The following is a 41,327-nucleotide window of genomic DNA, read 5'->3' as shown; positions in this document are numbered from 1 at the left end:
AGGACGGCGAGCGCGAACGCGATGTCGGTGGCGGTGGGGACGGCCCAGCCGGCGAGGGATCCGCCACCCAGCACAGCGGTCAGCGTGTAGACGATTGCGGGCACGGCCATGCCGCAGAGCGCTGCGACGACGGGCAGAGCTGCGGCCCGGGGGTCACGGAGTTCACCCGCGACCAGCTCACGCTTGAGTTCGACTCCCGCCACGAAGAAGAAGACGGCGAGCAGGCCGTCGGCCGCCCAGTGGGCCACGGAGAGGTTCAGCCCCAGAGCTTCGGGGCCGAAGTGGAAACGGCTGATGGACGCATAGGAGGAGCCGAAGGTGTTCGCCCAGATCAGCGCGGCAACGGCCGCGACCAGCAGGATGATCCCGCCGACCGTCTCGGTGCGCAAGGCCTCGGCGACGTAGTTGCGCTCAGGGAGGGAGAGCCGTCCGAACAGAGTACGGCGGCCGGAAGGGGGGACGGGCGGGGCCACGAGGGAGACCTCCGGGTCGGGTTACGGCAGTGGTGGCATGCGGATGCACGTGCCGACCAGACTTCCCGGCGCCCCTGTGGAGTTCTTCTGTGCGGTTGTTCGTTGTCGGGATCTCGTGCTCACGCCCTTCGGCATGCACACGATCGTCTCGATGTGCTTCCCCGACGAAATCACCACTCTACCCGGGACCCCGGAAAGGCATCCGGATTCGGTGTGTGTCGTCCGGCAGAGCGAGGCGTGCGGTGGGCACCGGATGTCGTCCGAGCCGCCGGTCGGTTGCCGGAAGGGGCACCCGGATTGCTACCGGGTGCCCCTCGAAGTGGACGGCCTCGGAAACGAGCTCTGCCGGACGCAGGCCCTCTCAGCCCTCCACAGTCCTCCTCAGCCCTCGGAAGGAGCGGAGGGGAGCTGTGTCTGGATAAGAGCCATCACCGAGGAGTCCGTGAGCGTGGTGACATCACCCAGCTCGCGGTTCTCGGCGACATCGCGCAGGAGCCGGCGCATGATCTTGCCGGATCGGGTCTTCGGCAGCTCCGCCACCGGCAGCACGCGCTTGGGCTTGGCGATCGGCCCGAGCGTGGTGCCGACGTGGTTGCGCAGCTCGGTGACCAGCTCCTCGGAAGCGGTGGCCGTGCCGCGCAGGATCACGAAGGCGACGATGGCCTGACCGGTCGTCTCGTCGTTGGCGCCGACCACGGCTGCCTCGGCGACCGAGGGGTGCGACACGAGAGCCGACTCGACCTCGGTGGTCGAGATGTTGTGCCCGGACACGAGCATGACGTCGTCGACTCGGCCGAGCAGCCAGACATCGCCGTCCGCGTCCTTCTTGGCACCGTCGCCCGCGAAGTACTTGCCTTCGAAGCGCGACCAGTAGGTGTCGATGAAGCGCTGGTCGTCACCCCAGATGGTGCGGAGCATCGACGGCCACGGCTCGGTGAGGACGAGATAACCACCCCCGCCGTCCGGCACCTCGCGGGCCTCGTCGTCGACCACCGTGGCACAGATGCCTGGCAGCGCCCGCTGGGCGGAACCGGGCTTGGTCGCTGTGACCCCGGGAAGCGGCGAGACCATCATGGCGCCGGTCTCGGTCTGCCACCAGGTGTCCACGATCGGACAGGTGTCGGCGCCGATGTGCTTGCGATACCAGATCCAGGCCTCGGGGTTGATCGGCTCACCGACCGAACCCAGCACGCGCAGCGACGACAGGTCGAACTTGGCGGGGATGTCGTCTCCCCACTTCATGAACGTACGGATCGCGGTCGGCGCGGTGTAGAGGATCGTCACCCCGTACTTCTGCACGATCTCCCAGAACCGTCCCTGGTGGGGCGTGTCGGGCGTGCCCTCGTACATCACCTGTGTCGCACCGTTGGCCAGCGGGCCGTAGACGAGGTACGAGTGCCCGGTCACCCAGCCGATGTCGGCGGTGCACCAGTACACGTCCGATTCGGGCTTGAGGTCGAAGACAGCGTGGTGGGTGTACGCCGTCTGGGTCAGGTAACCCCCGGAGGTGTGCAGGATCCCCTTCGGCTTACCCGTGGTTCCCGAGGTGTAGAGGATGAAGAGCGGCTGCTCCGCGTCGAAGGCCTCGGGCGTGTGCTCGGCGGACTGCCTTGCGGTGATCTCGTGCCACCAGACGTCCCTGCCCTCGGACCAGGCGGTGTCCTGGCCGGTGCGCCGGACCACCAGGACATGCTCGACACTGTCGATGCGCGAGACGGCGTCGTCCACGGCGGGCTTGAGCGCCGAGGGCTTTCCGCGGCGGTAACCGCCGTCGGCGGTGATCACGACCTTGGCGTCGGCGTCCTGGATACGGGCGGCGATGGCATCCGCGGAGAAGCCCCCGAAGACGACCGAATGCGCTGCGCCGATGCGGGCGCAGGCCAGCATCGCCACGGCAGCCTCCGGGATCATCGGCAGGTAGACGGCGACCCGGTCCCCCTTGCCGACACCGAGCTCGGTGAGGGCATTGGCCGCGCGGGAGACCTCGTCCTTCAGCTGGGCGTAGGTGATCGCGCGGCTGTCGCCGGGTTCGCCCTCGAAATGGATCGCGACCCGGTCGCCGTTTCCGGCCTCGACGTGGCGGTCCACGCAGTTGTACGCGACGTTGAGCTTGCCGTCCGCGAACCACTTCGCGAAGGGCGGGTTGCTCCAGTCGAGCGTCTCGGTCGGCTCCGTGGCCCAGGTCAGGCGACGGGCCTGCTCGGCCCAGAAGCCCAGCCTGTCCGCCTCGGCCTGCTCGTACGCCTCCACCGTCACGTTGGCGTTCGCGGCCAGATCGGCAGGCGGTGCGAACCGCCGCTCCTCCTTGAGCAGATTGGAGAGGGAGGAAGGTTCGCTCATACTGCGGTCTCCTCCTTGGGCAGATTGGCCAGACTTTCGTTGCTCACGACATCTCCCATTCCCAGGGTGTCCGTTGTGTCCCGGGGGACAGCTCATCAGGCTGCGGGCCAGGTGACAAGTGTCTGCCGGAAATTGGTTTAGACCTGTGCCCCGTGCGGGGAGTCACCTGTCCCGCTTCCGCAAGCAGCGCTGTGCGATGCGAAGGCGGGACCACAAGGTGTCACGGCCCGGGTACGTGAGCGGTTCAGGCGTCGATCGTGGCGCTGGGGGGCGTGTGCAGTGTTTCGGCGCCGGGCTCCGCCCCCCATCCCGCACCGGGGGTGACCCGCGCGAATACCTCGTCGGGCCCGGTTCCGGAACTGGCGCCTTCGGTCAGCAGGTAGGCCTGAGCCTCACCGACATGGAAGTACATGCCGTGCAGTTGCAGGGTGCCTGCTGCCAGTCGGCGGGCCACCGATTCATGCGCCCGTAGGTGCTCCAACTGCTGCACCACATTGGTAAGACAGAGCTGCTCCACCGCATCGGCAGGCAGCCGGCCGGCGATACGCACCCAGGAGTGGTGACGGGAACGCATACGCTCCAAGCTCGGCAGCCCGTGCCGCAACCAGCGCCACAGTGGCGTCCGGGGTGTCTCGGGCGCGGCGTCCAGCAGGGCCTGCATCGCCCCGCATCCGGAGTGGCCGCAGATGGTGATGGATTCGACTTCGAGCACGTCCACCGCGTACTCGATGGCGGCAGCAACAGAATCGTCGTTGCTCGTCGTGCCTCCGGTGCCCGGCGGCGGCACCAGATTTCCGACGTTCCGCACGGTGAAGAGGTCGCCCGGACCGCTTGCGGTGATCATGCTGGTGACCAGGCGAGAGTCGGCACAGGTGAGGAACAGCTGTGAAGGCCGCTGCCCCTCGGCAGCCAGCCGCGCCAACTCCTCACGGACCAGTGGGGCGGTGGTGCGCTGAAATGAACTGAGGCCGCTGAGCAGCCGGTGGCCGCCGTGCCGGTGGCCCGAGGTGTCTTTCGGGGCAGGGGCAGCCTTGGAGGTGGGGTGCGGGGCGGGAGGGGTGCTGGCCTGTGAGGCATCGGCCAAGCGGTCGTGGCAGTGATGGTTGCGCCATGGTGTCCATGGGCGGCAGCAGGAATGGGCGGCCGACGCGGGCTCGGCGATCCGGCCACCGGAACGTCCGGTGAACTCGATCCGCCCCCCGAGAGCGGTCTGCGCCGTGTACCAGTCCTGGATGGCCTCGTATGCCGCGTGGTCCATGAATGAGCCGTCCAGCTCGACGACGGCGTCCACTCCTGGGGGGAGCTTTCCGAGCAAGCGGCTGAGACGGGGCACGGCCAGGAAGGTCAGCTGACCACGCACGGTCACCACATGGCGGCCGTCCTGCTCCGTCACGGTGATCCGCGTGCGTGCCAGCCGGTGCAGTGCGACGGCCACCGCCACCACGATGCCGATCCCCACACCCTCGAGTACTCCCGCGAGAATCACACCGCTGATTGTCGCGCCGTACACCAGGAACTCCCGGTGTTTGTGGACCTTGCGGATGTGGGCGAAATTGACCATCTGAATGCCGACCACCATCACCAGGGCGGCGAGCGCCGCCAGGGGAATCCGCTCGAGAGCTGTGACCAGCAGCAGGGCTGCCAGCAGGACCCAGACACCGTGCAGCACGGTGGAGGCGCGGCTCTCCGCGCCTGCCCGCACATTTGCGGAACTGCGCACGGCCCCGCCGGACACGGGAAGCCCTCCGGCCAGCCCTGACACCGCATTGGCGACACCCTGGGCCCGCAACTCACGGTCGAGATCGGATCGCTTGACAGGCGCGGGCGGCGCCGACCCGTCCTTGGGCATGGATGTCACCCGGTCTGCAGTCAGCTTGTCCACGGAAACCGCGGCGAGCAGGGATTCGAGGCTGGCCACGAGCATGACCGTGAACACAGCCGTCGCCAGCGCGGCCACCGGGCCCTGCGGCAGCTCAGGCAGTGCGTGCGAGTGCCATGACGGAAGGTCCACCCGGGCGATCCCGGGAGTTGCCACGGCGGCCACGACCGTCGCGATCACCACTGCGGAGAGTGCGGCGGGAATTCTGCCCAGCGTCGCACCGATCCGTCCGGGCATGCGTGGCCACACGACGAGAAGCAGGATCGTCAGGGCCCCGATGAAGGGTGCGGCCGGACCGGTCCGAGCCAGGTGGGAGGGAAGCGCCAGGACGTTGTCGAGGGCCGAACTCTGTGGAGCCCCGCCGAGCACGATGTGCAGCTGTGCGAGAGCGATGGCCACACCGATACCCGCGAGCGTGCCGTGCACGATGGCCGGGCTGACGGCGAGGGCGCTGCGGGCTGCTCTCAGCGACCCCAGCAGAATCTGCAGGAGCCCCGCACCGATGGTGATCGCACACGTGGTGCGCCAGCCGTAGATCTGGATCAACTCGGCGGTGACCACGGTCAGTCCGGCGGACGGGCCGCTGACCTGGAGGGGTGTGCCCCCCAGCAGGCCGGCGACGATGCCGCCGATCGCTGCCGAGACCAGGCCGGCAGCGAGAGGGGCGTCCATGGCGACAGCGAGACCGAGCGACATGGGAACGGCGATCAGGAAAACAGTGATCGATGCGGACAGATCTCTGCCCGAGACGCGGAAGCGTCCGGCGCGGGGCGGGGGCGGCGGGTTGTGAGGACGCTTGAATTCCGAGGCGCGGGAAGGGCGCGAACTGCGGGATGAATGGTCGTTTCGGGTAGGGACGCAGGCACACATGTTCCCGTCTCCTCCGGGGCAGCGCGGTCGTGGTACTCGACTGACGGCGGCCGTGGGTCACGGCGTGCAGCGGTGAGGTGCAGCGGCGGGATTTCTCAACTCTCCGTAAACGAATGGTAATGGAGGGTAAAGAATAGTGTCCATGTTTTCGAGCAAATGGCCCCGACGATCACTCTTTCAAGTGAATAAGCATCTTTTCAACGGGGTTGTCGTGCTCGTTCCAGTGGGACTGCGTGTGAGGTTGACCGCGCCGTGTCGGCACTTCAACGCACGAATCCTGCAAGGAAGAGGGTGGACGGATGATGGCCGCCACGAAGCGGATCGCCCTGGGCGCCGTGGCCACGGTACTGATCGCCGGTCTGGCCGGATGCTCGGGCCCTGGCGCGGGGACCGCCGGCCCCGTGCCGGGAACAGGGAAGAAGTCCCTCGGTGCGGAGGGGCATTCTCCGGCGGCGGCACCGAAGGGGACGGTCAACCTCATCGGTGACGGTTCCACCGCCTTCACGGGAGTCCAGCCGAAACTTCCTCCGGTCAAACGCCTCAAGCCTGGCCAGAAGCCGCCCCAGTTCGTGGTGTTCTCGTGGGATGGTGCTGGGGAGGACAGTCAGAAACTGTTCTCGCATTTTCGTGCGGTCGCCAAGAAGCACGACGCGAAGATGACGTACTTCCTCAGCGGCGTGTACCTCTTGCCGGAGGAGAAGAAGGAGCTCTACGACCCTCCTCAGCACGCAGCGGGCCGCTCCGACATCGGATTCAACGACACCGAAGGGATTCGCCGCACGCTGACGGAGCTGCGTGCCGCGTGGCTGGACGGCAACGAGATCGGCACCCACTTCAACGGGCATTTCTGCGGGCCGGACGGAGGCGTCGGGACCTGGTCGGTCGAGGAGTGGAAGAGCGAGATCAGTCAGGCGAAGTCGTTCGTGAAGAGCTGGAAGACCAACGCCCCGGACCTCAAGGGTGAAGCGCCACTTCCCTTCGACTACGACAAGGAGCTGATCGGCGCTCGCACTCCTTGCCTGGAGGGACAGAAGAACATGGTCGCAGCCGCGCGGACCATGGGCTTCCGCTATGACTCCAGCGGTATCGGCAATCAGGTCTGGCCTACGAAGAAGGACGGACTCTGGGACCTTCCCCTGCAACTCGTCCCGGTACCGGGACGCGCGTTCGAGACACTCTCGATGGACTACAACTTCATGTTCAACCAGTCCGGTACGACGCAGGGCGACCCGGACAAGCATCAGTACTGGGGCAATCAGATGCGGGACGGGCTTCTGCAGGCGTTCGGCCGTGCCTACAAGGGGAACCGCGCCCCACTGATCATCGGCAATCACTTCGAGTCGTGGAACGGTGGCACCTACATGCGTGCGATCGAGGAGACGGTCGAGACGGTGTGCACCCAGCAGGAGGTGCGATGCGTCTCCTTCCGCCAGCTCGCCGACTGGCTGGACGCGCAGGATCCGGCCACGCTGGCCAGGCTCAGGACGCTGAAGGTGGGCCAGGCGCCCGAACCGGGCTGGACCTCCTTCCTCGCGAGTGCGGCCCCGGGTAAGGCCGCGGCCAGTCCCGTGCCTGCCAGGCCGGCGGACCAGTCGGCAGGCAAGGGACCCGACGGGAGCGCGGACTAGGGATCACCTTCCGGTGTGGCTCCCTCCGGTTCAGGCCGGCTGGCGGGCACCCGTTTCCGTGCAGTGCTCATGCAGGACGAAGGCGGGGTCGACCTGGGCAGCCAGGTCGGCGCCCGTCTTCTCGTTGCCCCAGCTTTCCGCGTTCTTCAGATGGAAGTGCACCATCTGACGTGTGTAACGCTCCCAGTCACGCAATTTGTAGGAGTCCTCCGCGGCGTCCTGCAGGGCCTGCAGCGCCATCCGGTTGTCTGCCTCCAGCAGCTCGAACCGGGCCGGCCGGCCCTTTTCCATCGTCCGGACCCAGTCGGACTGCCCGACGCCGACCAGCAGGTCGTCGCCGACCTCGGCGCGCAGGAAGTCGAGGTCGTCCTCGCCCTGCACCTTGTTGCCCACCACCTTCAGTGCGACACCGAAGTCCCGTGCGTACTCCTTGTACTGCCGGTAGACCGACACGCCCTTCCGTGTGGGTTCAGCGACCAGGAACGTCATGTCGAAACGGGTGAACATCCCTGACGCGAACGAATCCGATCCCGCTGTCATGTCCACCACCACGTACTCGTCCGGGCCGTCGACCAGGTGGTTGAGGCAGAGTTCGACCGCCCCGACCTTGGAGTGGTAGCAGGCGACACCGAGATCGGACTCGGTGAACGGGCCTGTGGCCATCAGACGGATTACCCCGTCGTCGAGACGGACCGTGCGGGCGCAGGCGTCGTAGACCGGATTATCCTCGCGGACGCGCAGGAGCCGGGACCCTTCTCCGGGCGGCGTGGTCTTGATCATCGTTGCGGCGGATGTGATGCGGGGGTTGGTGCCGCGAAGGTAGTCCTTGATGAGGGGCAGCTGGGCACCCATGGCGGGCAGGGTGGCGGCTTCGTTGTCGTCCAGGCCGAGGGCGGCTCCGAGATGCTGGTTGATGTCGGCGTCCACCGCGACGACATGGGCTCCATTGGCAGCGAGGTGGCGGATGAAGAGCGAGGACAGCGTGGTCTTGCCGCTGCCGCCCTTCCCTACGAAAGCGATCTTCATGTTCACCTAGGGTAGCGGTGTCATTGCTCAGTGCTGTCATGCTTCGTGAAGAAAGCCACTCCTGGGCGGAATCGGTGCCGCATGCGCGTAGCCTCCCTGCTTATGAGTACGACTTCCTCAGACCCGCTGGCCGCTCTGGGCGACCTGCCGGGGGTCGCCGATGCGGTGGACTCCGTGCGCAAGGCCGTGGACCGGGTCTACGGGCACCGGGTCATGCGGCGCCGTAGTAACGAGGTCACCGCGGAGGCGGCGCTGCGGGGAGCCCGCGGTTCGGCGGCGCTCTCGGGCGCCGACTGGAACCTCGAGGAAGTGCGTCGGCGTACGGACTTCAGCGGTGACGGCGAGTCGCGTGCCATCGGTGCCGCCTTGAGGCTGACGGCGGAAGCGGGACAGCTGCTTTCCATCTGGCGGCAGTCGCCGCTTCGGGTCCTGGCCCGACTGCATCTGGTGGCGGCGGGCGGTGCACTTCCCGATGACACGGTCGGCAGGCCCCGACTGCCGGGTGAGCCGGTCGATGAGCCGTTGATCGAGGCGCCTGTCCCGGGTGCGGGTGAGGCGACCGGGCGGCTCGAAGGGCTGTCGCAACTGATCATCGCCGGCGGCTCGGCGCCCGCGCTGGTGACGTCCTCGGTGGTGCACGGTGAACTCCTGGCGCTGCGCCCCTTCGGTTCGCACAACGGCCTGGTCGCCCGGACCGCGGAGCGGATCGTGCTGATCGCCAGTGGACTCGATCCCAAGTCGATCTGCCCTGCCGAAGTCGGGCACGCGGAGCAGGGGCGTGCGGCATACGTAGCCGCGTTCGAGGGGTACCTGTCGGGGACGCCGGAGGGCATGGCCGCATGGATCACCCACTGCGGACGCTCGGTGGAGCTGGGGGTCAGGGAGTCCACGGCAGTGTGTGAGGCGCTGCAGCGCGGCGCCGCCTAGGCCGGTGCTCCGGTGTGCGGTTCCCGCGCGGCCGGCTGAGTAACGCGAGGGCGTTCCGCCAGCTGCGCACGGCTCCGGAAAGGGGTGCGGCGGTGCCGGATCCGGCACCGCCGCTGGCACGTCCGCCCAGTTACCAAGCGTCCTCGATATGTGCCCATCAGGCCGGGTTCATTGCCCGTCGCCTGGTATGGCTGGCCCGTAATCGACGGGTCGACGTCGCGTGGGTGCTCGGCTTCCGTGCTCGGTCCGTGGGGCCTTCTGTGCGTGGAAGGTGATCCTCTCGGATCTCCTTGGTCTCGCGGGCCGTTGTCTCCTTTGTACTCCGGGTTTCAGGGAAGTGGAAGGTCTGGGCGCACTTCTTTACCTTTGTGCATAAATGTGTCGAAGCCGGATATCGCTGGTCAGGCGTGGCCAAGCACATCCGGCAGCAACTCTGCCGCCGTCGAGCGCAGGGGGCGGCCTTTGGTCCAGCTCTGTCAGGTGGTGAGCGCGGCGGCGCGGCGGCGGTTGGCGTACCAGACCAGTCCGGCCGTCACGGCGGCCGCCCCCAGCGCGGCTGCGGCCACGAGTGCCGGCCGTGGCGGCAGCGAGAATCCGGACAGGCGCTGCTTGAGCCGGACCGGGCGGTCGAAGACGAGAACCGGCCATCCCCGGAGGGCCGCCTCGCGCCGCAGCGCTCGGTCCGGGTTGACGGCATGAGGGTGCCCGACCGCTTCCAGCATCGGGACATCGGTGACGGAGTCGCTGTACGCGTAGGAGCGCGAGAGGTCATAGCCTTCCGACTCCGCGAGAGCCTTGATCGCCTCGGCTTTGGTCGGCCCGTAAGCGTAGTACTCGACTTCGCCGGTGAAGCAGCCGTCGTCGCCTACGACCATCCGGGTCGCCACGACCCGGTCGGCACCGAGGAGTTCCCCGATCGGTTCCACGACCTCGGCGCCGGAGGTCGAAACGATGACCACATCGCGCCCGGCGGTGTGGTGCTGCTCGATGAGGGTCGCCGCCTCGTCGTAGATGATCGGGTCGATCAGGTCGTGCAGGGTTTCGGCGACCAGGTCCTTGACCTGCTGGACGTTCCACCCCTTGCAGAGCGCTGAGAGGTATTCACGCATCCGCTCCATCTGGTCGTGATCGGCGCCCCCGGCAAGAAACACGAACTGGGTGTACGCGGTGCGCAGTACGGCGCGGCGGTTGATCAGCCCGCCTTGGTAGAAGGACTTGCTGAAGGTCAGTGTCGATGACTTCGCAATGACCGTCTTGTCCAGGTCAAAGAAGGCTGCTGTGCGAGGCGAGAAGCAGTTTTCCACAAAGGTGAGCATAGGGGCCCGCCATTCGGCGTAAAGTCCGGCGGGTGGGTTTGCCTGAGAAGCTGCTCGGGTACACCATGGAAGTCACGGATCGTTCGCGACCGTGCTAACCCGGTCCGACTCCTCCCCCCCCGAGTCGGCCGTGGGGACGACCCCCGCTCTCCCCCCCGGCGGGGGTCGTCGCATGTCCAGATGCATTTTTCAGCAGAAGTTCATGTGCCGGCCAACCTTCTCGCCACGTCGTCCCCTTCTTCTGCGGGGACCCCTCGATCATGCCCCGTCACCGAGCGTAGCGGAATAGCTGCGCAACGAAAGTCCCCTGTACGAGCTACGGAAATATCCACAACGGTGGCGTTGTCCACAGTTTCTGAGCAAGATCCACACGTTTTTCCGTGCCGATGCATGTTGATTCCACCCGCGAAGTCCGCGGGTTCCGGAATCGCGTGTCTCGGCAGTGTTCGAGATCGCCGCGAAACCGCACTGAGGGACAGTGGGAGAGGGCGGAGATCGTGGCTGGATCCTTCGTGGGCGAAGACCCGTCGAGCGCCGGAGGGTGGCGGGACGGACCACTGATCGTGACCGAGGACGCGATTTTGCTGGACGACCTGCTCAGACTCTGCGCGGCGGCCGGGGCGATGCCCGAGGTTCATCACGGGCCTCCAGGGGAGAGGGGCGGCTGGGAGCGGGCCCCGATGATTCTGGTGGGTGACGACGCGGCACATGCGTGCCGGGGAGCGGCCCGCAGACCCGGCGTCATGCTCGTGGGGCGGGACCAGGACAACCCCGATGTGTGGCGCCGCGCAGTCGAGATCGGGGCCGAATACGTGTTGCGGCTGCCCGATTCCGAAGGTTGGCTCGTCGACCAGATCGCCAACGCGGTGGAAGGTGTGGGCCGGTCCGCGCTCACCGTCGGAGTGATGGGTGGACGCGGCGGCTCCGGCGCCTCCACCCTGGCCTGTGCGCTTGCCGTGACGGCGGCGCGGTCGGGCCGACGAGCCATGCTGATCGACGGTGACCCCCTGGGCGGCGGGATCGACGTGCTGCTCGGCGGTGAGGAGTCCGAGGGTCTGCGATGGCCGGATTTCGCCCGTTCGAAGGGGAGGCTGGGCGGAGGGGCGCTGGAGGAGTCACTGCCTGCGTTGCACGGGCTGCGTGTGCTCAGCTGGGGCCGGGACGACGAGGTGATCATTCCGCCACAGGCCATGCGGTCGGTATTGGCCGCAGCGCGTCGGCTCGGTGGAGTGGTGGTCGTGGATCTGCCGCGGCGGGTCGACGAAAGCGTGGCAGAGGCCCTGGCACAGTTGGACGTCGGGCTTCTGCTCGTGCCCGGGGAGCTGAGGGCGGTCGCGGCAGCGCAGCGCGTGGCGGCTGCGGCCCGCATGGTCCTGGATGACCTACGAGTCGTCGCCCGAGGTCCCTACACGGCAGGCCTGGACGAGCAGTGGGTGGCACAGGCGCTCGGCCTGCCACTCGTCGGTGACCTGCCCACGGAGGCCGGGCTGCCTTCGGCTCAGGACAACGGTGTGCCCCCGGGTGGGAATTCCCGCGGCGCACTGGCCCGCTTCTGCACGGCTTTCTGGGAGCTGGCGGATGGCCCGGGCCGCTCGGACGGAGTCCCTGCCCGGCCTCGCGGGGGAGGGGCGTCATGACCGAGGCGCTGCTCGATGCCGTACGTCAACGACTGGCCCGCAGTGGTGCGGCGCCCACTCCGGCCGGTGTGGCTGCCGCGTTGAGGGAGCAGGGTCGTTTGCTCGGTGACGCGGAAATCCTCGGGGCGGCCGAGGAACTGAGGAGTGAACTGATCGGCACAGGCGTGCTGGAGCGTCTGTTGGCCGACCCGGCGGTGACCGATGTGCTGGTGTCCGCTCCGGACCGGGTGTGGGTGGACCGAGGCGGCGGACTCGAGCTGACCCGAGTCGCCTTTCAGGATGCGGCAGCCGTCCGGAGGCTGGCGCAGAGGCTCGCCGCGGTAGCGGGGCGCCGCCTGGACGACGCCCGCCCCTGGGTGGACGCCCGGCTGCCGGACGGGACGCGCATGCACGCGGTTCTGCCACCGGTGTCCGTCGGTTCGACGTGTCTCTCACTGCGGGTGGTGAGGCCGAAGGCCTTCACGCTGGCGGAGCTCGTGGCGGCGGGGACGGTACCGCCCGGCGGTGATCGGTTGCTGAGAGCTCTGGTCGAGGCTCGTGTCTCGTATCTGATCAGCGGGGGCACCGGCGCGGGGAAGACGACTCTGCTGTCGAGTCTGCTGGGGGCGGTCGGTGAGCGGGAGCGCATCGTGCTGGCCGAGGATTCGGCGGAACTGCGCCCGGATCACCCGCATGTGGTGCGTCTGGAGTCACGGCCCGCCAATCAGGAAGGCGCTGGGCAGGTGACGCTACGGGATCTGGTGCGCCAGGCCTTACGTATGCGTCCGGACCGGCTGGTGGTGGGAGAGGTCCGGGGTGCCGAGGTGACGGAGCTCCTGGCAGCACTCAACACCGGACACGAAGGTGGGTGCGGCACGGTGCACGCCAATGCTGCCGAGCATGTTCCGGCGCGTCTGGAGGCTCTCGGGACGGCTGCGGGCCTTGACCGTGCGGCTGTGCACAGCCAGTTGGCAGCGGCGCTGTCCGTGGTCGTCCACCTTGCACGGGATGCGGGCGGACAGCGGCGTCTGGCCGAAGTTCACGTACTCGAGCGGGATCCCGCAGGCCTGGTCATCACCGTGCCCGCGCTGCGCTGGGGCGCCGAGGGGTTCGAGCCGGAGCGGGGCTGGGACCGGCTCAGGGCGCTGATCGGGGAGAAGACGTGATGGCGGCGGGCTCCGACGTGCTGACGCAGTTGCCGGCGTGGACGATGGCGGGATGCGCAGGCCTGGCCGGCGGCCTGGCCGTGGCAGGGGACCCAGGGGCGCGACGGGCTCGGGCGCTGATGGCTCGACAGGAGGAGGAGCGGTGGGGGCCGGCGGCACGTGCCACGGCCCGCGCGTTCTTCGACAGGCGGCGGGAATGGCTGTGTGCGCCTGTGGCGGTTCTTCTCGCTGCGGTGGGTGAATCGGTACTACCGCTGCTCGCGTGCGCCGTGGCGGTTCCGCTGGTGAGGCGCTGGCTGTGGCGACGGGCGCGGCGGCAGGAGTGTCAGAAGGCGACTGACGCGGTGACGGCGCTCTGTGGGGCGGTGGTCGGCGAGCTGAGGGCGGGCCGGGAGCCCGGGCTGGCTTTGCTCGCCGCAGCGCGGAACACCGGTGCACTTGGCGCTGCCGAGCCCGCCGTGTTGGCTGCCGCGCGGTTCGGCGGTGATGTGCCGGGGGCACTGCGGCAGGCGTCGGCAGGGCCCGGTCTCGACGGGCTCGCGGGTGTGGCGGCCTGCTGGCGGGTTGCAGTGGACGGCGGAGCCGGGTTGGCGGCGGGTCTGGCGCGTCTGGAGAGCTCGCTACGGGACGAGAGGCGGTGGCGGGAAGGGCTGCGGGCACAGTTGGCGGGCGCGTGGGCGACGGTTGTGGTCCTGGCTCTGCTCCCGGTGGTGGGACTCGGGCTCGGGGCGGCCCTCGGAGCGGATCCGTTGGGGGTTCTGCTGCACAGCCCGGGTGGACTCGTCTGCCTGGTGACGGGCGGCCTGCTGGAAGCTGCAGGGCTGTTCTGGGCATCGAGGATCGTGCGGACGGGGGAGGCGGAATGAGCGTGATGTCCGGCATGGGGGAATCACTGGGCGTGGCCGGGGCGGTGGGAGGCGCGCTGGGCACAGCCGTGTATCTCACTTTCGTCCTGTCCGCCCGGCGACATGCGCGGGCTGTACGCAGGCGGGGGGCGCTGCTGACCGGGTCCTGCGCGAGCAGGCAGAGGCGGGGGCGGGTGGACCTGTGGGCGCCGGGTCGGGGCAGTGCGCGGCGGTGGGCGAAGTTCCTGGCCGTCTGGGCAGCCGGCTGGATCCTCGTCGGAGGGCCGGCCGGATGTGGGGCCGGTCTTGCGGTGGCTTACGGAGTGCTTCGGTGGCAGCGCTCCGTGAGCGGGCGTGGCACTGCCGGCCGGAAGGCCGAGACCGCTCTGATCGCCCGGCAACTGCCGATCACCGCAGACCTCTTGGCATCCTGCATTTCGGCGGGTGCAGGGCCGCGGGACGCGGCGGAGGCGGTCGGGGAATCCATTGCAGGTCCGGTCGGCGAACGGCTGGCTCGTACGGCGGCCGAGATCCTGCTCGGCAGTGAGCCGGCCGAGGCATGGGGCCGGTTCGGGGAGCTGCCGGGTGCCGCGCCCCTGGCCCGCTGTCTGGAGCGAGCCGCATCGACGGGCGCACCTGCGGCGGTGCCTGTTTCCAGGCTGGCCGACGAGATACGCGCCGAGCGGGCGAGTGCGGCCGTGGCGCGTGCCCAGCGGGCAGGTGTGCTGATCACCGCACCGGTGGGGCTTTGCTTCCTGCCCGCCTTTCTGGCGGTGGGAGTGGCGCCGGTGGTGATCGGGCTGACGTCCGGCTTGCTGCACCGTAGCTGAGCGCGGACAGCCCTGCTCCCGGAGGCCGGATCCGAAGGCAGTTCGAGCTCAGGGCCAGATGGGGCCTCAGCTGAGATCCGAACCGTGAGCCCGACCGGATGGCCTCCCGAGAGCCGGCGTCTTTGCGGGTTCCCGAGAGCCGAAGCCCTGTCCGGTTTCCGAGCGGGAGCCGGGCCGGGCTCCGGATGGCGCGAAGCGCGAATCGAATTTCTGGACGAAACAACGTGGGTCTGACGATGGGGGCCGAGATGAGCAGGGAAATGATGGAGCAGGCTTCGAGTGCACTGCGCCGTGCGTGGCAGGTGAGGTTCGGCAGGAGCGCCCGGTGCCGCGGCCTCGACCGGGGGATGACGACGTCCGAGTACGCGGTGGGGACGATCGCGGCCTGCGCGTTCGCGGCGGTGCTCTACAAGGTGGTCACCAGCGGGGCGGTGCTGTCGGCGTTGCAGTCGCTGGTCAAGGACGCCCTTGATGCGAAGTTCTGAAGTGCCGCGGAGCGGCCGGGATGCCGACGGGGGAGCAGTGACGGCGGAGGCGGCCATGACCCTTCCCGTACTGGTGGCGTTCGTGCTTGCCCTCGTCTGGGCGTTGGTGGCGGCATCGGACCAGATCCGCTGTGTGGATGCGGCGCGGGCCGGAGCACGGGCTGCGGCCCGGTCGGAGCCGGAGGACGCGGTGCGGTCCGTGGCGCAGGAGGCGGCGCCCGGGAAGGCCCGGATCGCGGTGGAGCGGGCCGGTGGACTGTGGCGGGTCCGGGTGGAGGCGCCGACTCCGGGGCCCGGACTACTCAGCCTGACGCTGAGCGCTGAGGCAGTCGCATCGGCCGAGGACACCGCGGGGGTGGAGCCGTGAGAAGGACGGGAGGCGGGCCCGGGGCCGAGGCCGGGGACCGAGGTCTGGCGACGGTCTGGGTGGCCGTCACGACGGCGACGCTGTGCGCTGTCTTCGCGATGGTGCTGGCTCTCGGCCAAGCCGTGTCCGCCCGCCACAGGGCCGGCGGTGCGGCGGATCTGGCTGCGCTCGCCGCAGCCGACCAAGCGCTGCGGGGTGCGGAGGTGGCGTGCGGAGCGGCCCGTGAGGTCGCCGAGGCGCAGAGGACGGAGATCGTGCGCTGCGGGATCCAGGGCGAGATCGCCGATGTGACTGCCCGCGCGCGTTTCGGCCCGTACGCACCTGAGGTCAGGTCGAGAGCGGGGCCTCCTGAGGCCTCACCGTCCCCGGTGCGTTCGGGGTCACTGTTGTCCGCCGAGGGCGCGGTTCACGCGCATGGCCTCATCCCTCGGTACTTTCCGGCTGCGGATCCTCCGAGGTCTCCGCCGGGCGGCCTTCCTCGAGTTCGGGGGGTGCGGTCCTGAGCAGTTCGGTCAGGAGGCGTACGGCACCCCGTTTGTGCAGTGGGTCGTTGCCGTTGCCGCACTTGGGGGACTGGATGCAGGACGGGCAGCCCGCCTCGCACTCGCAGGACGCGATGGCCTGACGTGTCGCTGTGAGCCATGAGCGGGCGGTGTGGAAGGCGCGCTCTGCGAAACCGGCGCCACCCGGGTGGCCGTCGTAGACGAACACCGTGGGAAGGAGCGTGTCGGGGTGCAGCGGGACGGAGACTCCGCCGATGTCCCAGCGGTCGCAGGTGGCGAAGAGCGGCAGCATCCCGATGGACGCGTGCTCGGCTGCGTGCAGGGCCCCTCCGAGGATCTCCGGAGTGATCCGGGCGGCATCGAGTTGGTCCTCGGTGACCGTCCACCACACAGCTCGGGTACGGAGGGTGCGGGGCGGCAGGTCGAGTTTGGTCTCGCCCAGGACCTCGCCGGTGATCAGCCTGCGGCGAAGGAAGGAGACGACCTGGTTGGTGACCTCGACGGAACCGAAGCAGAGCCGTCCGTCACCCCACGGGATCTCGGTGTCGCTCTCCAGAACAGTGATCGCGGTCGTGTCGCGGGCGTTGGTCGAGTAGGGAGGGGCGGCTTCCTCCACCAGGGCCACCGAATCCTCCAGATCCAGCGTCCGGACCAGGTATGTCCGGCCCTGGTGGAGGTGGACGGCCCCCTCGTGGACGGCAGTGTGTGCGGCAGATTCGTCAACCGTTCCCAGCAGCCGGCCGGTGCCTTCCTCGACGATCTGGACGGGACGGCCGCCCCCGCCGCGGATGTCGGTGAGGTCGGCGGCGCGTTCACGGCGGGTCCAGTGCCAGCCCGTTTTCCGCCTGCGCAGCAATTTCGCGGTTTCCAGTTGTGGCAGAAGCTCGGGCACCGCGGGACCGAAGAGCTCGATGTCGGTTTCGGTGAGAGGGAGTTCCGCAGCCGCGGCGCACAGGTGTGGCGCAAGGACGTAGGGGTTGTCCGGGTCCAGGACGGTGGATTCCACAGGCTGCTGGAACAGCGCTTCCGGGTGGTGGACGAGGAAGGTGTCCAGCGGGTCGTCCCGCGCTACGAGGACGGCGAGGGCGCCCTGGCCCGAGCGTCCGGCACGGCCGGCCTGCTGCCAGAGAGAGGCACGGGTTCCCGGATAGCCGGCGATGACCACGGCGTCCAGGCCCGAGACATCGATGCCGAGTTCCAGGGCGGTCGTGGCGGCAAGGCCGAGCAGTTCTCCGGAGTGCAGTGCCCGTTCCAGGGCCCGGCGTTCCTCGGGCAGGTAACCGCCACGATAGGCGGCGACGCGTCCGGGCAGGGAGCGGTCCACCTCGGCCAGCCGTTCCTTGGCGATGAGAGAGATGAGTTCGGCTCCGCGCCGGGAGCGGACGAAGGCGACCGAGCGCACGCCCTGGAGGGTCAGGTCGGTCAGGAGGTCGGCGGTCTCTGCCGTGGCCGTACGGCGCACCGGAGCCCCTTTCTCACCGTGCAGCTCGGTCAGCGGCGGCTCCCAGAGGGCGAAGACCATCTCTCCCCGGGGCGAGGCGTCGTCGGCGACCTCCTTGACGGGAAGGCCCGTGAGACGGCCTGCGGCGTCCGAGGGCCGTGCCGCGGTGGCGGAGGCGAGGAGGAAGACGGGATCGGACCCGTAGCGGGCGCAGAGGCGGCGAAGGCGGCGCAGGACCTGGGCGACGTGGGAGCCGAAGACACCCCGGTAGGTGTGGCACTCGTCGATGACCACGAAACGGAGAGAGCGGAGGAAGGAGGCCCAGCGGGGGTGGGACGGGAGGATGCCCCGGTGCAGCATGTCGGGATTCGTGAGGACGTAATTGGCGTACTGACGCACCCATTCGCGTTCTTCGACCGGCGTGTCCCCGTCGTAGACCGCCGGCCGGATCGCGGGGCCGAGGGGCGCCGCCAGCGCCTTCACCGCGCGGCGCTGGTCGGCGGCCAGCGCCTTCGTGGGGGCGAGGTACAGGGCGGTGGTGCCGCGCCCGTTCGGGGCTTGGGCGCCGTCGAGGAGGGTACTCAGCACCGGAGCGAGGTAGGCGAGTGACTTGCCGGACGCCGTTCCGGTGGCGATCACGACGGACTCACCGTCCAGGGCATGCTCGGCGGCGGTGGCCTGGTGTGTCCACGGATGGTCGATCCCGGCCTGGCCGATCGCCGAGATCACTTCTGACCGGATGCGGTCCGGCCAGATGGCATGGGTTCCCGCACGCGGGGGCAAGTGCTCCGTATGAGTGATGCGCGCTGCCCGGCCCGCCGCTGCGGCGAGCCGGTCGAGAACCACCGTGGGAGAGGGGCGCGAGCCCGCGTTCTCGGGTGGTCGACTGGGGCGGTGATTCTTGGCCATCGGCACCGAGTGTGTCACTGGCGTGACGGACAATGGTCCCAAGGCGTCGTGCATGGCTGCTGGTAAGTGATTGAATGCCATCGCGGCTGGCGATCCGTCCCCTGGCCTCCGTCGGGGAGACCGAGGGGCGACCGCTCGATAGCAAGGTGCTGGAGGATCCGTGGACCTGTCCCTGTCGACTCGCAATGTGTCCGGGCCTGGTGGCGACCGTACGGTCGTCGAGGTCGGTGGCGAGATTGATGTGTATACCGCGCCCAAGCTGCGCGAGCAGTTGGTCGAGTTGGTGAATGACGGCAGCTACCACCTGGTTGTCGACATGGAAGGCGTCGACTTCCTCGACTCCACCGGCCTCGGCGTGCTCGTGGGCGGCTTGAAGCGTGTCCGGGCCCATGAGGGCTCACTGCGCCTGGTGTGCAACCAGGAGCGCATTCTCAAGATCTTCCGGATCACAGGTCTGACCAAGGTGTTTCCCATCCACACCACGGTCGACGAGGCTGTCGCGGCCACCGACTGACCGTCGGTGCAGGTCGGCAGCTCCAAGGCCGGCAGGCACGCTGTGACAGACCGGCAGGCGGCAGCAGACGGGCCGCCATGAGCGGGCGGTCGGCCATGTGGCCGACTGCCGGCTTCGTCGGTTTTTGGAGGAAAGTGAGAGCAGGGGTACCGGGCGCCACGCCCGGGCCCCTGAAATGCACACCCATACGTTCGAGGGGGATGGCATGCCAACCGTTGAACTCCGCTTCAGCGCTCAGCCCGAGCACGTCAGGACGGCCCGCCTCGTGGCAGCCGCCATGGCGCGCCGGGCCGGCGTCGACGAGGCGGTGCTCGACGAGGTCAGACTCGCGGTTGGCGAGGCGTGCAGCCGCGCCGTAGGACTGCATCGGAGCCATGGCGTCGCTGCTCCCGTCACGGTTGTTCTGACCGAGGAGGAGAAGGCGTTCTCCATCGAGGTGGGCGACGGGCTTTCCGCCCCGGGGAGCGGCACCTCAGTGCCCGGAGCGCCCGGCGGTGTTGGCCTTGACGGCCCGGAGACCGATGCCGACAGCGAGGACGAGATGGGCCTTGCGGTCATCAGTGGCCTGGTCGACGACATGGAGGTCCGCACAGGCGTGGATGGCGGAGTGATCCGCATGACCTGGCCGACGGCCCTGGCCGTTGTGCTTCCCTGACCTGTCTCGCCCGGCACGAAGGGACTCGCCCGGCGAGATAGGGACTCACCCGGCGCGGTCGAACTCGCTCGACGGACCCCGCTCAGGCCGGCGCAGCCCATCTCGTCCGGAGGTTCGCCTCGTCCGGTGCGAACCTGCCCGGTCCGGCGCAGTACCCCTCGCCCGGGCCGTTCAGCCCGCCTGGTGCGGCCCGTGCTCACGTTCGGCCCACGCCCCCGTCGTGCGCACGTACCCTCCGTGGTTCCGAGCCCTCCCGCGCAGCCCGCGCCTCCTCGTGCAACCAGCTTCTCCTCGTGCAACCGGCTTCTCCTCGTGCGAGCCGATCCTGTTGCCCGGCGCGGTCTCCGCCCCTCCTCGTGCCGCGTGGACGCCGGTATCGGGGACAGGTGTGATCGCAATTTCGGCCCCTGCTGAACAGGGACTTCTCCGTAGCGCTTGATCAATGATCTCCGAAATTCCGTGCGCCCCGCATGTCTGCCCCATTACTGCATTCGGGTTCATATGAGAGCGAGATCATTTGCCATTGGGTGGACGGAACTCGATTTCATTGACCACCCACTGTTTTGATCAGGTTCCTCTCCCTACAATCCGTCCACGTCTTGAGCGCTCAGCGTCAAGGAGGACGTATGGCGGAGTTCCTCAACACCCCAATGGCAGAACTGACGCACGTTTCCGTATCTTCCGGCCGGCCCACCTCACTGGCAGCAGCAGTACTCACCGACGGCAACCGGCTGATCGTCGTCGTCATCGCGGTCGTCGCCCTTGCCGCGCTGGCGGTGGCCCAGTTGCTCGTACGCCAGGTCCTGGCGGCCGGTGAAGGCACCGAACGCATGAAAGAGATCGCGGCGGTGGTCCAGGAGGGCGCGAACGCCTATCTGGCCCGGCAGCTGCGTACCGTCGGCATCTTCGCCGTCGTCGTGTTCTTCCTGCTTCTGCTGCTCCCGGCCGACAACTGGTCGCAGCGTGCGGGGCGCTCGTTGTTCTTCCTGGTGGGTGCGATTTTCTCGGCGGCCACCGGATACATCGGTATGCGACTCGCCGTCCGCAGCAATGTGCGCGTGGCCGCTGCCGCGCGCGAGGCGACTCCCGCCGCGGGGGAACCGGAGAAAGATCTCACCGCTGTTTCGCACAAAGCGATGAAGATCGCTTTTCGCACCGGTGGTGTGGTCGGCATGATCACGGTGGGCCTCGGCCTGCTCGGTGCCTCCTGCGTGGTGCTCGTGTATGCCGCCGACGCGCCCAAGGTGCTGGAGGGTTTCGGCCTCGGTGCCGCGTTGATCGCCATGTTCATGAGGGTCGGGGGCGGCATCTTCACCAAGGCCGCCGATGTGGGTGCCGACCTTGTGGGCAAGGTGGAGCAGGGCATTCCTGAGGACGACCCGCGCAACGCCGCCACCATCGCCGACAACGTGGGCGACAACGTCGGTGACTGTGCGGGTATGGCTGCCGACCTCTTCGAGTCGTACGCCGTGACACTCGTGGCCGCACTCATCCTGGGCAAGGTCGCCTTCGGGGATGCCGGGCTCGCCTTTCCGCTGATCGTCCCGGCGATCGGGGTGGTCACCGCGATGACCGGGATCTTCGCGGTCGTTCCCAGGCGCGCCGACCGCAGCGGGATGAGTGCCATCAACCGAGGCTTCTTCGTCTCCGCCGTGATCTCGCTCCTGCTCGTGGCGGTGGCAGTCTTCGCCTACCTGCCGTCCTCGTACGCCGAGCTGGACGGGGTCACCGACGCCGCCATCACCTCGCACGGCGGCGATCCGCGCGTCTTCGCGCTGGTCGCCGTGGCCATCGGGATCGTGCTCGCCGCACTGATCCAGCAGCTCACCGGCTATTTCACCGAGACCAGCCGGCGCCCCGTCCGGGACATCGGGAAGTCCTCGCTGACCGGGCCGGCGACCGTCGTCCTCGCGGGTATCTCCATCGGCCTGGAATCGGCCGTCTACACCGCGCTCCTGATCGGCCTCGGCGTCTACGGGGCGTTCCTGCTCGGCGGTACGTCGATCATGCTGGCACTCTTCGCGGTGGCGCTGGCCGGGACCGGCCTGCTCACCACCGTCGGTGTCATCGTCGCGATGGACACCTTCGGTCCGGTCTCCGACAACGCCCAGGGAATCGCCGAGATGTCCGGGGACGTCACGGGCGCGGGAGCCCAGGTCCTCACGGACCTGGACGCCGTCGGCAATACCACCAAGGCCATCACCAAGGGCATCGCGATCGCCACGGCGGTCCTGGCGGCGGCCGCGCTCTTCGGTTCGTACCGGGATGCCATCGCCACGGCGGTCGGCGACGTGGGAGCCCGGGCGGGGGAGCTGGGTCTGAGTCTGGACATCTCGCAGCCGAACAATCTGGTCGGTCTCATCCTCGGAGCCGCGGTCGTCTTCCTCTTCTCCGGGCTGGCCATCAACGCGGTCTCCCGGTCGGCGGGGGCCGTGGTCCTCGAGGTGCGGCGGCAGTTCCGGGAGCATCCCGGGATCATGGACCACACGGAGAAGCCGGAATACGGCCGCGTCGTCGACATCTGCACCAAGGACGCGCTGCGCGAGCTCGCCACGCCCGGGCTGCTCGCGGTCCTGGCGCCGATCGCGGTGGGATTCACCCTGGGGGTCGGGGCCCTCGGCTCCTACCTGGCGGGGGCGATCGCCACCGGCACCCTCATGGCCGTCTTCCTCGCCAACTCCGGTGGCGCGTGGGACAACGCCAAGAAACTCGTCGAGGACGGCCACCACGGCGGCAAAGGCAGCGAGGCCCATGCGGCGACGGTCATCGGCGACACGGTCGGCGACCCGTTCAAGGACACGGCAGGACCGGCCATCAACCCGCTCCTCAAGGTGATGAATCTCGTAGCACTGCTCATCGCCCCCGCCGTGGTGCAGTTCAGTTACGGCGATGACGCGAGCGCGGGGGTACGGGCCCTGGTGGCCGTCATCGCCGTCGCCGTCATCATCGGCGCGGTCTATGTGTCCAAGCGACGGGGGATTGCCGTGGGCGACAGCGACAGCGACAGCGACAGCACGGACGGCGCCGGTGGTGGTGACGGCGAGGGCAGCCCTGCAGAAACCACGGGCCCGGCGGCGTTTCGTTGGACTCGCGGTCAGGGGCGCTCCGACTGAGGCATAACTCCTGATCAGCGGGACGGCGGGCGGCGCGATGTGATGTGCCGTCCGCTGCTTCGGTGAAGGGACGAGTCCCTTACGGAGGTACTGATTCCGCATGTGTGTCCGAGCGGGCAGGTGAGTTGTATCTCCCTCATTTTCCTTGGTTCAAATGGATGCAAAAGAATATATATCGGATGACCGGCGCCTGATTGCCGCGCACGCGGCGTGTAAGTTCCGGGGCCGAGAGCCTTGGAAGGGACCCAATCCGGTGAACAAGAAGCTTGCAGCCGCACTGTCCGGCGGTGCGGTACTCGTACTGACGCTGTCGGGCTGTAGCGACGACAGCGACAACAAGGTGAACGACTGGGCGAAGAAGGTCTGTGACCAGGTTCAGCCGCAGTTGCAGAAGATCGCGGACGCCAATGCCGCGATCCAGCAGCAGACGGACGATGAGAGCAAGCCCGCCGACGTCCAGAAGACCGACTCGTCCGCCTTCCAGCAGATTTCACAGGCGTACAAGGCGCTGGGCGCGGCTGTGCAGTCGGCGGGGGCTCCGCCCGTGGACGGCGGAGAAACCACGCACAAGGAGGCCGTGAAGGAGCTCAACGCTTCGTCGGCTGCCTATGTGGACCTGAAGACGAAGGTCGACGCGCTCGATCCGAAGGACCAGGCCAAGTTCGCCGACGGTCTCAAGAGCATCGCCGATGAGCTGACAAAGATCAGCACCAATGGTGACCAGGCGCTGAAGAAGCTGCAGTCCGGCGAGGTCGGTTCCGCGATGGCGAAGCAGAAGGGCTGCCAGAAGCCGACGGCCTCGGCTCCCCCCGCCCCCGCTCCGTCCGCCTCAGCGCCGTCCACCCCGGCGTCGAAGACCGCATCGCCTTCGGCCTCGGCGGTCGAGAAGGCATAGCGGCCGAGAAGGCGTAACGGTCGAGAAGGCGCAGCGGTCGACGCCCTGCAGCGGTCGGCATCCCGCAGTGACCGGCGTCCCGCAGCGACCGGCGTCCCGCAGCGACCGGCGTCCCGCAGTGGACGGCATGCCGTAGCGGGTCGGCATCCCGTAGCGGTCGTGACCCCTCGCAGTTGCTGCCCGGCCGTCCCTCGCGGGGGCCGGGCAGCTGCCGTTGTCGGTGTGAGCGGACACAATGGGCGGGTGAGTACGACCAGCCTCCCCGCATCCGACCACGCTCCCCGGCTCCGCGAAGCCCTGATCGCCGCCGCGTTCACCGCCGATGGCCTCCTCGAACGGCTCGGCGCGCCCGCGTACGCAGCGCTCGCCCGCAGCGAAACCGTCCCGGCGCTCCGGGCCACCCGCGGGGACTCGCCGCTGGACACGCTGGTGCGGCTGTTCCTCCTGCAGCGCCCCGTTCCGGCCGCCGCGGCCGCCGCCGCCCTCCCTCTGGCGGAATGCGTGGCGGACGGCTGGGCCGTCCACGGGGGCGACCTGGTGAGAGCGACGGTCGACGTACGGCCCTACGGTGGGCCCGACGGGCAGGACTGGTTCATCGTCTCCGACCTGGGATGCGCGGTCGGCGGTGCGGGCGGCATCGGCTCGCACGAGGAAGGCGTGGTCCTCGGCGTCGGCGGGGCCTCCACCACGCTCGCCGGGATCACCGTTCGGAAGCCGGTGGCCTCCGCCCTCGACCTCGGTACGGGCTCCGGCATCCAAGCCCTGCACGCCGCCCAGCACTCCACCCGGGTCACGGCCACGGACGTCAACCCGCGTGCGCTGGAATTCACCCGCCTGACCCTTGCCCTGTCCGGAGCCGCACCCGCCGATCTGCGGGAGGGCTCTCTCTTCGAACCGGTCGGCGACGAGACGTACGACTTGATCGTGTCCAACCCGCCCTTCGTCATTTCCCCCGGTGCGCGGCTGACCTACCGCGACGGCGGCATGGGCGGCGACGATCTGTGCCGGACCCTCGTGCAGCAGGCCGGGGACCGGCTCAACGAGGGCGGGTACGCGCAGTTCCTCGCGAACTGGCAGCACGTGGAGGGCGAGGAATGGCAGGACCGGGTGCGCTCCTGGGTGCCCGCCGGCTGTGACGCCTGGATCGTGCAGCGCGAGGTGCAGGACATCACGCAGTACGCCGAGCTGTGGCTGCGCGACAGCGGAGACCACCGCACCGACCCCGCCGTCTACGTCCAGCGGTACGAGGCGTGGCTGGACGAGTTCGAGGCCCGCAGTACCAAGGCGGTCGGTTTCGGCTGGATCACACTCCGGAAGTCCGCCGCGGCCGCCGCCGGGACCCCCTCGCTCGTGGCCGAGGAGTGGCCGCACGCGGTGGAACAGCCCCTCGGGCCCGCCGTCGAGGCCCATTTCGCGCGGCAGGACTATCTGCGGGAGCACGACGACGCGGCCCTGCTCGCCGCGCACTTCACCCTTGCCGAGGAGATCGTCCAGGAGCAGGTCGGGCTGCCGGGCGCCGAGGACCCCGAGCATGTGGTGCTGCGTCAGCACCGTGGGATGCGGCGTGCGACCAAGGTCGACGCGGTCGGAGCCGGATTCGCAGGCGTGTGCGACGGTTCGCTGCCCGCGGGCCGCATCCTGGACGCCATCGCCCAGTTGATGGCCGAGGACCCGGTGCTGCTGCGTGACCGTACCCCGCAGGCGATCCGGCTCCTGGTGGAGGAAGGCTTCCTGGAGCCCGTGCGGTGAGGCGGCGCCGCGCCCTCGCACGGGGCCGGCTGACCCGGTCTGCCGTCACGCTCCGTTTCTGCGCAGCGATACCGGGCCTCCGGCCCTCAACACCCTTCTGACCAGCGTCTTCACGTGTGTCCATGTGACGCTCCGGCGTGGCCGCAGGTTCCGCTCATGACCGTTCTCCGGGCAGATGTCCGGCGTTCATCCGGGGTACGTGCCCGCGACGCCCCGGCATGGCAGCCTCCCCTCTGCCGCGTCACCCGGCAGCGAGCCGTCCGACAGCCCTGCCGGGCCACCGGACGGGGGCGCGGGAGCCAAGGGGGACACGACGGCGTACGAGCGCCACGGTGTCAGCCGAGGGGAAGAGCGAGAGGGGCACGGACATGGAGAGCGTCACCGCTGTCTTCGCCGGTGCGGCATTCACGCTGTTCGGAGCCGCTCTCCTCGTATGGACGGGGGCGCGCACCATTCAGCGTGCGCCGGTTGCGCTCGGTGTGAGCCCCGTCGCCTCCACCGTTCTCGCCACGTTCTTCGGCGTACTCTTCCTCGTCCTCGGCGTGTGGTGCTTCACCCGCAGCTGATCCGCTGCTCCGGCAGGGGACGGCGGCCTCGGACCGGCCGCCCGGCAGGCTCCTCCGCCAGGCCTCGAAACCCGCAGGCGAAAGCCGTGTGAGGGCCGGACCGGGCAGTCCGGGCGGCAGGAATGGCGGAAGTCGGGTTACCGTTCGAGTGGCCGTTGCGGGCTTTTGCCGTTTGACACGGGGGCGGGTTGTACCGTCACACTCCGCAGCGACAGCACCGCGGGCAGCGTCAGAGCGCTGCCCGGATGCCCACGAGTGCCGACCGGAGAGAAGAGCGAAGTTGTCCCCGACCAGCGAGACCGCAGGCCGCCGACTCGTCATTGTCGAGTCGCCTGCCAAGGCGAAGACGATCAAGGGCTATCTCGGCCCCGGATACGTCGTCGAGGCGAGCGTCGGGCACATCCGCGACCTGCCGAACGGCGCCGCCGAGGTGCCGGATGAATACACCGGTGAGGTACGCCGCCTCGGTGTGGACGTCGAGAACGACTTCCAGCCGATCTACGTCGTCAACGCAGACAAGAAAGCCCAGGTCAGGAAGCTCAAGCAGCTTCTCGCCGAATCCGACGAACTCTTCCTCGCCACCGATGAGGACCGCGAGGGCGAAGCCATCGCGTGGCACCTGCAGGAAGTCCTCAAGCCCAAGGTCCCGGTCCACCGGATGGTCTTCCACGAGATCACCAAGGACGCGATCCGGGCCGCGGTCGCCAATCCGCGCGAGCTCAACCAGCGCATGGTCGACGCCCAGGAGACCCGCCGTATCCTCGACCGCCTCTACGGCTACGAGGTCTCGCCGGTCCTGTGGAAGAAGGTCATGCCGCGGCTCTCCGCGGGCCGTGTCCAGTCCGTGGCCACCCGCCTCGTCGTCGAGCGCGAGCGCGAGCGCATCGCCTTCCGGTCCGCCGAGTACTGGGACCTGACCGGTACCTTCGCCACCGGCCGCACCGGGGACATCTCCGACCCTTCGACGCTCACCGCCCGCCTCAGCGCGGTCGACGGGCGCCGCATCGCCCAGGGCCGCGACTTCGGCCCGGACGGGCAGCTCAAGTCCTCCTCGGGCCAGACGCTGCACCTGGACGAGGTGAATGCCCGCGCCCTGGCCGCGGCACTCGCCGGCTCCACGTTCGCGGTCCGCTCGGTGGAGTCCAAGCCGTACCGCCGCTCGCCGTACGCACCCTTCCGCACGACGACCCTCCAGCAGGAGGCGAGCCGGAAGCTGGGCTTCGGAGCCAAGGCCACGATGCAGGTGGCGCAGAAGCTGTACGAGAACGGCTTCATCACCTATATGCGTACGGACTCCACGACCCTCTCGGACACCGCGGTCTCCGCGGCCCGGGCGCAGGTCACGCAGCTGTACGGGGCGAACTACCTGCCCGACAGGCCCCGCACGTACGCCGGGAAGGTCAAGAACGCGCAGGAGGCGCACGAGGCGATCCGCCCCTCCGGCGACCGCTTCCGCACCCCGGCCGAGACGGGCCTCACCGGTGACCAGTTCCGGCTGTACGAGCTGATCTGGAAGCGGACCGTCGCCTCCCAGATGAAGGACGCCACGGGCAACTCCGTCACCGTGAAGATCGGCGGCCGGGCGAGCGACGGCCGCGACGCCGAGTTCTCCGCGTCCGGCAAGACGATCACCTTCCACGGCTTCATGAAGGCGTACGTCGAAGGCGCGGACGACCCGAACGCCGAGCTGGACGACCGCGAGCGCAGGCTGCCGCAGGTGGCCGAGGGCGACGCGCTGACCGCCGACGAGGTCACGGTCGACGGCCACGCGACCAAGCCGCCGGCCCGTTACACCGAGGCCTCGCTGGTCAAGGAGCTCGAAGAGCGGGAGATCGGCCGCCCGTCGACGTACGCCTCGATCATCGGGACCATCCTGGACCGCGGTTACGTGTTCAAGAAGGGGACGGCCCTGGTGCCGTCGTTCCTCTCGTTCGCCGTGGTCAACCTGCTGGAGAAGCACTTCGGCCGCCTCGTCGACTACGACTTCACCGCACGCATGGAGGACGACCTCGACCGCATCGCGCGGGGTGAGGCCCAGTCCGTGCCGTGGCTGCGGCACTTCTACTTCGGCACCGGCGACGACACCGCCGGAGCGGGCACCGCCTCCGCCGCGGGCAACGGCGACGGGGACCACCTCGGCGGCCTGAAGGAGCTCGTGACGGACCTGGGTGCGATCGACGCCCGTGAAATTTCCTCGTTCCCCGTCGGCAACGACATCAAGCTCCGCGTCGGCCGCTACGGGCCGTACATCGAGCGTGGCGAGAAGGACTCCGAGGGCCACCAGCGCGCGGACGTGCCGGAGGACCTGGCCCCCGACGAACTGTCCGTGGAACTCGCGGAGGAGCTGCTGGCCAAGCCGAGCGGCGATTTCGAGCTGGGCACCGACCCGGTCAGCGGCAACCAGATCATCGCGAAGGACGGGCGTTACGGCCCGTACGTCACCGAGGTGCTGCCCGAGGGCACGCCGAAGACGGGCAAGAACGCGGTGAAGCCGCGGACCGCGTCGCTCTTCAAGTCCATGTCGCTCGACACGGTGACGCTGGCAGACGCGCTCAAGCTGATGTCCCTGCCGAGGGTCGTCGGCGAGGACGCCGAGGGCGTCGAGATCACCGCGCAGAACGGCCGTTACGGGCCCTACCTCAAGAAGGGCACGGACTCGCGTTCCCTGACGTCCGAGGACCAGCTCTTCGACATCACCCTCGAAGAGGCCCTCGCGATCTATGCCCAGCCGAAGCAGCGCGGGCGGGCCGCCGCCAAGCCGCCGCTGAAGGAACTGGGCACGGACCCCGTGAGCGGGGCTCCGGTGGTCGTGAAGGACGGCCGCTTCGGTGCGTACGTCACCGACGGCGAGACGAACGCGACACTGCGGACCGACGACAGCGTCGAGGGCATCACGCCGGAGCGCGGCTACGAGCTGCTCGCCGAGAAGCGGGCCAAGGGGCCGGCGAAGAAGAAGACGGCGAAGAAGGCCCCTGCCAAGAAGGCGACCGCGAAGAAGGCCACGACGGCCAAGAAGGCGGTGGCGAAGAAGACGACCGCCGCCAAGACGACCGCCACCAGGACGACGGCGGCGAAGAAGACGGCCGCGGCCAAGAAGGCGCCTGCGAAAAAGGCGGCCGTCGCGGCGAAGGAGACGGCTCCGGCCTCGTCCGAGGAGAGCTGACCACCCGGCGGCCGACGGTGAAACGCCGGCCGCCGGACCTCGGCCGTGGGGTCCGCCGCGGAGGCCGGTCGTCGGGCCCCGGCCGTGGGATCCGCTGCGGAGGTCGGCCGTCGGCTGCGCAGGGGTGGAGAGCTGGCCACCGGTTGTGTCCGAACGCCGGAAGGGCCGGGTCGCCCCGGCCCTTCCGGCGTTCGTATGAGGTGCTGCCGGCGTTCGCATGAGGTGCTGCCGCGCCTCCACTGATCGTATGTTCGGACGCGGCCCCCGGGTACCGCACCGCTCCCGATAGGCTGGGCGGATGACGCGAGCCGAGCAGCCACCGGTCGTGAGCCCCACCTCCGACACACTTGCCGCAGACTCACGCGAGCGCGCCGTACGAGCCCTGTTGCGTGTTCCCCCGCTCAGGCGGTTGTGGAGCGCCCAGCTCGTCGGCGGTATCGGCGATTCACTCGCCCTTCTCGTGCTTGTGCTGTTGTCTCTGCAGGCGGCGGTCCTCGAGGGCTCCTTCGGGGCCGGATACCGGGGGGCGGCCTTTGCCGTCGCCGCCGTGTTCGGTGCCCGGATCCTTTCCACCGTGCTCTTCGGAGCCGTACTCCTGGGACCGCTGACGGCGCTCACGGCGCCCGGCGGCCCGGTCGACCGGCGCTGGCTGATGATCGGGGTGGACGCGCTGCGCCTCGCCCTGCTGGTCGTCGCGCCCCTGTGGATCGACTGGATGCCTGACAAGGCACTCATGATGATCCTGATCACCGTCTTCGTGGCGGGTGCCGGCGAGCGGCTGTGGACGGTGGCCAAGGAGAGCGCGGCTCCGGCGCTGCTCCCCGCCCCGCCCCCGGAGGGCGCCGCCGTGCGCCCGCTGCCGGACCACCTCGACGCCCTTCGCAGGCTCTCCCTGCGGACGAACTTCCTGTCGGTTCCCGCGGCCGCGGCCGTGCTGGTGGTCGCCGCGCTGATCGGTGAGCTCCTCGGCACCGGCTTCGACTGGTTCTCCTTCCACCAGGCCGCTCTCGGTTCCTACGTCGCGGCGGGACTCTTCTCGGCCTCCGTCTCGATCCTGTACTTCCTCCGGCTTCCGGCCACGCAGACGCCCCGCCCGCGCTCGCCCCTGGAGGGGCTGCGCCGGCCTGCCACCGGCACGGGGCCCGACAAGGGCCGCACCGGCAGCATCCCGCTGGTCGTCGCCGCGTGCTCCGCGGTCGCCGGGGCGATCGCCGCCGCTGCGGCCGTCTCCGTGCTGCACGCCGCCGACCTCGACGGCGGACCTGCCACCTTCGCCCTGCTGATCCTGGCTCTGACCGGTGGCACGGCCCTCGGTATCCGTACCGCGCAGAAGGTGCTGCCCGCCCTGTCGCGGCGCCGGCTGCTCGCACTGGCCGTCGCGGTCACGGGCGTGGCGCTGCTCGCGCTCGGCCTGGTGCCCGACACCGCCACCGGACTGCTGCTCGCGCTGCTCGCCGGTTACGCGGCGGGGGTCGCCGCCCACATCGGGCACGCGGTCATCGACCAGGAGACGGAGGCTTTCCGGCAGGCCAGGTCAACCGAGCACCTCCAGGCAGTCGTCCGGGTGCTGGTCGCGCTCGGCGCGGTGGGCGGTCCGCTGCTCGCCGCGGCCATCGGACGCCACCGTCTGGGATCCGGTGACTTCGTCTTCGCACACGGTGGAGCGGCCTTCGCGCTGATGCTCATCGGCGCCCTGCTGCTGCCGGTCGCCGTGATCGTCCTTGCCAGGACCGACGACCGTGCCGGTGTGCCGCTCCGCCGTGACCTGCGTGAGGCGCTGCGCGGCGGCGACCCCGCCGTCGCGCCCGCGGCGAACGGTTTCTTCCTCGCCCTGGAAGGCGGCGACGGAGCGGGCAAGTCCACCCAGGTCGAGGCGCTCGCCGAATGGATCCGGGCCAAGGGCCACGAGGTCGTCGTGACGCGCGAGCCGGGGGCCACCCCGGTCGGCAAGCGACTGCGTTCGATCCTGCTGGACGTCTCGTCGGCCGGCCTGTCGAACCGCGCCGAGGCACTCCTGTACGCCGCCGACCGTGCCGAGCACGTGGACTCGGTCGTCCGTCCGGCGCTGGAGCGCGGCGCGATCGTCATCTCGGACCGCTACATCGACTCGTCCGTGGCCTACCAGGGAGCGGGCCGGGACCTCGCCCCGACCGAGATCGCCCGGATCTCGCGCTGGGCGACGAGCGGACTCGTACCGCATCTGACGGTGCTCCTGGACGTCGACCCGGAGACGGCGCGGGAACGCTTCACCGAGGCGCCCGACCGGCTGGAGTCCGAACCGGCCGAATTCCACACCCGGGTGCGGTCCGGCTTCCTCACCCTCGCGGCGGCCGACCCGGCCCGTTACCTCGTGGTGGACGCCGGACAGGAACCCGAAGCGATCACCACCGTCGTACGCCACCGGCTCGACCGGCTCCTGCCGCTCTCCGAGGCCGAGATCAAGGCCCGGGAGGAGGCGCGCAGGGCGGCCGAGGAGGAGGCCCGGCGCAAGGCCGAGGAAGAGGCGGCCCGCAAGGCCGAGGAGGAGCGGCTGGAGCGTGAGCGGCAGGCTCAGCTCGCCAAGCTCCGGGCCGAGGAGGAGGAGCGCAGGCGCCGCGAGGAGGAGGAGGCGCGGCAGCGCGAGGCGGAACGGCAGGCGGAGGAGGCCCGGCAGCGCGCCGAGGAGGCCCGTCGCCGCGCCGAGGAGGAGCGGGCGCGTCTCGAGGCCGAGGAACGCGCACGCGAGGCCGAGCAGGAGCGGTTGCGCGCGCAGGCCCAGGAGGAGGCGCGGCTGCGCAAGGAGGCGGAGACACTGCGCCTGGAGAAGCAGCGCAAGGCTGAGGAGGCGCTGGTGAGGGCCGAGGAGGCCCGCCGTCGCGCCGAGGCCGAGGCGGCTGCCCGGGCCGAGGAGGCCGCTGCTGCGGCTGCCGCCCAGCGTTCCCAGGAGTCCGGCCGGTCCGGGCCCGGGTCCGGCTCCGGGTCCGCCGGGCCGTCCGTGCCGGACAACGAGCTCACCGTCCCGACTCCGGTCGTGAACCCGAACGAGATCACCCAGCCCGTGCCCGTCGCCCGGCCGGACCGCCCGGCGGACGGGACGGCGGTCCTGCCGCCCGTGCGGGACGCGGACGAGACAGCGGTCCTGCCGCCCGTGCGGGACGAGAACCCGTCCGACCGCGTACCGCCGGGTGTCTTCCGTGACGAGCCCCGCGCTTTTGCTGCCGAGAGCGAGAACGAGCGCACGCGTGAACTGCCGCAGATCGAGGTCCCGCAGGGTGAGGACCCGCAGGCGGACCGGGAGGCTCAGGACGCTCCCGGCCGCCGGAAGCGGCCGCGTCCCGACTGGGCCGAGGAGACGCCGCTCGACGACCTGCCGTCCCTGGCGGACGAACTGCTCGGCGGCAACGACGAGGATCAGGGCGGCTCCGGACGGGGCGGACGCCGGCCGCGCCGCTGACGGGCGGAGAGCCCGGGGACGGAACGCCGGGACTGTCAGTGCCTTCCCGCACAATGGGGAGGCGTCGGCATCCCGGCGTTCCCGCAGCACACCACCGGAAGGGCGGTGACCATGACCGTATGGGACGACCTGGTCGGACAGGACCGGGTGCAGGAGCAGCTCGGAGCCGCCGCCCGGGACGCCGATGCGCTGGTCACCGCCAATTCCGAGGGTGAGCCGGTTCCTCCGGGCTCGAAGATGACCCATGCCTGGCTGTTCACGGGTCCGCCCGGCTCCGGCCGGTCCACCGCCGCCCGTGCCTTCGCCGCGGCGCTCCAGTGCACCAGCCCCGACCGCGCCCTGGGCGGGGCTCCCGGCTGCGGGTTCTGCGACGGCTGCCACACGGCCCTGATCGGGACCCACGCCGACGTCGAGGTGATCCGCACGGATCTGCTCTCCATCGGTGTGAAGGAGACCCGTGAGCTGGTCCGCCGCGCCCAGCTGTCCCCCGCCGTGGGCCGCTGGCAGGTCATCGTCATGGAGGACGCCGACCGTCTCACCGAGGGCGCCGGGAACGTCCTGCTGAAGGCGGTGGAGGAGCCCGCGCCCCGCACGGTGTGGCTGCTCTGCGCCCCCTCCCTCGAAGACGTGCTGCCCACGATCCGTTCCCGGTGCCGCCACCTCACGTTGCGTACGCCTCCCGTGGACGCCGTGGCCGATGTGCTGGTCAGACGCGACGGCATCGACCCCGAGAGGGCGGCGGCAGCCGCCCGTGCCACTCAGGGGCACATCGACAGGGCGCGCCGCCTGGCCACGGACGAGCGGGCGCGTTCCCGTCGTGCTGCCGTGCTCAAGCTCCCGCTGCGTGTTCATGATGTCGGTGGCTGTCTCAAGGCGGCCCAGGAGCTCATCGACACGGCTACGGACGACGCCAAGCAGGTCGCCGAGGAGGTCGACGTCAAGGAGACGGACGAGCTGAAGGCGGCGCTCGGCGGGGTGGCCGGGGGCCGGATGCCGCGCGGGACGGCAGGTGCGATGAAGGAGCTGGAGGACAGGCAGAAGCGCCGGAGGACGCGTACGCAGCGCGACAGCCTCGATCTCGCGCTGAGTGAACTCACCGGTTTCTACCGTGATGTGCTGGCGCTCCAGCTCGGCTCCCGGATCGCCCTCGCCAACACCGACGTACGGGACGCCCTGGACCGGATCGCCGAGTCGTCCACCCCCGAGCGCACCCTCCGCCGGATCGAGGCCGTGTTCGCCTGCCGCCGCGCCCTCGACCGCAACGTCGCGCCGCTGCTCGCCGTGGAGGCGATGACGATGGCGCTCCGGGCGGGCTGACCTCCGGCGGCGTCCGGCACCCCGCGTGGTGGAGCAGTCTCCCGTCGTCCCGTAGTCCCGCATGGTCCACGGAGTCGAGCGGATTCACCCGTAAGAGCGGGAAATCGGTTGAATCGTCACGCGGAGGCTACGCTCCGGGGATGGACACCAGGCGCCTGCTCCGTATCTTCGCCACCGCGCTCGGCACTGCCGGTCTTCTCCTCTCCGGCTGCAGCAGCGGAAGTCCGTCGTCGAGTGCGTCGGCGACGGGTTCGGCCACCGCCGAGGAGCTGGAGCCGTACTACGGACAGAAGCTGAGTTGGCGGGACTGCGGGGTGGAGGGCTTCCAGTGCGCCACGATGAAGGCCCCGCTGGACTACGCGAAGCCTGACGGCGGAGACGTCGAGCTGGCTGTCTCCCGTAAGAAGGCCACGGGGCCGGGCGAGCGGATCGGCTCGCTCCTGGTGAATCCCGGCGGTCCCGGGGGCTCGGCCATCGATTATCTCCAGGGGTACGCGGCCATCGGTTACCCCGCCCCCGTCCGGGCCCGGTACGACATGGTGTCCATCGATCCGCGCGGGGTGGCCCGCAGCGAACCGGTCGAGTGCCTCACCGGCAAGGAGATGGACGCCTACACACAGGTCGACCAGACGCCGGACGACAAGGGCGAGATCACCGCGCTGAGGAAGTCCTTCGAGAAGTTCGCCGACGGCTGCGAGAAGCGCTCCGGCAAGATCCTTCCCCATGTCTCCACGGTCGAGACGGCGCGCGACATGGACATCCTGCGCTCCCTGCTCGGCGACGAGAAGCTGCATTACGTCGGCGCCTCGTACGGCACCTTCCTCGGGGCGACCTACGCCGAGCTGTTCCCCGCCCGGGTGGGCCGTCTCGTCCTGGACGGGGCGATGGACCCCTCGCTCCCCGCGCTCGACATCAACCGTGACCAGACCGCCGGCTTCGAGGGGGCGTTCCAGTCCTTCGCCGCGGACTGTGTGAAGCAGCCGGACTGCCCGCTGGGCACCTCCTCCACCGCCGGTGCGGCGGCCGCGCTGAAGAAGCTCTTCTCCGACCTGGACACCGATCCCGTGCCGGCCGGTGGGACCCGGCAGCTGACCGAATCCCTGGCGACCACGGGCGTGATCGCCGCGATGTACGACGAGTCCGCCTGGCCCCAGCTCCGCGAAGCCGTCGCCGCCGCGCAGCGCGGCGACGGCGCCGGCCTCCTCTCCCTGGCCGACAGCTACTACGAGCGCGGGCCGAGCGGCGAGTACGCCAACCTGATGTTCGCCAACGCCGCTGTGAACTGCCTCGACCTGGCCCCCGCCTTCACCGGCCCCGCGGCGGCGGAGAAGGCCCTCCCGGAATTCGAGAAGGCCTCCCCGGTCTTCGGCAGGGGCTTCGCCTGGGCCGCGCTGAACTGTGGCTCCTGGCCCGTGGACGCCACGGGCACTCCGCACCGCACCGAGGCGGAGGGCGCCGCCCCGATCGTCGTGGTCGGCACCACGCGCGACCCGGCCACCCCGTACAAGTGGGCGGAGTCCCTCGCGGACCAGCTCTCCTCCGGGACGCTGCTCACCTATGACGGTGACGGGCACACGGCGTACGGCCGGGGCAGCGACTGCATCGACACGGCGATCAACACCTATCTGCTGGAGGGCACACCGCCCAAGGACAGCAAGAAGTGCACCTGACCTGCGGATACGGTCGCGAGAGCGGGTGGTGCGGAGCACCCTCGGAAACTGTGTAGACTTGGCGTCGCTGCTGACCGCACCATGGTGCGACAGAGCGTGCCGCCTTAGCTCAGTTGGCCAGAGCAACGCACTCGTAATGCGTAGGTCTCGGGTTCGAATCCCGAAGGCGGCTCTGCCGAAGCCTCAGGACTCACTCGCCGTGACCTGGGGCTTTTGCTTTTATTGAGCCCGCGGGCGAGCCGCCCGCTCCCGGACCGGGGCTGTACGGGCGGCCGGACCACCGGGAGACCGCCGGTCGTGGCGGGGGGCCGGTTCCGTGGCCCGGCGAGCCGGGTTTCTCATGGGTCTGCTTCAACCGTGCCTCACAGGGCACTGGAGTGAGCGCAGGTGACCGGGCGGAGAACGCATCCGGCCGGACGGACGGAGGCACGCGAATGACGGAGAACGCCGCGCGGCGTCCCGCGGTGCCCTCGCCCCGGTCCGGTGGAGCCGGGGATTTCCATGCCGGCACCCTGTGCGCGGAGACCGCCCCGCGCTTCGCCGCGGCGGCCGTCGCGATCGACGCGGGCGGGATGGGCTCCCCGCCGCCGGGCAGCGCCATGGTCGGTGGGTCCCCGCCCCGCCGACCTCTCGCCCACCGGCGGAGCTGTACCGGGCGGAGCCCGGATGTGCTGGTGGGTACCGTACGACCGCAGGGACGGAATCTCGCGCTCACCGACGGGGTCCGCCGGCACACACATGAGTACGGGGAGACAGGCCGCCACCCCGGCCGGCCTGGTTCCCGCCCGCATGTCCGCGGTGCCGGCCCGGGCGTACGGGCGGACGTCCGTCTGCGCTGCGGCGGCTGTCCCGCACCGGAGAGCGGTGAGGGCCATGCGCCGGTGTTCCCGCTGGAGGCGGCCGGTCGCCGCGTCCTGCGCACCGGACGCTTCCCGGTCCTCACCTCCGCGCGCCTGACGGCCCGCGCCCGGGGCGGTCACGGTACCCACCCCAACACGCTCGCCGGACCTGTACGGCAGCTCGACCGGTGCGCGGCGGGAGCGGCAGAGGCCATGACAGCGAACGGAGCGGGAGGGTCCAGGTACTCATGACCGGTGGGACGACGAGTGAGCGGGCGGGCAGGGGGCGGCTCACCGCCGTGACCCAGTGGTGGCGGCGCGCCTTCTCCTACGACGGGGACGAGCGCGACACCCTGCTGGTGATCGGGAAGAGCGCCCTCGCCGCCGGGGTGGCCTGGGTGATCGCCTATGACGTCCTCGACGCGCGCTCGCCTGCCTTCGCCCCGTTCTCGGCGGTGCTGATCATGCAGGTGACCGTCTACCGCTCGGTCGTGCAGTCACTGCGCTACGTCGGTGCCGTCGTGGCGGGGGTCCTGGTGCAGGCCGCCCTCGGGTTCCTCGCCGGTCCCGATCTGCTGACCTTCGTGCTCGTCGCCCTCATCGCCCTCGCGATCGGGCGCTGGCGTGTCCTGGGAGCACAGGGACCGCAGGTCGCCACCGCCGCGTTCTTCGCCTTCTCGACGTACACCGCGTCGTCCGGGGACGCCCAGCGTGTCTTCCGGCTGGGGGAGATCGTGGTGCTCGTCCTCATCGGCTGTGCGATCGGGACCGCCGTCAACGTCCTCGTGGCCCCGCCGCTGCGCTACCGCAGCGCCGAGTACGGCATCCGGAGTCTGGCCCGCACCCTTCACGACCTGCTCTCCGACATGTACCCCGTACTGGCCGGGGGAGTGCCCGACCAGGACACCACCGAAGGCTGGCGGGCCCGGGCGGCACGGACCGGGGAACTGATCGGGCAGGCGAGGTCGGGGCTGGAGGAATCCAAGGAGAGCCTCCAGCTCAACCCCCGGCGCCTGAGCCGCCGTTACCGGGGCCATCCCGGCTTCCGGGGGTACGAGGCCGTGCTCGGCGCCCTGGAACGCACGCTCTACCAGGTGGCCGCCCTCACCCGTGGTCTCGACCGCTCCATCGAGGAGGACGAGGCATGTCGGCCGTTCCTGCAGCGTTACGCGGCCTTCCTGGAGGCGGCCTGCGCGGTGGCGGAGGTGCTGACGACGCTGGACGAGACCACCTTGCTCGCGCAGGCGAAACGGCTGGAGCGGCTCACCGGCGAGACCGAGGCACGGCGGGACGAGGTGATAGAGGAGACCCGCCGGCTGTCCTTGGCCCTCGCCGACCCCTCGGCCCCGTACGGCATCCTCGTCACCGAGGCGACGCGCCTCCTGGAGGAGTTCCAGTACACCTGCGAGGTCCTCCTCGAAGTCGCGCCGGACGAGCACCGGGGGCCGGGCGAACCGGAGAGGTAGGCCGGCCGAGGGGATCGCCCCGTACCTTTGCCGGGCGGGTCATGACGGCCGGAGACTTCATCGGAGCCCGGAGCCCGGAGCCCGGAGCCCGGAGCCCGTACGCCGGACACCGCACCTGCACTTCGACGCGAGGGAGGGCACTCATGACCACCGGGCACAGGGAAGCGGCCGCCGATGCCGGGGCACAGGGCGTGCCCGGTCCTCTCGTCGGTGTGCACTGGCTCGCGAGCCGGGTCACGAGGCCGGGGACCGTGGTCCTCGACGCCTCGGTGGGGGCGCACCGCGAAACCGGGCGGCGCATCCCGGGAGCCCGGCGCTTCGGCATCGACGGGGCCGTGCCCGCCGCCACCATCAGCGCCTCGACCGCCACCGGCCGGAGCACCTGCGCCTTCGTGGCACCGGTGAGGCGGAGTACCGCCGGGTCACGTTCCCGGTCCGAGGCGGCCATGACCAGGGTGTTCACCAGGGTGATCCCCGTGCACAGCAGGGTGGTGCCCAGGAGGAGCAGCAGACCCGCCCGGGTGTTGCCGCCGGTTCGTGGGTGGTGCGCGGCCACCTGCGCGTCCCGCGTCATGACCGGGGTGCCGGTGTCCCGCCCGGCCGGGGGGAGCGGGAGGTGCCGGCCCTGATGGCGGAGGGCCGGCCGAACGCCTCGGTCGCCGAGGCGCTGACGGTCGGTGGGGCATGCTCAGCAAGCATTTCGGCGCGATCCTCACCGAGCTGGATCTGTCGCTGACCGATGCGACGAACCGCCGTGTCCTCGCTGGGCCGGCCTGCCTGCGGAAGGGAGCCGCTCCCGGATGCCGAAGGGCTGACGGCAGGAGTACCGTCAGCCCGCCAGCGAGGTGACCAGCTCCGCCGCCTCGTCCAGAACTGCCGTCTCGTGCGCGGTGAGCTGCGGATCCGCAGCGCGCAGGGCGGTGGCGCGGGCGAGGGCGTCGGCGGGCACGCCCCCGTCGTCCGCGAACCGGGAGAGCAGCGCCGCCAGCAGCTCCCGGAGCTGAGCACCGGCGGGGAACGACGGATCGAGGGCGGTCCGGGCCAGGATCACCGATGTCATGGCCCGGTCCAGCGCGGGCGGCCCCTCGCCGGCCGCCAGCCAGTCGATCACCATGGCACCGCCGGAAGTCATGATCACTTTTTCCGGGTGCAGGTCCAGATGCAGGATCCGGTCCTCGGGGTCCTGGGAGAGCCGCGGAGGGATCGCGTGCAGCTCCCGAAGGAGCCGTGCCAGCAGGTCCGCGCCCTCGCCTCCGGTGACCGTGCCGGCCAGCAGGGCTTCGGCCAGCGTCGGGCCGGTCAGCCGCTGCACCACCAGGTCCGTGGGAAGCGCGTCCTCGGCCGGCGGACCGATGCGCGGGACCGGGAAGCCCGAGGCCGAGAGGTACGACATCACGGCCAGCTCACCGGTGACGTCGATGCCGTGGCGGTAGCGGCGCAGGACCCAGGGGCCGTCGAGTGCGTACACATCGGCGGTGCGTCCCGTACCCAGGAGTGGGCCTATATGCATGGGGGAAACCTACCCGCGCCGTTCCGGCCGGGGGAGACACCGGCGCACGGGGATGTCCTCGGCCCGTCCCCGCAGGTGCTCCACGGTGATCTCGCCGTCGTGGTCACGGACCCGGCCGTCGTGGTGCCCGAAGCGCCGGCCGGTGCGAGGGGCGATCAGCCCGGCGTCCGTGTGCGCGGCCCGGTGGTGGAACGGCGTGAACGACAGGTCCGCCTGGCCGGACAGGGGCGTACGGAGGATCCAGGAGGACGACGGGCCGGAGACGGACCGCTGCCGGTCCGGCTCCTCGCGAACGTCGCGATCCGATCCCGCTGCCGATGCGCAACCTGCTCCCGGACGGCCTGAGGCGGATCGGGGCGGGGCCGACGATCGTGTCCTCGGAGCCCGGAGCCCGGAGCCCGGAGCCCGGAGCCCGGAGCCCGGAGCCCGGAGCCCGGCGCCCCGGCGACGGCACCCGGGAGACGGATGTCCCGGGCGGGTTATTTGGCGTCCGAGTAGCGCTCGACGACCGCCGTGCTGAACGGGAACCGCACCGGTGTCTCCCCGAACGCGACCCGGCCCGCCAGGTCCCCGGCCCTCCGGATCGCCTCCACCACCGCGGGCGCCTCCCCGGCCGGGCAGTGCACGATCACCTCGTCGTGCTGGAAGAACACCAGCTCCGCCCGCATCTCCCCGGCGGCGAGCGTCTGCCGCAGCGCCGCCAGGAGCAGCAGCGCCCAGTCCGCGGCGCTGCCCTGGACCACGAAGTTGCGGGTGAAGCGGCCCCGCGCCCGGGCGTTCGACGAGGCATAGCCCGGAGTGAATCCTGCGGTGCTCGCGCTCTCCCCGGCCGGCGGTTCCTCGCTCCCCTGCGGGATACCGGCCTCCCCGTCCTCGCCCGCCCCGGCGGCGGGCGGACTCGTGCGGCCCAGCCAGGTGCGGACGAGGCGGCCCTCCTCGCCGGCCTTCGCCGCGTCGTCGACGTAGGCGACGGCGTGCGGGAACCGCCGCCGCAGCGCCGCCAGGTTCTTCAGGCCGTCCCCCGAGGTCTGCCCGTAGACCGCGCCCAGCAGTGCGATCTTGGCGTGGTCGCGGTCGCCGTGGAACGCCCGGTCGGACAGGGCCTTGTAGAGGTCGCCCTCGTGTCCGGCCACCTCCATCAGCCCCCGGTCGCGGGAGATCGCGGCCAGCACGCGCGGCTCCATCTGGTCCGCGTCCGCCACGACCAGCCGCCAGCCCTCGTCGGCGACGACCGCCTGGCGTATCACCTTGGGGATCTGCAGGGCCCCGCCGCCGTTGGTCGTCCAGCGCCCGCTGACCGTGCCCCCGGGCTGGTACCCGGGGCGGAAGCGGCCCTCGCGCACCCAGTCCTGGAGCCAGCTCCAGCCGTGTGCCGTCCAGACGCGGTACAGCTTCTTGTAGCGGATCAGCGGCTCCACCGCCGGGTGGCCGAGCCCTTCCAGCTCCCAGCGCCGGGTCGACTTCACCTTGATCCCGGCCTGCGCGAACGCCTTGATGACATCGGCCGGCAGATCGGGCCGTACCCGTCTGCCGAAGGCGGCCGACACCTCGTCCGCGGCCTCCGCCAGCCTGCGGGGCTCGCCGCCACCGGCGTACCGCTCGCCGAGCAGGTCGTTCAGCACTTCGCGGTGTACATCGGCGCGCCAGGGGAGCCCCGATCTGTTCATCTCCGCGGCGACCAGCATGCCGGCCGATTCGGCGGCGGTGAGCAGCCGCATCCTGTCGGGGTGCTCCGTCTCCCCGTGGCGGCGCAGCTGATCCGCGTAGACCTGGAGCAGGGCCTCGAACGGCAGGTCGGTGCCGGAGCGCGGCTCGA

31 protein-coding genes and 1 tRNA gene are annotated in these 41,327 nt (G+C 70.1%); 22 read left to right on the top strand and 10 right to left on the bottom strand.

What is annotated here, in order from left to right:
• From VN520_RS10790 to VN520_RS10780, 3 genes are all read right to left on the bottom strand, one after another.
• The coding region (locus tag VN520_RS10790) for a Na+/H+ antiporter NhaA (RefSeq protein ID WP_325746650.1) at nucleotides 1–473 on the bottom strand (473 nt) is incomplete at its 3' end.
• 381 nt (nucleotides 474–854) lie between these two features.
• Nucleotides 855–2,813 (bottom strand): acetate--CoA ligase, encoded by a 1,959-nt coding sequence (gene acs, locus VN520_RS10785; protein WP_325746649.1) that lies wholly within the window; start codon nucleotides 2,811–2,813, stop codon nucleotides 855–857.
• 244 nt (nucleotides 2,814–3,057) lie between these two features.
• Nucleotides 3,058–5,562, bottom strand: a complete 2,505-nt coding sequence (locus VN520_RS10780) for a SulP family inorganic anion transporter (RefSeq protein ID WP_325746648.1) — start codon at nucleotides 5,560–5,562, stop codon at nucleotides 3,058–3,060.
• A 299-nt stretch (nucleotides 5,563–5,861) separates the two neighbouring features.
• Between VN520_RS10780 and VN520_RS10775 the strand changes: the two genes are divergently transcribed.
• Complete coding sequence (locus VN520_RS10775; protein WP_325746647.1) at nucleotides 5,862–7,190, top strand: hypothetical protein; 1,329 nt, start codon at nucleotides 5,862–5,864, stop codon at nucleotides 7,188–7,190.
• A gap of 30 nt (nucleotides 7,191–7,220) precedes the next feature.
• Here VN520_RS10775 and VN520_RS10770 read toward each other — a convergent pair whose 3' ends face one another.
• Complete coding sequence (locus VN520_RS10770) at nucleotides 7,221–8,222, bottom strand: ATP-binding protein (RefSeq protein ID WP_325746646.1); 1,002 nt, start codon at nucleotides 8,220–8,222, stop codon at nucleotides 7,221–7,223.
• Between the two features lie 96 nt (nucleotides 8,223–8,318).
• Between VN520_RS10770 and VN520_RS10765 the strand changes: the two genes are divergently transcribed.
• Entirely contained in the window at nucleotides 8,319–9,143 is an 825-nt protein-coding gene (locus VN520_RS10765; protein WP_325746645.1) for an oxidoreductase, read from the top strand.
• A 476-nt stretch (nucleotides 9,144–9,619) separates the two neighbouring features.
• On the opposite strand, the gene VN520_RS10760 is transcribed toward VN520_RS10765, so the two are convergent.
• Nucleotides 9,620–10,459, bottom strand: a complete 840-nt coding sequence (locus tag VN520_RS10760; protein ID WP_325746644.1) for an HAD-IB family hydrolase — start codon at nucleotides 10,457–10,459, stop codon at nucleotides 9,620–9,622.
• Nucleotides 10,460–10,956: 497 nt separating this feature from the next.
• Here VN520_RS10760 and ssd point away from each other — a divergent pair, with 497 nt between their 5' ends.
• From ssd to VN520_RS10725, 7 genes are all read left to right on the top strand, one after another.
• A complete protein-coding gene (ssd, locus tag VN520_RS10755; protein ID WP_325746643.1) occupies nucleotides 10,957–12,096 on the top strand; it encodes a septum site-determining protein Ssd in 1,140 nt (379 codons plus the stop codon).
• Nucleotides 12,093–13,241 carry a TadA family conjugal transfer-associated ATPase gene (locus VN520_RS10750; RefSeq protein ID WP_325746642.1) on the top strand — a complete coding sequence of 383 codons (1,149 nt, stop codon included), beginning with the start codon at nucleotides 12,093–12,095 and terminating at the stop codon, nucleotides 13,239–13,241. Before ssd ends, VN520_RS10750 begins: the two co-directional genes overlap by 4 nt.
• The gene (locus tag VN520_RS10745; protein ID WP_325746641.1) at nucleotides 13,241–14,107 is read left to right on the top strand and encodes a type II secretion protein F; all 867 of its coding nucleotides are present in this window, start codon (nucleotides 13,241–13,243) and stop codon (nucleotides 14,105–14,107) included. The genes VN520_RS10750 and VN520_RS10745 overlap by 1 nt, the downstream gene beginning before the upstream one ends.
• Nucleotides 14,108–14,112: 5 nt before the next feature.
• A complete protein-coding gene (locus VN520_RS10740; protein ID WP_414719820.1) occupies nucleotides 14,113–14,916 on the top strand; it encodes a type II secretion system F family protein in 804 nt (267 codons plus the stop codon).
• Nucleotides 14,917–15,164: 248 nt separating this feature from the next.
• On the top strand, nucleotides 15,165–15,401 hold the full coding sequence (locus VN520_RS10735) for a DUF4244 domain-containing protein (RefSeq protein ID WP_325746639.1): 237 nt from the start codon (nucleotides 15,165–15,167) through the stop codon (nucleotides 15,399–15,401).
• Entirely contained in the window at nucleotides 15,388–15,768 is a 381-nt protein-coding gene (locus VN520_RS10730; protein ID WP_325746638.1) for a TadE family type IV pilus minor pilin, read from the top strand. Before VN520_RS10735 ends, VN520_RS10730 begins: the two co-directional genes overlap by 14 nt.
• Complete coding sequence (locus VN520_RS10725) at nucleotides 15,765–16,271, top strand: Rv3654c family TadE-like protein (protein WP_325746637.1); 507 nt, start codon at nucleotides 15,765–15,767, stop codon at nucleotides 16,269–16,271. Before VN520_RS10730 ends, VN520_RS10725 begins: the two co-directional genes overlap by 4 nt.
• On the opposite strand, the gene VN520_RS10720 is transcribed toward VN520_RS10725, so the two are convergent.
• A complete protein-coding gene (locus VN520_RS10720) occupies nucleotides 16,189–18,702 on the bottom strand; it encodes a DEAD/DEAH box helicase (RefSeq protein WP_325746636.1) in 2,514 nt (837 codons plus the stop codon). The genes VN520_RS10725 and VN520_RS10720 overlap by 83 nt on opposite strands.
• Before the next feature lie 79 nt (nucleotides 18,703–18,781).
• Between VN520_RS10720 and VN520_RS10715 the strand changes: the two genes are divergently transcribed.
• The 13 genes from VN520_RS10715 (at nucleotide 18,782) to VN520_RS10655 (ending at nucleotide 38,001) form a co-directional block, all read left to right on the top strand.
• Nucleotides 18,782–19,135: an STAS domain-containing protein gene (locus VN520_RS10715; RefSeq protein WP_003967428.1), complete on the top strand. Its 354-nt coding sequence runs from the start codon at nucleotides 18,782–18,784 to the stop codon at nucleotides 19,133–19,135.
• Between the two features lie 205 nt (nucleotides 19,136–19,340).
• Complete coding sequence (locus VN520_RS10710; protein WP_325746635.1) at nucleotides 19,341–19,790, top strand: ATP-binding protein; 450 nt, start codon at nucleotides 19,341–19,343, stop codon at nucleotides 19,788–19,790.
• Nucleotides 19,791–20,416: 626 nt separating this feature from the next.
• Nucleotides 20,417–22,903, top strand: coding sequence for a sodium-translocating pyrophosphatase (locus tag VN520_RS10705; protein WP_325746634.1), 2,487 nt, complete (start codon nucleotides 20,417–20,419; stop codon nucleotides 22,901–22,903).
• A 253-nt stretch (nucleotides 22,904–23,156) separates the two neighbouring features.
• Nucleotides 23,157–23,798 (top strand): small secreted protein, encoded by a 642-nt coding sequence (locus VN520_RS10700; protein WP_325746633.1) that lies wholly within the window; start codon nucleotides 23,157–23,159, stop codon nucleotides 23,796–23,798.
• A gap of 243 nt (nucleotides 23,799–24,041) precedes the next feature.
• Entirely contained in the window at nucleotides 24,042–25,547 is a 1,506-nt protein-coding gene (locus VN520_RS10695) for a DUF7059 domain-containing protein (protein ID WP_325746632.1), read from the top strand.
• A 368-nt stretch (nucleotides 25,548–25,915) separates the two neighbouring features.
• Nucleotides 25,916–26,113 carry a hypothetical protein gene (locus tag VN520_RS10690; protein ID WP_325746652.1) on the top strand — a complete coding sequence of 66 codons (198 nt, stop codon included), beginning with the start codon at nucleotides 25,916–25,918 and terminating at the stop codon, nucleotides 26,111–26,113.
• Between the two features lie 280 nt (nucleotides 26,114–26,393).
• Complete coding sequence (gene topA, locus VN520_RS10685) at nucleotides 26,394–29,276, top strand: type I DNA topoisomerase (RefSeq protein ID WP_325746631.1); 2,883 nt, start codon at nucleotides 26,394–26,396, stop codon at nucleotides 29,274–29,276.
• A gap of 298 nt (nucleotides 29,277–29,574) precedes the next feature.
• Entirely contained in the window at nucleotides 29,575–32,709 is a 3,135-nt protein-coding gene (gene tmk / locus VN520_RS10680; protein ID WP_325746630.1) for a dTMP kinase, read from the top strand.
• Between the two features lie 111 nt (nucleotides 32,710–32,820).
• Nucleotides 32,821–34,026, top strand: coding sequence for a DNA polymerase III subunit delta' (locus tag VN520_RS10675; RefSeq protein ID WP_325746629.1), 1,206 nt, complete (start codon nucleotides 32,821–32,823; stop codon nucleotides 34,024–34,026).
• A 140-nt stretch (nucleotides 34,027–34,166) separates the two neighbouring features.
• Nucleotides 34,167–35,696 carry an alpha/beta hydrolase gene (locus VN520_RS10670; RefSeq protein WP_325746628.1) on the top strand — a complete coding sequence of 510 codons (1,530 nt, stop codon included), beginning with the start codon at nucleotides 34,167–34,169 and terminating at the stop codon, nucleotides 35,694–35,696.
• Nucleotides 35,697–35,794: 98 nt separating this feature from the next.
• Nucleotides 35,795–35,868 (top strand) — tRNA-Thr (locus tag VN520_RS10665).
• A gap of 262 nt (nucleotides 35,869–36,130) precedes the next feature.
• On the top strand, nucleotides 36,131–36,787 hold the full coding sequence (locus VN520_RS10660) for a hypothetical protein (protein WP_325746627.1): 657 nt from the start codon (nucleotides 36,131–36,133) through the stop codon (nucleotides 36,785–36,787).
• Complete coding sequence (locus tag VN520_RS10655; protein WP_325746626.1) at nucleotides 36,784–38,001, top strand: FUSC family protein; 1,218 nt, start codon at nucleotides 36,784–36,786, stop codon at nucleotides 37,999–38,001. Before VN520_RS10660 ends, VN520_RS10655 begins: the two co-directional genes overlap by 4 nt.
• Here VN520_RS10655 and VN520_RS10650 read toward each other — a convergent pair.
• The 4 genes from VN520_RS10650 to VN520_RS10640 all read right to left on the bottom strand — a co-directional run.
• Nucleotides 37,898–38,449, bottom strand: a complete 552-nt coding sequence (locus VN520_RS10650; RefSeq protein WP_325746651.1) for a hypothetical protein — start codon at nucleotides 38,447–38,449, stop codon at nucleotides 37,898–37,900. The two genes, VN520_RS10655 and VN520_RS10650, sit on opposite strands and share 104 nt — an antisense overlap.
• 381 nt (nucleotides 38,450–38,830) lie before the next feature.
• On the bottom strand, nucleotides 38,831–39,511 hold the full coding sequence (locus VN520_RS10645) for a phosphotransferase (RefSeq protein ID WP_325746625.1): 681 nt from the start codon (nucleotides 39,509–39,511) through the stop codon (nucleotides 38,831–38,833).
• A 9-nt stretch (nucleotides 39,512–39,520) separates the two neighbouring features.
• Nucleotides 39,521–39,718 (bottom strand): DUF2804 domain-containing protein, encoded by a 198-nt coding sequence (locus VN520_RS39605; RefSeq protein WP_414719819.1) that lies wholly within the window; start codon nucleotides 39,716–39,718, stop codon nucleotides 39,521–39,523.
• Between the two features lie 272 nt (nucleotides 39,719–39,990).
• A partial coding sequence (locus VN520_RS10640; protein ID WP_325746624.1) for a bifunctional 3'-5' exonuclease/DNA polymerase occupies nucleotides 39,991–41,327 on the bottom strand: 1,337 nt, incomplete at its 5' end.

Source organism: Streptomyces sp. (assembly GCF_035563135.1).
GTDB lineage: Bacteria > Actinomycetota > Actinomycetes > Streptomycetales > Streptomycetaceae > Streptomyces.
The sequence above is the reverse complement of the archived record's forward strand: the minus strand, read 5'-3'. Positions and strand labels throughout refer to the sequence as shown.

What these genes read in the sequence shown, in the direction of transcription:
- acs (WP_325746649.1), bottom strand. Translation starts at nt 2,813, where the DNA reads ATGAGCGAACCTTCCTCCCTCTCCAATCTGCTCAAGGAGGAGCGGCGG.
- VN520_RS10780 (WP_325746648.1), bottom strand. Translation starts at nt 5,562, where the DNA reads ATGTGTGCCTGCGTCCCTACCCGAAACGACCATTCATCCCGCAGTTCG.
- VN520_RS10775 (WP_325746647.1), top strand. Translation starts at nt 5,862, where the DNA reads ATGATGGCCGCCACGAAGCGGATCGCCCTGGGCGCCGTGGCCACGGTA.
- VN520_RS10765 (WP_325746645.1), top strand. Translation starts at nt 8,319, where the DNA reads ATGAGTACGACTTCCTCAGACCCGCTGGCCGCTCTGGGCGACCTGCCG.
- VN520_RS10760 (WP_325746644.1), bottom strand. Translation starts at nt 10,459, where the DNA reads ATGCTCACCTTTGTGGAAAACTGCTTCTCGCCTCGCACAGCAGCCTTC.
- VN520_RS10750 (WP_325746642.1), top strand. Translation starts at nt 12,093, where the DNA reads ATGACCGAGGCGCTGCTCGATGCCGTACGTCAACGACTGGCCCGCAGT.
- VN520_RS10745 (WP_325746641.1), top strand. Translation starts at nt 13,241, where the DNA reads ATGGCGGCGGGCTCCGACGTGCTGACGCAGTTGCCGGCGTGGACGATG.
- VN520_RS10740 (WP_414719820.1), top strand. Translation starts at nt 14,113, where the DNA reads ATGTCCGGCATGGGGGAATCACTGGGCGTGGCCGGGGCGGTGGGAGGC.
- VN520_RS10735 (WP_325746639.1), top strand. Translation starts at nt 15,165, where the DNA reads ATGAGCAGGGAAATGATGGAGCAGGCTTCGAGTGCACTGCGCCGTGCG.
- VN520_RS10730 (WP_325746638.1), top strand. Translation starts at nt 15,388, where the DNA reads ATGCGAAGTTCTGAAGTGCCGCGGAGCGGCCGGGATGCCGACGGGGGA.
- VN520_RS10720 (WP_325746636.1), bottom strand. Translation starts at nt 18,702, where the DNA reads ATGGCATTCAATCACTTACCAGCAGCCATGCACGACGCCTTGGGACCA.
- VN520_RS10710 (WP_325746635.1), top strand. Translation starts at nt 19,341, where the DNA reads ATGCCAACCGTTGAACTCCGCTTCAGCGCTCAGCCCGAGCACGTCAGG.
- VN520_RS10705 (WP_325746634.1), top strand. Translation starts at nt 20,417, where the DNA reads ATGGCGGAGTTCCTCAACACCCCAATGGCAGAACTGACGCACGTTTCC.
- VN520_RS10690 (WP_325746652.1), top strand. Translation starts at nt 25,916, where the DNA reads ATGGAGAGCGTCACCGCTGTCTTCGCCGGTGCGGCATTCACGCTGTTC.
- tmk (WP_325746630.1), top strand. Translation starts at nt 29,575, where the DNA reads ATGACGCGAGCCGAGCAGCCACCGGTCGTGAGCCCCACCTCCGACACA.
- VN520_RS10675 (WP_325746629.1), top strand. Translation starts at nt 32,821, where the DNA reads ATGACCGTATGGGACGACCTGGTCGGACAGGACCGGGTGCAGGAGCAG.
- VN520_RS10670 (WP_325746628.1), top strand. Translation starts at nt 34,167, where the DNA reads ATGGACACCAGGCGCCTGCTCCGTATCTTCGCCACCGCGCTCGGCACT.
- VN520_RS10660 (WP_325746627.1), top strand. Translation starts at nt 36,131, where the DNA reads ATGACGGAGAACGCCGCGCGGCGTCCCGCGGTGCCCTCGCCCCGGTCC.
- VN520_RS10655 (WP_325746626.1), top strand. Translation starts at nt 36,784, where the DNA reads ATGACCGGTGGGACGACGAGTGAGCGGGCGGGCAGGGGGCGGCTCACC.
- VN520_RS10650 (WP_325746651.1), bottom strand. Translation starts at nt 38,449, where the DNA reads ATGGCCGCCTCGGACCGGGAACGTGACCCGGCGGTACTCCGCCTCACC.
- VN520_RS10645 (WP_325746625.1), bottom strand. Translation starts at nt 39,511, where the DNA reads ATGCATATAGGCCCACTCCTGGGTACGGGACGCACCGCCGATGTGTAC.